Raw genomic sequence first — 57671 nt, forward strand, 5'->3', positions numbered from 1 at the left:
TGTTTTCCTCGGTATCATGTATTTCGCAATACCGAGTATTTTCTCAGGCAGAAGGCTCACCACATGAGCCTAGCTGAAGTTTGTTTATAATCAGGAAAAGTTATTACCAATCAACTCTAACGACAGCACTAATACTCACACTGTAGTCAAAGGTGAAACGCTCACCAAAATTGCAAAAGATAGCGGCGTATCCGTCGCAGAATTGCAGAAAATTAACCACATAGCCAATCCAAACCAACTAAAAGCAGGTCAAAGGCTTGTCCTTTATACGGGTGACTATCTATGGCGCAGACCACCGATGGTAGTGATATCGGAATATATGCAAAAAATATTTAACATGAACCTGGCTGCCACCCCTGCTATTGTAGATCACAAGCGTAGTCATATAGTCTTACCTAAAGGCAATGAAGCACAACAATACAACGGTGACAAAAATATCGTTGTTATACGTGGTGGCGCTACCAGTGCACAAGTTAACGCACGTAAGAAAGATAAAGATATTCCACACAAAACCGTGGTAAAAAATATCAAGAAAAAAGTAGAAAAGGCGCCAGTATCAACTACCACGCCGATAAAGGATGGGTTATTGTTTCCCCTGCCAATCCGCCCTTTAGATGACTACCACACTGGGGAACGCAAATTTAATGCACCCCGTGGTATCCGGCGGCATGCGGGATGTGATTTATATGCCCCTCTAGGAACAGAAGTCCGGGCAATGGCTGATGGAGTCATTATTCAATGCTATGATTTTTACTGGCAAACCGACGCTATTGAGGTTGATCATGGTGATTTTATAGCACGATATGGCGAAATAAAACCACGCACGGATTTAGAACGCAATAAACTACGGGGGCAGGAAGTAAAGCGAGGGGATGTTTTAGGCTCAGTTGGTCATCTTATTAAAGCGAACGGGGAAAAATTCAAGTATACGATGTTACATATTGAATTGTATGGAAGTTCCACATCACCCCTTGGTGTAAATTCACATTTGTCCAATAAAAATCTGCCTCCATTTCAGCGCAGATCAGATTTAGCAGATCCAACAGCCACGCTAGATAAGTGTGTAATGACTTAAATATATATGGACTTAATATGAAAAGATTTTTGACCGTATTAGCAGCTTTTATTATGTTTAACACTCAAGTTTCGTGCAACGATGATCAAACTTCATTTGAAAAGGTATTTGACGTTATTGGTTCCCAACAAGTATTTCTTTCATCATTTGACCAATTGATGCAGCAATTAAATGGGCTATGTACTAAAAGTTCTCGCGCTACCAAAGTTCAATATAAATATGGCAATATTGAGTGCACAAAAGATGTTGGAGCTGACTCATTTTCAATTTCAGGTGGTAATTATATTGGATTTATTCAAACGAGCTTTGTAGGGGCAGATAAATGTTCCTATGCAAAAAAAAACATTAACTAAGAATTTTGGAAAACCTAGTAAAGTTTCGAGTGAATGTGCACTTAAGTGGAAGTTGGCTCCTTTAAAAAAAGGTGGCCCACATAGATACGTTGGCTTCGAGACATCTAAAGAAGAAAACAAAATTTACTTTTCAATTGGTGAGGAACAGGGTCCGTAAATGTATTACTAGCAGCGGATTTGAAGAGGAAATTATAGCTTAAAACCTAACCTAGTTTGCAAATACCGGTTTAAATTCAATTTCCACTTCGAATTTAAACCCGCGAGCATTTAAACCTTGAACAACTATTTATAAATGTCAGCTAGCACCCGTTTTAGAGTCGTTATCAGCCAATTGAGGATTCAGTTCCAGCACAACCTGAGAAGTACGTACCATACCCACAAAATCTCGTTGTTCTTCTACCGGTACTGTTGCACTACTTGTCATTCTAATCAGGGCAAATACGCCTAACCCACCTAATGCCAAGGCGAAGTAAATCATGAGCCCTCCAGCTCCAACCTGATCCATCATGACACCGGCGACAGTTGGGCCGAGGGTGGCGCCAATGCCATAAATTAGTAACAAGCTGCTGGTTGCTTCGAGCATTTGCTCTGGTTGCAGATGGTCGTTTACATGGGCGACGCTCAGGCTGTAGATAGTGAACATAAATCCACCGAACAGAAACGACACCCCGAACAATGTCATGGTGGAAAATCCAATGCTAGCATATGCTGAAATCGCCAGTATCATGCCTGTAAAAGTGACAAATGTGAGTACCACACGACGGTCATGCCGATCTGACAGATGGCCGATTGGCCATTGCAATAGCATGCCGCCAATGATGGTGGCACTCATGTAGAAGGCTATATCTGAACTGGAAAGTTCGATACGTTGGGCGAATACGGCCCCCATTCCCCAGAACCCGCCATTTGCCAAGCCTGCGGTGAGGGTTCCCAGCACACCAAGTGGTGAAACTTTGTATAGGTGACGCAAACTAATACTGGGTGTGTGAACCTGCGCTGGCTCTGCTATGCGAGTTAAGGCAATGGGTATAAGTGACAGCGAGAGCAGCACTGCTGAAAGCGCGAATGGGATAAAACTTCCCACATCTCCGGCGAGGATCAGGTATTGCCCAAGCGCCATAGCCAGAAGAGTCACTGCCATATAGGTAGAAAACACCATGCCGCGTTGGTGATTGCTGGTCATTGCGTTTAGCCAGCTTTCGATGACCATGTAAAGCCCTACCAGACAAAAACCTGTTACAAGTCGCAGCCCTCCCCAAGTCCACGGGTCTATAAATAACACATGGAGCAATGCTGTACTAGAAGCGGTGGTCGCCAATACGGCAAAGGTTCGAATGTATCCAACACGACGGATTAATTGCGGAACCAGGAAGGTGCCCAACACAAAGCCAAGAAAGTATGCCGACATGATAATACCGGTTGCAGTAACAGGAAAGCCTTCCAATCCGGCACGCAGGCCTAGCGTTGTACCCATAAGGCCAACACCTGCGAGCAAAATACCCATGCCAAGTAATAATGAAACGATAGATTTCAAATGAACAGTTCTATTGAGGGTTTATGAAGCTGGCCCAGCATAGACAGGTTTTCGAAAACATGTATATGCTCATGCCAATGTCAGTCGAGAATATTCATTATTTCTGAACTGAATTTGAATTTTGTATGCAATCAATTTTACCCAGACGTAAGCGCTTTTAATAGAAAAAATTCCTACGCAGAATAACTATTGAGTATTGATATTATGTCATATTTTCGATGAGTCTGAAACGCGGCTATCGGTATGCCGCCCAATCATTTGTTAGTCAATATTAAACAACTCGTTTGTTAAGGAGCATTCAAACACTTCAAATATATTTTAGTTTGTTTCATAGTGCATCTACATTGTAATCATTCATAGTAACCAAACAGTTTCTTTTAAATTTCCAATTTTCCTATTTGCAATTCACTACTTAGAAAACCAATAGTATTAAAATACTGGCCATACTTTCTATTTCTCTATACAATAATTTCAGCGCTTGGTAATTCTTCTGCGCCCTATTCATAACTGGTCTTCTTTATTTCTCACCCATTTAAAAGATTTTTAATTATGAATATTGCCATCATTATTTATTCAAATGATTCAGAAACCGTCTGGAACGCATTTCGATTTGCCAATACATCCCTTGTCTATAGTAATCAGGTCACGGTCTTCCTGCTTGGAAAAGGGGTGGAATCGGGTATGGTTAGCACGTTGCAATTTGATATACAGGAACAAATCAGCCTTTTTAAAGAAAGTGGCGGCCTTATGGTTGGATGCGGCGTGTGCTGTGAAAACAGAAAAGATGAAATGCCATCTCTCACCGAAGATCTCGATTGTGAAATGGGCTCTATGCAACAATTGTATGGCATTGTGGCAGAAGCCGATAAAGTCATTACATTCTAAATATTGATTGGTATGGTTGCCCTTCCCTCTCATCCCATCACGCTTAACACCAGCATATCCCCATTTTTAGAGCAATGCAAGGTTTATGACCTGTTACATTCAGCTGTTGCTATTCTTGATGGGCGTTGTTGTATCCTTTACGAAAACCCGGCTTTTTCAACGTTTAATCTTGCTGTGCGTGATGATGCGATACAGTTGAGACAATTACCCTCCCTTCTGGACTGCCCAGATATACAGGACTGGCTGAATCAGTGTCTTCAATCTGGCAAGAATCTCACACTGAAGAAAACTTTTTATTACTCCCCTCGAATAAAGGTTGATGTGACGCTTTGCGCTCGCCTCATTCTCACTTCAAACACAGATGAAACGGGTATTTTTCTTACATTGGGTGAAGAATCGATTGATTTTGACCGAAGCCACATTGCCCGTTCGCAGGAGTCGCATCGCTCGTTAACAGAACGAATCAAAGCATTAGATAATGATAAGCGCCAAAATGAACGTCTCATTCGCGTGCTTCTGAAAGATGCCCCCTTTGCCATGTTATTGATGAACTCAAAACGTGAAATCATCCAGACCAATCGTGCGGCAGAACAGCTTTTTGGAAAAACGGCTGCTCAACTACTCGGCCAACCTTGTCAACAAGTTCTATCCTGTTACCAGAAATGTGGCCACTGTCCTGCAATGGCAACCACGCTGTCAATAGTGGCTGAAGAAATAACGGGACTAAAAAGTGATCTACAGATTATACCGCTCATCAGAAACGCGGTGGTGTTGGACCGTGACACTGAGCCCCTCATCATTGAAGCATTTATTGACCTGACTGAACATAAGCAAACACAGGAAACCCTTAACCGTTTGAGCGAATTTAATCGCTTATTGGTTGATTCATCCGGGGAAGGCATATTTAGCGTTGATGTGGACCTGCATTGCACATTTGCCAACCAGGCAGCTGCAAGCATATTGGGTTACAAATCTGAAGATTTGATTGGCCAGCATATACATACCCTTTTCCACAGCAAGCAGGAAGATGGCAATTTATTACCCATAGAAGACATCCCGATTTACAAAGTGATTTCCTCTGGTTTAGGCATGGAGGCCAATGAGGTTTTCTGGAACCGAAATGGTCACGCTATTCCAGTGCAATACCAATGCAATCCTATCCATGAATCAGGCAGTGTATCTGGAGCAGTTGTTGTTTTTCGGAATGTTTCTGAAGCACGTGCTACCGCTAAAAAGCTGGATTATCTTGCCACACATGATGCACTCACCGGCCAATTGAACAGACACGCTTTTGAACAACGATTAGCTAACGTCATCAAACATGCTTATGAGGACGAATTCAACCACGTACTCTGCTATATAGATCTGGACCAGTTCAAAATTGTCAATGACACATGTGGTCATGCAGCCGGTGATGAACTGTTACGTCAACTCAGTGAAATGATCCAAAACAATCTGCGTAGAACAGACATATTTGCCCGATTGGGCGGTGACGAATTCGGGCTCTTATTCGCTAATTGTCCAATGGAAAAAGCGAAAGTACTGGCGCAAGAACTACTTTCCCGCATTTCTGAATACCGCTTCAGTTGGAATAATAAACTTTTCTCACTTGGAGCCAGCATCGGCATGGCAGAGCTTAACCGGCACATCCCAGATACCAGCACTGCAATGAGTGCAGTGGATGCCGCATGCTACGTTGCAAAGGAACGGGGTAGAAACCGTCTGCATATATATCAGGCCAATGACCTGGATCTCAACCAGCGTCACATGGAAATTGAATGGGTTGCACGTATCAAAACTGCCTTGAACGAAGATCGATTTTTCCTCATGGCGCAATCAATAGTATTAGTAGACCAACCCCATGTTCAACATCAGCATATGGAACTTCTGCTACGAATGTATGATGAGGAAGGAAAGATCATCAATCCTGGCTCTTTCATTCCTGCAGCTGAGCGCTATGGTTTGATGACTGAAGTGGATAAATGGGTGGTCAAGGAAGCGCTTAAACAATTAACACTGCACCCCCAGTACCTGCAACAAATTGTTCATTGCTGTATCAATTTATCCGGACAATCTATTTCGGACGAAAAATTCCTGGCTTTTCTACTGGAACAATTAGCCCAGCACCCAGCTGCTGCAAAACATTTATGTCTGGAAATCACAGAAACTGCGGCAGTAACCAATCTCTCCCATGCTTCACAATTCATGCGAAGCATCAAGGAGAAAGGTTGTTCATTTTCATTGGATGATTTTGGCAGCGGTATGTCTTCTTTCGCCTATCTGAAAAATCTTCCGGTAGATTTCCTTAAAATTGATGGTAATTTTGTACGGGACATTAATCATGACAAAGTCGATTACGCCATGGTGGAAGCCATTCATCGCGTGGGTAACGTTATGGGCATCAAAACCATAGCAGAATTTGTGGAGAATAATTTAATACTGGGGCACCTGAAAGATATTGGTGTGGATTGTGCTCAAGGGTTTGGTATTCATAAGCCAGAACCTCTGGACAAATTTTTATCAAAAACCATCAACCCTGTTTAGGATTACCACTAACCTCTAACGCCTGCTTTAATTTTGCTGGCATAATCTAAGTCTTACTCATATAAAATTGCTTTCATAGCTGCTTCAATTGTCTTGCAAAATGAATCAAACCAAACCGCCCATTCCCGTTACCCTACTTACTGGTTTTCTTGGCAGTGGCAAAACCACTTTGTTAAACCACTTTATCCGGCAACTGCCTCATACAGCCATTATCATGAATGAATTTGGCGAAGTGGGACTTGACCATAAATTATTGGAAAAAACCCAAGGGCCTATTGCTCTGCTCTCTGGTGGATGTGTTTGCTGTACAGTTCAAGGCACACTATCCCCCACGCTTAAAAACCTTTTTATGTCGGCCGCTAACGGCAGCATTCCAAACTTTGACCGCGTCATTATTGAAACCACAGGGATAGCAGATCCTACACCTATTATCGATACACTGATTAATGAACGCTGGATAGCATCCCGGTTTCAACTGCAGGGAGTAGTAACGACGATCGATTCGGTGTTGGGTGAATTGCAACTGGATAGCTATCCCGAGGCAGTAAAACAGGTTGCAGTAGCTGACCGTTTGGTATTTACCAAGACAGACTTGGCGAGTTCAGGCCAGATAGAAGCCCTTAAATTGCGCGTTGCAATGCTTAATCCTGGCGCCCCAATGATTGATGTTATTAAAGGTGAAGTAGATCCAGCTGCCATTCTACACGCTAGCGCTTATAATCCTGCCAGCAATACTGATAACGTACAGAAATGGCTAGATAACGGCCACTTCAAGCCTATTAAACGCGGGGCTTTTGTGGCTACCAAACTCATTCCTGGTGATGCTCATGATGACCGGATCCGCTCCTACAGCCTTTTTATAGAAGAACCCTTAGAGTGGGATAATGTTTATTCCGCATTGAATAAACTGGTGAGCACGCGCTCGAAGAATATTCTACGGGTTAAAGGGATCCTGAACCTGAAAGGAAAAAATACGCCAACCGTCATCCATGGCGTTCAGCACATCCTTTACCCCCCCGTTGAGCTACCCGCGTGGCCAGATGAAGACCATCGCAGTCGTCTGGTAGTCATCACTTACGATCTTGACAAGAATATTGCGGAAGAATTGTTGGAAAGCTTCAATTAGAAGGCTATCTGTACATTTCAATAATGGCAACCTAATTTGCGCTTAAGGGTTTGCTGCACGCTTTCTTCGCATGACTTCGTCACGTGATTCCTGAAATTGCTCCCGGGTTTCATGTTCAATGAATAATTTACCTACTCCGGGTGGAATCCAGACACCAGGTATCGTATCAGCATGATAAATAACGCGAGTCAGGTCTCCTTCGGTAATGAGCTGTGTTACCCCTTCCAGCTTGTGAATATTACCGCTAACCATATGGGTTTGAATTTTATTGAACGAGAACAAATGAATTTCTCTGATTGATTCAAACGGAAATGATACCGGGCCATACTTTGCAATACCTTTCTGGGCAACCCGAAAAATATTTTCTGTTCGATCAATCACCTTACTCGATTGTAAATTACCAATAAAAGTAGACATATGATCAAAATCAGTCAAGACTTCCCACACTAATCTGGCGGGTGCCGGCACTGTAAAATTCACATCCACAAAGACATCTTCACCTTCAATCTGCACCTTCACATCAATATCTTTTTCAGCGCGCACATCAGCAATCGCTTGAGATTGGAATACCCACAACAACGCTAACATGAAAAGTAATTTATTCATTTTATGAAGTAAACCTGTTCTGAATGAATGATAATTCCATTGATAAAATTCACTGTGCATAGCACTATGTTATAGCACACCACTGTTGGTCTATATTGCTAAAATTTCAATGAAAAATCCACTAGAAACTATTCTGGCTTATCACCAGCGAACCAAGCACCACTTTCAACGCTATGCGACAGGACCTGATGGACTGGACTGGGCAAGCCAACCGAATCCTTTTCGCACCTTTGAAGGCTGCAAGCAATTAGAATTGCCCTTACTGATTGAACAGCCCCATCCGTTGTATACCGATCTATACGAACCTAAAGCTATTTCTGCACAACCATTAACTTTAAAGAACATTGCCGAATTACTGGAGCTTTCTTTTAGCATTTCCGCATGGAAGCAATACGAAAATACGCGATGGGCGCTTCGCTGCAACCCGTCAAGCGGAAACCTGCATCCTACTGAAGCTTATGTTATTTCAGAAGGTTGCGAAGGTATTGCTGATGGTGTACATCACTATGTTAGTCGTGACCATATTCTTGAGCAGCGTTGCCAATTTGACAGCAAAAAACATCTCCTGCCTGCAGAATCGTTTCTTATCGGCCTTTCTTCGATACATTGGCGGGAAGCTTGGAAATATGGCGAACGCGCCTTTCGCTATTGTCAGCATGATGTGGGACATGGGATTGCAGCAGTCCGATATGCAGCGGCATTATTAGGGTGGCAGGCTCAGGTTCTGTCTTCTTCGAGTGACGAGGAAATCAGTGCGATTCTGGGTATAGACCGGGAGGCTGATTTTGGCCCCGCTGAACGTGAACATGCAGACGTAATGCTGCTTATTACAGCCCGAAACTCCGTAACTGCCAATGACACACCAGATTTGGAGCAAATTGTGCACATTGCAAAATCCGGCCAATGGTTCGGAAAAGCAAATGTCCTGTCAGTTCTTCATGCAAATGACTGGCCTGTTATTGAGGAAGCAGCTGTGGCATGCACTAAACCTGAGACTGAAACGCAGCCATGGTTTGCCCCCTCACTCCCCACCCCTGTCAGTAGCTCATGTGAGAAATCAGCGATTGCCATTATCAAGCAAAGGCGAAGCGCGCAATCATTTGATGGCAAAACCGGAATGGCTGCTAATGTTTTTTATCGCATGCTGGATTTAACTCTGCCTCGCCAGAACACAGTGCCCTGGGATACGATAGACTGGGCGCCACGTATTCATCTTGTACTTTTTGTTCATCGCGTTGAAGGGCTTGCGCCAGGACTTTACCTGTTCTTGCGCAACGATTCGATTGAAGCGTTTTTGCGAAGTCACTTATCTTCAGAGTTTGAATGGGTAAAACCTGAGGGATGCCCTGAACATCTGGTTCTTTTTCGTCTTGTAGCCGCTGATGCACAAAATGCTGCACAGGCGTTGTCTTGCCGACAGGATATAGCATCTGACGGGGCGTTCAGCCTTGGCATGCTGGCAGAGTATGAAGCCAGTCTGGCTCATGGCTCCTGGATTTACCGCCAGTTATTTTGGGAAGCAGGCATATTGGGCCAAGTACTTTATCTGGAATCCGAGGCAGCCGGCTTACGGGGGACGGGCATAGGATGCTATTTTGATGATGGCGTTCATGACGTGTTAGGGATCAAGGGGCACGCCATACAGAGCATGTACCACTTTACTGTTGGCACAGCACTGGCGGATGAACGCCTGCAAACACTGCCAGCCTATGACCATATTAAGCGCAACTGACAACTGAATTTATTACACGAATCAAATTAAACACCATAATATCCCGGCATTTGAAGCGCGCTACATGCTTCACTGCCTGAACGTTAACGTGTATTATCCTCTGATGTCTGAAGCTATTTGCGCTGGGTTACCTGTATAAAATTGATGCATAAATTCATAAATCAGTTCAACCTGCCACGCTATTGCCCCTATGTATAAAAGTTACTTTGGCTTTACCGAAGCACCCTTTTCCATCGCACCGGATCCTCGTTATCTGTACATGAGCCTACGCCATCAGGAAGCGCTTGCGCATCTTCTTTATGGTGTAAATGGTGGTGGCGGTTTTGTATTACTGACGGGTGAAATTGGAGCAGGTAAGACCACAGTATGCCGTTGTTTTCTGGAACAGATTCCACAGTCGTGTGATGTTGCTTATATTTTCAATCCCAAACTGACAGTAGCAGAACTGCTTTCAACCATTTGTGTTGAGTTTGGCATTGCATATCCGCCTGACAACACAAGCATCAAGGTATTTATAGATTGCATCAATCAATACCTTTTAGAAGCCCATGCCAAAGGCAGGCACACCGTTCTGGTTATTGACGAGGCGCAGAATCTTTCAGCCGAAGTGCTGGAGCAAATGCGACTTCTGACTAATCTCGAAACAAACGAACGCAAATTATTGCAAATCATCCTGCTTGGTCAACCCGAGTTGGCTGATATACTGGAAAAACCAGAACTTCGGCAGCTTGCGCAACGAATTGTTGCGCGATATCACTTGGGACCGTTAACCAAACCAGAAGTCGCAGCCTATGTGCAGCATCGACTGGATGTTTCCGGAGCTCAGCGCCCCTTATTCCCTGCTTCAGTCATGGGACAACTATTCCGCTTGAGTGGTGGTGTTCCCCGAGTGATCAATGTCCTCTGCGACAGGGCGCTGCTTGGCACTTACGTACAAGGCAAAGATAAAATCAATCGCGCAACGCTTAAGCAGGCAGCGCGCGAGGTATTGCATCAACCAAAACATCGAAACCGGAACCTGTTGCGCACACTTTCTATAGGATTGATTTTTTTGGCGATCAGTCTGCTTGGGTTGGTGGCATATCAGCAAATGCAACGAGAACCAAAAACGCCTTCAGTTGAAACAGCAATCGCAAAAACCAATGCAAATGTGAAGAGCAAAATTCAAACTCCGCTTTCCTTCCCTGAACATACGTTGCAGGACACTTTGGAATGGCCCGCAGATACGCCACTCTCTAATAGTAAAACCATGGCTTTTACTACTTTGTTTAAATCTTGGGGAATCGAATATCAGGCTGGAGATGCTTGTCAAAATGCTGAGACTTTCGGACTGCACTGCTACTCAACCCGAGGTGGACTGGATGAGTTACGTCAATTAAACCGGCCTGCAGTGATGCAATTACATGATGCAGCCGGGCAAGAATTCTATGGCATATTAACTGCACTCGACGAAAATCATGCCTCCTTTATCATTGGCAATCAAACCCGTGCAATACCCCTTAAGAAATTAGCAGCACAATGGTCTGGTTTCTATACCATTTTATGGAAAATGCCAGCCAATACTGCTGTAAAGATTCACTCCGGAGATAGCGGGCCTACCGTTGAATGGATTAGCAAACAACTCTCAAAATTTCGGGGAGATATGACTCAAACCATCATTAATCCAGTATTTGATGATGCCATGATCAATCAAATTAAACAGTTTCAACTCTCTCAGGGGTTAATACCCGATGGGATACTCGGCCCACAGACGCTGATGCGATTAAGTGGCGTGGCTGATCACGCTGCACCAACACTGTTACGTGAGCAAGGGAAAAAGTAATTATGTCGTATATTCTCGATGCGATCAAAAAATCTGATCAACAGCGGCAACGGGGTACCACCCCTACTTTGCAGACACAGCAAGCAACATTAGAAACTCCCAGGCAACCTGCATTATTCATTTACGGCCTGCTTGCCGTAGTTTTAATTACCACGGGTATTGTCATTGGCATCCAGCGCCCATGGCAGTCAGACCCGGTCTTACCTGAAAACAAGAACACCGTTGAAAAACCTTTAGAATCTAGCCAACAAGCAAAAACGCCTGCTCCCCAGCCTCACATATCCAGTTCAAATTCAAGATCAGAAAATAGCCGATCTGCACAAAAACCGGTTAAAACCTTAGCACCTGCGTTGCCTTCTACTCAATCAACCATTACGCAAGAACCCACAGCCATTGCTAAAGCTGTCACACTCGAAAAACCACCTCTCAAGACTGTTGCGCAACAAAAAGAAGAAACTGTAGTGCCTGCCATGGGACAATCGGCAAAACCTGTTGTGAATAGTATTCCGCAGGAACAAAAAATCATGACAATAGCCGAGCTCCCTCCCGCTATTCAGCAGGAAATACCCAAAATGGCCATATCTGTCCACGTCTATTCCAGTAAACCTAAAGATCGGCTTGTTGGAATCAATGAACGCTTATTGCGGGAAGGTGATGATCTGTTAACAGGCCTCAGGCTGGAACAAATCACACAGGAAGATATGGTATTTGGCTACAAAGGATTCCATTTCCGGAGAAGTATCAAATAACACCACCACCTTTCAGTTCATTTTCACAAACTGCTTAAATAAACTCTTCACATACATCTTGTCATGTTTAAATTCATATTAATTGAATTGGGAGCTTAAATAACCACCCGAAGTATCCGGATTATTGACATGAGTCAGATCCGTGTCAGCTAGATAAACACCTGAAGGGTATAGTTTAGATATGGGTTGAGGTGCTCCAATCCAGTTTCCTTGTGCGTAATCTACCCCAATGACTTTTAGCATTTTCAATACAGTTTCACTTTCAACAAATTCGGCAATCGTCTGCAATCCCATCACATGCCCTATATTATGAATGGACTGCACCATGGCAAAATCAATCGGGTCATCTGCCATATCTTTTACAAATGCACCATCAATTTTCAAATAGTCCACAGGAAGATTTTTAAGGTAGCCGAACGACGAAAGCCCACTGCCAAAATCATCAAGTGAGAAACGACAACCTAGTTTCTTGAGCTCTCGCATAAACTCTGCGGCAACAGACAGATTAAGAATAGCTGCCGTTTCAGTAATCTCGAAACAAATATTCAGTGGGGATACTTTTTTCTGTTCAAATTGTTGTGTGATGAATTCAAGAAAGCCCTCATCACCCAATGAAGCACCTGACAGATTAATGGAATATGTATTGATCAGCCCACCGGGCTTGTTTTCAAACACATTTGATAGCACGGTAAACGAATTACTGATAACCCATCTATCGATATTTTTCATCATGTTATAGCGTTCAGCTGCTGGAATAAAAGCCATTGGCAGAATTGTTTCTGTCTCATTTTCATCCAGCATACGGAGCAGAATTTCAAAGTGCAGGCTTTTTTCTCCCTGGATGCAAAGTGGTGCAATTATCTGCGCATACAGCATAAACCGATTCTCTTCCAACGCTCGGGTAATACGAGTCACCCACTGCATTTCTTCTCGTCTCCGGAGCAATTCACTATCTGCAGGCTGATAAATATGTATGCAGTTGCGCCCCCTGTCTTTTGCCGCGTAGCACGCTGCATCCGCCGCACTCAAAACAGAAGCAACACTTTCACTTTCATCATTTAACACAACCAGCCCTGAGCTGACACCCACTGCAAAAGATTTGTTATTCCACACAAAGCGATAATCCTGAACCAGCTGGCGCAGCATTTCAGCAATATCTCGCGCTGTTTCAAGAGAGCAATTCTCCAGCAACACACCGAACTCATCACCACCCAATCTGGCCAATGTATCTCTTTCACGCACTTTGGCATGCAGCAATATCGTTAATTGCCGCAATAGCTCATCCCCCCCTGAGTGGCCGCAGGTATCGTTTACAATCTTAAACTGATCAAGATCCAGATAACACAACACATGGGTTCTGCCGTGACTTTTGGCACTTTCCAACGCACGCGCAAGACGACATTCAAACTCCCGACGATTGACCAGACCTGTCAGCATGTCATGACTAGCTTGGTAAGATAGCTTCGCAGTGGCCTCGAGAATCTTTTCCTGCATGTGAACATGAGAAGATTTAAGCCTCGAAGCCATAGTATTTATCCCCTGCTCCAAAACTTTCAGTTCCCCGCCTGAATCCTCTGGAACCTTTACGTCCAGATCCCCCTTACCAATTTTCTTAACGGCATCAACAAGCCTGTAAATCGGTACTGTTACACCTTGGCTCATTCTATAGGCCAGCATTGCACTGCCAACAAGACCTAGCAAAGTAATAAATAAAGTCTCGAGTAAAAGCTCATTTTTACGCTTAATCGTGTTTTTAAGCGAAAGCTCAATTTCCACTTTACCAATAAATTTGCGCGGCTGAATCGAATCTGCGCTTTTGCTATCCGAAGGCATATCAGATATCAGATCATCCACCTTAATTTCGCTCTGATAAACTGGAGCGCTAAAGCCGAGTACATTAGTACTGCCAACACTAGCAATCTTGTGTGTTTTGCCATTTTCAGCAGAAAGTTGCCTTTCCACTCGAGTCCCGCTCTCAGCAAGCAAGGTTCCGGAAATATTATAAATAGAGACTGCGCTGACATCAGCTTCACGCAATGCAGCGTCAGTTAAATTCTGTAATATTTCATGGTTTCCAGATATGACACCATATTCACTCGCTGGCGCAAGTTGGCGGACAATTGCATTTCCTCTATTTTCAAGCGATTGCTCCAAGTCCGATATGCGTGAACTCGTGAAGTGCACACCCAGCAACAAAGCAATTGCAGCAGCAGGCATCAGCGCCAAAAACAAAATTTTGCCTTTAATTCCCCACTTATTCATTATTCTTGCTCCACCCATTTCTTGAGTTTTTCATAGAGTACCGAATCTTCATCTACGGTAATCCCCAAGGAGCGGGCAACCTGACGATTTATACTGATGCTGAAAGTTTGAGGATATTGGGGCGAAGGCAATACAATCGAATTTCCCTTTACCATCTTGATAATTGCATCCACTGCTTCCGTTCCGACCTGATCAGGTGAGCTGTACAATGCTGCCAACGCACCGGCACGCACATAAGAGGGAGAAAAAGCAATAACAGGATCACCAAAACGATATGTAGTTAACAATATCCCTTGAATATTCATATTGTTAAACACCGTAGGTTCTGGTAAGGCAAGCAATACATCCACTTCGGTCAACAGCGACTTGAGTACTGAAATCAGTTCATTCTCAGCGCCAATCTCCCGGGCAACTATTTGAAGCTTCTTTTGCCTGGCTACACTTACGAGTGAGTTGATTGATCCCTTTGATGAAGGGCCGTATAACACGCCAACCCGCCTCTGATCTGTAAACATAACCCTGATTAGATCTAACTGCCGGCTATAAGGCTGATCGATATAGATAGCAGAAAATTTTTGAATTTCCGAAGCGGAATTGGATTTGGCGATACGTTCAAAGCTTTGCTTGGGAACGAGCAAGTTCAGCACTGGTGGATGAGTATCCATATGCGCTGCAGCTTCTGCGGCCTTTACGCCAATTGCAACAATAAGATGTGGCTGAATAGTCATTCCGGAACGCACCAACTCTTCTACGTCACTCATGCCCACAACAAGTTGCGATTTTCTATCCTTTAATCCAGATTGAATCGCTTGAGCCACTTCAAGGTAGGCTCCAGATTTCTCACTTAACAATAAAAGCAAACGTGATTCAGCTTGAGCAATATTGGGAAAAATAGACAAAAGCAGTCCTATCACTATCAATCGGATAGAGATTGACCTGACGAAAACAGATTTAAAATAATATGTGAACAAACGAATCACTGACTTAAGAAACCTTTAAAGTTCGAGACGGAAAGTGACAAATGTTCGTCTGTCAAAACTGTTATCCCAGCGAAACTCGTTGTACGGATCACCCAAATTCTGAATTACTATACCCATTTCAGCCTTTTTTCCTCCAAGCAAAAATTTCTTTGCAATACGGGCATCCAGTCTTCGATTAGTCGGTAAAGCCTGACCATCTCCAAGCGCATGCATATCAGAAACCTGGTAATAGCCCAAACTGACATCCAGCCCATTGCTAAAACCATGCATCATCAACAGACTCAAAATATGATTAGGATTTGAACGCTGCAAATCCTCTGCAACTCCAGTATCAAAGGCATAACTGACGGTTCTTGTATAAGCATTGCCCAGAATGAACTGTGTTTTCGGTTCTGGACTCCAGCGCAATTGTGTTTCAATCCCATCTACAGTCATCAGGCCATCATTCCTGAAACTATGGCAATTAAAGCTGACAGGTTGCAGCAAACCAGGGATCGTCACTGGACAAGAAACCTGGAACTGATTAATGACATTTTTAATTTCATCACGATAAAATCGAAGGTCAATCGACAAACCGTAGTTAGGAATTTGGCCGAGATAACCCACTTCAGAAGTGGTTATTTCTTCCGGCTTTAGCCCGCCGCTATTTATAAAACGTGGAATTGAAACAATACTTACAGGCTGACCGAGAAGAGATAAATCAACAGGTAACTGCAATTTGTAATTGGCATTTTCTTCAAGCAAGGTAGGCGTACGCAGCGCCTTTGAAATACCCACTCGTATCGTATGATCCGGTTTGATATGATAATTAATTGAAGCACGTGGTGACCAAGCACTTCCAGTCAAATCATTATGCTCAAACATGGCACCTGCATTCAATATCAGCTTCGGTGATACGCGCCATTCTCCGTTTCCAAATACCCGCTGCAAGTTATTTTGGCTAACTTCTTGAGTTCCCAGATAAAAAGGTGCGTAATCCCTGTTCGCCTGAATACTGCCCCCCCATGAAAATCGAAACCCTGCTAATAAACTTTGGTTACGCTGGAATTCCAGATCATAACGTTCTGATCTTGTGACATCATTTAAAGTTGCAGAAAGAATTGGAACACTGAAAGGAGTATTAGGGATATTTGCAGAATAGGGAACTGTATCAGCGATTTCATTTGAAGAACGAAATGAATGAGAAAACTGAATGCTTGTTTCATCCTCAGGCCCTGCTACTCTTTGCCATTTGAACTGCACAAAATGACTGACAATTTTCCTGTCTCTGCTTGGGTCAAGTTCATTATCCCCGCCCACTCCTCTGGTCCCACCGTTGTAACCAAACTGCATATGCAACGAATCAGTCTTATCCAGTTGCCGATCTGCTCGTAAAGTCATTAAATGAATACGTTTACTGTCGTTTTTATCATTAAATCCTTCATCTGTGCGATAACTCGCAGTTAAACGATAATCCCAATCAGACAACTGACCGCCATAACGCATTGTCCCATCACTGGTACTTTTATTACCCGCAGAAAATGAAAGCAGCCCCCCTCTATCTTCACGAGAATGACGAGTAATGATATTGATCACACCCAAAAACGAATTAGATCCATAAGACGCAGCATTGGGGCCACGTGTCACTTCTATGCGTTCAATATCCTCTATAGCCAAAGGCAGGTCACTCCAGTGCACCTGTCCCCACAAAGGCATATAAACGGAGCGACCATCCACCAGCACTTGTACCCTGCCAAAATAGCGATTTGGCAAGCCATGACCGACAACCGCTTCGTGCCCGTTGAAATAACCAACATAAAAACCAGGAACCAATCGAAATAAATCAGGGATTTCTCTGAAACCAGAGGCACGAATCATGTCACGATCGATCACCGTCACAGCACCAGGCGTTTCAGAAGTGGGCTGAGCAAGTCGCGATACCGAGAGCACTACCGGCATTTCAGTCAGAAACTCCTGTTCCGAAAGAATGCCCCCGGTTTGCTGTAACTCTGCAGCAAGGGCCGAAAGTGCAAACGACAATAATAGAGACAATATTGAAATACGTTGCCGACAACGAGAACCAGGCAACACTAACATTTTCCAGACCATTCTGTTCATTCCGCCTAGAGGCAAACGATTATAGTTTTTATAGTTACAAGATATTTGAGAACTGATTATACAGACAATTCAACCTTTCCAGACACAAGTTCCCTGACTGGCTTTATCCAATGCTTCCAGATAGCTGTTATGCGCCTCCAACTCCTCTTGTGTTGCCTTAAGAATGACAAGCTCACGTTGACCAACGATTTGTTCCGATGCGCTGGCAGCTGTCACTTCGTCCATCTCTATATTCAACGTTTCCTGACCTCTGGTGAGAGCAAGATAAACTTCTGCAAGAAGTTCTGCATCCAGTAACGCACCGTGAAGTGTACGTGCCGAATTATCCACCTGGTAACGTCGGCATAGTGCATCCAGGTTGTTTTTTTGACCAGGATGCACTTCCTTGGCCATTTTAAGGGTGTCAATCACACTGGGACAAAAATGGTTTATCCGCTCACGCTGCAGCATACCCAGTTCATGGTTCAGAAAACCCACGTCAAACGGTGCATTATGAATAACCAGTTCTGCGCCATTCACATATTCTATGAATTCATTCACAACGTCTTTAAAACGGGGTTTATCCTGTAAAAACTCAGCACTGATACCGTGTACCTGCTGCGCACCGGCATCAATATCCCGATCCGGGTTGAGATAACAATGGTAGTGTTTACCGGTAAGACGCCGGTTTATCATTTCCACACCAGCAATTTCGATAATACGGTGCCCCAGTTTGGGATCGAGACCAGTTGTCTCGGTATCCAGCATCACTTGCCTCATTGACTTACCCTTCCCTCAACACTTTTTCAACACCGCGGTTCGCCAACTCATCCGCCCGCTCATTTTCAACATGTCCGGCATGCCCTCGCACCCACAACCATTCAATTTCATGGCCGACTGTCAGCGCATCAAGCTGCTGCCACAAATCAGCGTTTTTAACCGGTTTTTTATCGCTGGTACGCCAACCCCTTTTTTTCCAGTTGACAATCCACTCACTGATTCCTTTCTGTACATATTGGGAATCAGTATGTATTCTCAACTTGCAAGTGCGCTTGAGCGCTTCGATTGCGCGGATTACCGCCATCAATTCCATACGGTTATTGGTTGTCATCGGTTCTCCACCGAACAACTCTTTTTCAGTGCCATTCAAACGTAACAATGCTCCCCACCCCCCCACGCCAGGGTTACCTTTACAGGCACCATCTGTAAATATATCTACCACATCATTTTTTTCAGTTGTCATTTTCAGTTAATTCACGGGATTGCGTTTTAAAATTCACTACCTGTTGCGTTGCGGGTGCCAAAGATTTCTCTCTCGCCATTTTATCTTGCCATCTCGGCATGATCACACGCATGCTATGCACACGTTTCTTTGCCTGAATAAAATAAACCCCTCCACCCATTACCCACCAACGATCACCCGCTGGTTCCATAAACTGTGTTCGACTTAACCACCCTTCACTATTCACTGGCGGGGCATAACAACACAGACTACTATCAATGACTTCCAAACCGAGCAATGCCAGCCAGTCTTTTAATCGCGTTAAAGAAATAAACTTTCCACACCAGGGATATTCATTGCTCGATTTTCGGACCAGATGCCAAGCTCCCCACATACTCCAGGGGTTAAATCCACTGATCACTACATGTCCTTCAGGCATCAGAACTCGTTCAACTTCTCGTAATACCTGATGTGGATTTGTATTAAACTCCAGTACATGTGGCAATACCATTAAATCAACACTCTGGCTTGCTATTGCCAAATGACTAAAATCGGTTTGCAATTGTACCAATGCTTCACTACCCGCAGTAAAATGGAAAGGAATACGATTTTTTCGCAAAAAATCAACTTGAGGCAAACCCAGCTGTAAGGCATTAAACCCAAAAATATCAGCCACCATACGATCAAAACATGCCTGCTCACGTTCCAGCAAATAATGTCCTAGGGGTGATTGGAACCAGTCATAGGCATTTTTCATAGGGTTCACACTCTAAATTACTATTGTGGAGACAAGTATGCTAAAAATATTTCCAATTCCAGCCTTTGACGATAATTATATCTGGGCAATTCATAATAACCATGAATTAGTTGTAGTAGATCCAGGTGATGCGGAGCCAGTATTAGACTACATGAAAAAAGAAAAGCTAAAGCTGACAGCCATATTAATTACCCATCACCATAGTGACCATATTGGTGGAAACAGTGGGCTTCTTAAGCATTTTGACATCCCGGTTTACGGACCTGCCCACGAAAAAATCAGTACAGTCACTCATCCGTTAGAAGAAGGAGATGAAGTTTTTTTACTACAACTTCCCCTCAAACTTCAGGTTTACAATATTCCCGGTCATACAGCTGGCCATATAGCCTATTATGGCGCAAATCACCTTTTCTGTGGTGATACGCTTTTTGGCTGCGGCTGTGGCAGACTGTTTGAAGGAACACCGGAACAGATGCACACATCCTTGCAAAAACTGGCACAATTACCCGATAAGACAGAAGTTTACTGCGCTCACGAATACACATTGGCCAACATTCGCTTTGCCAAAGCAGTGGAACCGCTCAATTCAGATATTATTCAACGATTTGAACATGACCAACATCTCAGAAATCAAGGCAAACCTACCCTGCCCTCTACAATCTCAATAGAAAAACTAACCAACCCATTCTTGCGCTGCACTGAACCAGCAGTGATCGCCGCCGCTTCCTCGTATAAAAAAGCTGCTACACCTGACACTGTCTCAGTATTTGCAGCCATCCGCGAATGGAAAAACAACTTTCACCAATAAAACCAATCGTTATCTAACTGTTAATTAATCCAAAAACCTTGACTAGACTAGGGACTCTTGGTTACCATTCTTCGTCCCCCACACAATCTTCACGGCCAAAATAGATTTCATTATGCAGTCAAAACAACCGCTTATAATCGCGGCGATGCTATTTTTCATATCGCTACCACTTAACGGGCATGCAGATGACTCACCCTGGGTTGCAACTTTTGCTCCCACAACCGACACCCCATCAGAAAATAAAATCACAGTAGCACCCCAGCCGTCGCCAGCCATCAAGATTGCTTCTACATTACAATCAGCAACCGAAATAACCTCTTCTCGAAACAACTCAGCGCCTTTAAAAACCATCACTTCAATATCAAAACCAACATCCTCTATCAAACTTGCTCCTGCGATAGAATCGGCTTCAGATGATTCGTCTATGCAAGATGACGAACTGAATATGGCGGTTCAAGAGTCCGGCGACTTATGGGACCGTATACGTAGCGGATTTGCGCTTTCCGAAATGAATGATCCACTCATTCAGGAAAATGAAAACTGGTATGCCAACCGCCCAGATTACGTGAAACGCATGATATCGCGCAGCAAGCTGTATCTTTACTATATTGTTGAAGAAGTCGAAAAGCGTGGTATGCCAACAGAAATTGCGCTGCTACCTATGATAGAGAGCGCTTTTAACCCTAAAGCCTACTCAACCAGCCATGCTTCAGGTATCTGGCAATTTATTCCGTCAACAGGAAAAAACTTTGGGCTGGAACAGAGCATTCGATACGATGGACGGCGTGATGTCACCGCAGCAACCAGAGCTGCTTTGGATTATCTTGAAAAACTACACAATATGTTTGGTACGTGGGAACTTGCGCTGGCTGCCTACAACTGGGGAGAAGGATCTGTATCACGCGCAATTGCGCGAAACGAAGCCAAAGGTGAGCCAACCGATTATCAAAGTCTTTCAATGCCAGCAGAAACCCGTAGTTATGTCCCTAAATTGATTGCGGCAAAAAATATTGTCATGAATCCAGCTAAATTTGGATTAAAACTTGATTCAATCCCGAATGAGCCCTATTTTACAAAAGTTATTGCCAAACGGCACATGGATGTAAAGTTGGCTGCCCGTCTCGCAGAAATGCCTTTAGCTGACTTTATTTCTCTAAACCCTGCTCACAACGGCCCCGTGCTTGCGACAAATGGCCCTAGAACGCTGTTATTACCTGTTGAAAAGGCTGACACCTTTACGACTAATCTGTCCAGCTATTCCAAACCCCTTGTTTCCTGGCAAACCTATTCTGCCCACAAAGGGGAGCGACTGGATAAAATTGCGAAAAAATTTGGTACCACGATTAATGCATTAACCGAATACAACCAGATTGCCTTGCATAAACACAAATTGGCATCGAACCAAAATCTTCTGGTGCCTTTACGCAATAATGACACTTCAGACTTGATTGCGGTAAACCTGAAATCAGCCGAGCCTGAGCCTGTTGTGGTCACAACCGAGAAAGCATCGCACAAGGTTAAGAGTGGTGAAACCATTTACAGCATCGCCCGACGCTACAATGTAACAACTGCACAGCTTAAGGCATGGAATCATCTGAAAACAAATCATATTTCCCATGGCCAGACACTAGCTGTGCAACGTGATATTTCAGTCCAAAATACTGAAATAAAGACTGCCTCAAAATCAGGAAAATTGCAGACAGCCAAAACCAAAAGTAGCAATGGCAAACGTACTATGTACACTGTACGTCGTGGCGACACCCTTCACAGCATTGCAAACCGCTTCAATGTTGCGATCAACGATATACAACGTTGGAACAATCTCACGCAAAAAAATACGCTACGGCCTGGCCAGAAAGTAACCGTTTACCTGTAAAGTCTAGTAGCGGTGACTATTTTACATATAAGTGACAACGCACGGTTTGCGTTGTACTGATTTGTGTTTCATCCGGGTAAACTTCCTGACAAACCGGCATCACATGCTGACAGCGTGGATGAAAATGACAACCTGATGGCGGATTTGACGGCGAAGGCAAATCTCCCTGAAGCCTGATAATTTTCCTGCCCTCATCCTTATCTATTACCGGCACAGCAGAAAGCAATGCCTGGCTATAGGGGTGCAAGGGCTGTTTCATCACTTCACCAACACTTCCCTGTTCCACTATCCTCCCCAAATACATGACGGCTACATCATAGGACAGGTATTCAACTACGGACAGATTATGGGTAATAAAGAGATAGGTTAAACCTAACTCAGCCTGCAGTTTTTTCAACAGATTAAGAATTTGCGCCTGTACCGATACATCCAATGCACTTGTTGGTTCATCACACACAATCAATTTTGGGTTCACTGCCAATGCACGGGCAATGGCAATTCGCTGACGTTGCCCACCGGAAAATTCGTGAGGATAACGATATTTGATTTGAGCGGACAATCCCACTTGCTGCAATATTGAATCAATACGTTCCTGTCGCTGTCTGGGAGAATCGCCTATCGCTAACGCAACCATGCCTTCTTCAATAATATCGGCGATCATCATGCGTGGATCCAGAGATGCATAGGGATCCTGGAAGATAATCTGAAAATCCGCACGGCGCGCACGAAGCGCAGCTTGATCTAAGGTAGTCAGTTCTGAACCGGCGAAGCGTACACTTCCTGCTGTAGGAGGGATCAACTGAAGAATACCTTTCCCCACAGTGGTTTTGCCACAGCCTGATTCCCCCACCAATGCCAGAGTACGACCCTTGTTAATTATCAGGGATACATCATCTACCGCTTTCACAGCCCCAGCCATGCGTCTGAATATCCCTTTATGAATAGGAAAGTGAACTTTTAAACCAGAAACCTCAAGCAATCGATCATTTGAAGTGCCTTCGCTTTCTGGTATTGATTTTTCTGTTGGCTGGATAATCGGAGGCCTTTCTTCTCCAGCGTTTGCCTTTTCAGCCAGATGGCATCTTACAGAATGGCCATTCCCCAACACCGTCCATTCCGGGCTAGTGCTATGGCATAGTTCCCAGGCATAATCACAACGAGAAGCAAAACGACATCCGACAAACTCCTGAGTAAGCGGCGGTACTGAACCTTTAATAATCGCTAAACTCTGCTCGCGCTTTTCTCTGCCTGGCAAAGATGCAAACAGTTTTCGGGAATAGGGATGAAAAGGAGAAGAAAAGAATTGCGACTTGGGTGCCAGTTCTACAATTTCACCGGCATACATAACAGCAACTTGATGTGCCATTTCTGAAACCACACCCAGATCGTGTGTAATCAGCAGAATAGACATATTGCGCTGCTGTTGAAGCTCTCTCAACAAATCCAGAACCTGTGCCTGTATGGTCACATCAAGGGCAGTTGTCGGTTCATCCGCAATAAGCAAATCAGGCTCACCAGCCAATGCCATGGCAATCATGACCCGCTGTTTCATCCCTCCCGACATTTGAAAGGGATATTCACCATAGCGCTGCGTTTCATCAGGGATACCTACAGCACGCAGTAATTCCAAAACTCGGTTTCGCGCAGCTTTACCCCTCAGCGAGGTATGGCAAAAAAGTGATTCTTCTATTTGCTTACCAATTGACATCACAGGATTGAGACTGGTCATCGGCTCCTGAAAAATCATGGAGATTCGCTTACCGCGCACAGTCCGCATGGCCACTTCAGGCAACGCCAGCAAATCCTGCCCTTCCAGATTTATAGAGCCGGATTGAATCCGTCCCGCATCAGGCAACAGACGCATGATAGAAAGCGCCGTCATGGATTTTCCGCAGCCGGATTCCCCTAGTAAGGCAAAGGTCTCGTTTCGACCAATAGCAAAACTCACACCGTCTACAGCCCGAACATTCGCCTTACCTGAAGCAAGCCAGGTTTTTAAATTCTCAATTTGTAATATAGGTTGGCTCATGAACTTAACATTATTTTCTTCGCGGATCGAATGCTTCTTGCACCGAGTCCGAAAATAAGTTGGCCGAAAGCACCAGCACAAACATCAGCACAAATGCAGATGACAGTTGCCACCACACCATGGGCTCTCGCGCCATTTCGAGCCGCGCACCATTTATCATATTGCCCCAGCTTTGCATGGTAGGGTCTACACCCACCCCCACATAAGACAAAACAGCCTCAGCCAGAACAAGCCCGCTAAAATCCATGACCACTGTAATCATAATGATATGCATGACGTTAGGCAGTATGTGCCTTGTAATAATACGCCAGTGCCCCACACCAAAAGCTGTTGCCGCCTGAATATATTCCATCTCACACAGCTTTAGTGTTTCACCTCGTAAAAGACGACAGAGACCTGTCCAACTGGTGATACCGAGAATAATACATAGAAACAACAAGCGTAAATCTGCTCGTGCAGCAACCGTATCAAACAAATCAGGGTTACGGTCTATGTAACCTTGCAGAATCAATACGGATGCGGCAATCAACAAAACTCCGGGAATTGAACTCAGTGTTGTGTAGATATACTGAATGACATCATCAACCCATCCACGAAAATACCCTGCCATAATCCCTAAAAACAAAGCAAAAGGCAGCATCACCAGCGTTGTCAACATGCCTATCATCAAGCCAGTGCGAATACTCTTCAAAGATTGGTAAAAAACATCCAGGCCAACCTTATCTGTTCCAAAAATATGATATTTAAGGCTAAGATCAGATGCGGCAAAACCCAGCAGAATGATCATGCTGAATGTCACCAAAACTGTCATCCAGGGAACATCTTCCTCACCTGACCGGATCAGTCTCCAAACCGTTCCCAGTGAGCAGTTTTTACGCCTGGCAAGCCATCCGATCAAAACATAAAAGGTAACGGCCAGCACTGCTACTCCTTTAATCATGGAGACGAGAACAGTGCGCATAACGTCATCTGTAAGATTTTTTTCGTTCTCTCCAAGATGGGCACCCCCATATTTCAATCGAGGATAATCCCGCACTTGCTGCCCATCTGCCTGCACAAAGGTTTCTTTCGCATACAACCTTGTAGCAAATGGGGCTGAGTAGGTTTTCTCTACTCTTTCCTTAAGGGGCTTGGCTATCACATCCAACAAACTTAAAACTTCAGTCGAATAATACTGACCCGTCTCACCGTTTTGATTCTGCATTTGCGGTCTGAAATGAACCGAATCCAGCAGACCGATGACAAGGTAAGCACTCAAAATCACCAATGCAGCCATACCACTTTTACTGTTAGCCACCCGGCGCCATGGAGCGAGCAGATGTTCCCGCCCCCGAATTTTGAATGCGAATAATACTGCCACTGCCATTAGCAGATAGATCAGCGCATCAGTCCAAAGAATCACCAGTTTGAACGTCATTCCAGCCTCACCCTTGGATCTACTAACGTATATGAAATATCCGTTAACGCCAGACCAACGATATACAAAACAGAACCAAGAAACACCATGGCATGCACAATGGCAAAATCCTGTGAATTGATGGCATCAATGGTATAGCTGCCTAAACCCGGAATGCCGAAAAAAGACTCAAGTATCAGTGCACCCATAAATAACAAAGGAATGACTACCACGGCACCCGTCAGTATTGGAATCATGCCATTTTTCAAAACATGGCTGAAAAGCACACGAATCTCGGAAAGCCCCTTGGCGCGTGCAGTGCGCACATAATCCCTGCCAATTTCTTCAAGAAAAAAAGTTCGATACAATCGCGAGCCACTGCCAATCCCGCTAAGGATGCTTACCACTACAGGGAGCATGATAAATTTGATGGCATCCAGGCCCGGACCATAACCGGAAATTGGCAGCAGATGCCACAGCTTGCTAATCAGAAATTGGCCTGTAATGTAATAAAACAGGCTGGAAATAGACATTAATGCCACACACAACACCACACCCCAAAAATCCAGATAAGTCGCTCTGAAAAACACCATTAACAAGGCAAAAGTGATATTGGCTAAAATACCAATGACAAATACTGGCAGGGCGATAGCCAGACTAGGCCACATCCGGTTTTGGATTTCATTGCCGATGTTACGTCCATCATCGGATACACCAAACTGAAAAGCAAACATCCTTACCGATTTTTCAAAGAAAATGGTATCCGTAAATTGACTGGATCCGGATTTTTTACTATTCAAAAACAGAGGCTTGTCATAGCCATGTTCATGCTTCCATTTCACCATTGCTTCTGGCGTAACGTGCTTGATACCCAAATGAATGCGCGCCATGTCATCCGGCGTATTCACAACGAAAAACAGGCTGAAAGTCAGCAGATTAACGCCAATTAAAATAGGAATTGCGTAAAGAAAGCGACGAATAATATAACCGATCATCGCGCCACCATTTTTTCTCGACGCCGGTAGGCAATCACAGCAGGAACAATTACAACAAACAGCAGCAAAAACATTCCAGCCAAGGGCCACAATACTGGCTGATTCCATTCACGTTGTTTCTGACTGCGCAACTTTGCATCAATCCGTTCATACTTCAGGCCATTATTCGCCATGTGATTTGGCTTTACGTTATGCATCCATGCATGATAGAGCCCGTACTCCTTCGGATGATAACCCCACAACCAGGGAGCATCATAACGAGCAATTTTCAACATTTCATCAATAATGGACTGCCTTTTATCCCCATTTTCCATCGTTTTCATTTGCTCGAAAAGCCGATTGTATTCAGGATTATTATAATTGGCAGAGTTCTCCCCTTCCTTTCCCACACGGCTATTTGGTCCATGTAACAAAAACATGAAATTCTCCGGGTCAGGGTAATCTGCATTCCAGCCCCAGTAAAAAATCTGCGCATTGCCACTGCGAATTTTGTCCTGAAACCGGTTATAGTCCGTACTGCGAATTTGCAATTGCAAATTCAGTTTCATGAACTGCTTACGCAACCAGTCCAGCCGCGCCTTGAAGTCCGGCCCGCTACCTGTGGTATCCAGATTCAATAATAGGGGTTTGCCAGTTTTCGCATCTCTGCCATCAGCATATCCAGCTTCAGCCAACAAACGCTTAGCTTCTTCGATAGACTTTCGCTTTGGGGCACCATTTACCCAATCATAAACATAAGGATTAATACCCTCTTTACCCCCCTTGTAGCCAAAGATGCCCGGTGGAATCAAACTTTGCGCCGGAATACCACGACCATTAGCAAAAATAGAAACAAATTCTTCATAATCTACCGCGATAGAAATAGCTTGCCGCAGTTTTCTTGCTTGATCACTGGCGCCCCCAACCACAGAATCCAACATATTAAAGCCCATATAATTGGTTGAAGTAGATACTGATGTGAGCAATCGGATATTTTTCTTTTTCATACTGTCGGTGACGGTTGGCTCACCCTGTGCATTCACCACAACAGCCTGATCAAAACTATCAGAACTAATCCCGGACAAATCATAATAACCTTGCAAAAACTTGTTCCAGTAAGGAATACTTTCCTTTTCCAGACTGAATATCACTTTATCGATAAACGGCATCGGCTTACCCGCGTCCTGAAGCAGTCCTGCCGTTTCATCCCCGGGCTCGCCTTCAACAGGATAACGCTCGCCATGAAAATTGGGATTACGTTCCAGCACCATCTGCCGGTTTGGATTATTAACGGTTAACATATAGGGCCCTGTGCCAACCGGGTACCAGTCCAGACTAAAATTTTTCTCTACCATTCCAGGTTGAGAATAGAAACGATCCGCCTCCTCAGGAACAGGCGCAAAAAATGGCATGGCCAGCCAATAAGCCATTTGAGGATACTTACCCTTTATTTTAAGGCGATAAGTATAACGATCGACTACTTCAACGCCTTCAAGCGGATATTGGGAAAGATCCAGATAGGCATTGCGCCCTTCTTTAGCCACCAAGGCATCCTGTGCCTTTTGTAAAGTATTAGCGTATGCCTTAAGGCCAACAATATAGTCACTCATCACGCCAAAAATGGGCGAATGCAACTTTGGATGAGCTAACCGTTTTATTTCATGGACAAAATCTTCTGCAACCAGCTCACGACTACCTGTCTGTTTAAAATCTGATAAAACCTGAAAATGCGCCAGATCATCTGCTGTCATGCCTTGATAAATCAATTTTCCATTTTGGTCACGCGCAAACGCCGGATGAGGTTGATATAAAACCCCTGGGGGAATATGAATCTCATAAACGCTGCTATCAATAATAGAATCATCAGCTGTGTCGGGCAGACGCTTACCCTGCTTATCAAAATAAGCCAATCGGGGCATTTCAGCCGCACCAAATGGAATCAACGTATAGGGACGTTTCAGATAATGATATTGCAGAGGAGGCTCATAAATCTGGGCAATAATCGCCAATTCATTGGCACTATAGGATTGTGCCGGGTCAAGATGCTTGGGTCGTTCCGTAAAAGAAGAATACAGAATGTTTTTTCCGTCATCAGACTCTGGATAGGGATTATTCCAGGGAGTCATATTGCAAGCTGCCAAAAACAGGGGCAACAGGCAAACAAACAGATCTTTTAAAGAGGGCAGTGTCATTGGATTCACAGTTTACCGTAAACCGGTTGTAGCCGTCATCTCAATCTCCTGTCATCAACACAGAAAGCCGAATTGCAACAATTTGCTATAATAATTATATTGAATAAAAACACATCTAAGGAACAGTAATGGGATTTATGTCGAACAAACGTGTGCTGATCACCGGACTAATCAGCAACCGATCGATCGCTTACGGTATTGCAACAGCAATGAAAAGAGAAGGAGCAGAGCTTGCCTTCACCTATCAGGGCGAGCGAGTAAAAGATCGTGTCATTGAATTGGCAAATGAGTTTGACACCAAATTGATTTTTCCTTGCGATGTCAGCAGCGATGCAGAAATTGACCAGCTTTTTATTGAATTAGGTAAATACTGGGATTGTCTGGATTCTATCGTTCATTCTGTGGCATTTGTTCCAAAAGATGCCTTGTCAGGTGAATATATAGACAACGTTACCCGAGAAAACTTTCGTATTGCCCACGATATCAGCTCCTACAGCTTTACTGCTCTAGCTAAAGCAGCGCTCCCCATGATGCAAGGCCGAAATGCATCACTACTGACATTAACTTATTTAGGTTCCGTTCGCGCCATACCTCACTACAACGTAATGGGATTGGCCAAAGCCAGCTTGGAGTCCAGCGTACTTTACCTGGCACAAAGTCTCGGTTCAAGAAACATACGCGTCAATGCCATATCTGCCGGACCCATAAAAACACTTGCAGCGAGTGGCATTACGGATTTTGGCAAGATTTTCGATTTTGTTGAAAAAAATGCACCATTACACCGTAACGTGACTATTGAAGAAGTAGGTAACACCGCTGCATTTCTTTGCAGCGATCTTGCCAGTGGTATAACAGGGGAAATTACTTATGTTGATGCCGGCTTCAATTCTTCCGTTGGCGGCATACAATAAACAGAGCAGGTATATCAAGATAATACATGCTGCCAATACTGAGTATCAGCAGACATAACCCTATCAAAACAATCACGCAACATTAATGCTTAACAGGAGCAAGCTCAATTACCTTGCCCCTGTAATCTGATTAGCGTTCAGCTTTAACCAGTTTTTCCTTCATTACCTTGATTTCAGCCTGCTTTTTCAGTGAAGCCAGATAAACAGCTGTTTGCTCAGATGCGACTAGCTCAGACAACCCTTGTGCGTAAGCTTTTCTTTTTGCTTCATCAATACCAGTCGCATCCGTTACTTTCGATATTTTCAGCAAAGTGAATCCACCATGTGGATTCTCAACGCCTGCATAAGCCGGTAACTTATGGGCATTAGCTTTAAATACCTGAATTAAAGCCGCTTCATCCAAACCTTGCGCATTTTGACGCGTAATAGTTTTGGAAGCATCCCATGCTAAGGCAACCGATTTACCCTGCCTTAACTGCGCAAGCATTGTTTCACCTTGCTCTTTAGCCATAACAACTGCTTGTTCATTCTGTAAACGTTCTGCAATTGCTGAACTCACTTGATCAAACGGTTTGGTACTAGCCGCTTTATGATCAATCACTCGGGCAGAAACCAAGGTATTGGAAGCCACCTCGATCGCTTCGGTATTACGCTTATTATTCAAGATTTCATCTGAAAACAGCGCTTGCAATACCTTCTCGTTATTTAAACCAGCACCATCACCGCTTGTCCTGCTCACCCATCCGCTGGTTTGAACAGTCAGTTTCAATGCATCCGCAGCAGGCTTTAAGCTATCACCCTGTTCATATACAATATTGCTAAAATTATCAGCTACTTCAGCAAATTTTTTGCTGGCCTTCTGTTTTTTCAATTCAGAAACTATTTCACCTTTCACTTCATCAAGTGCGCGGGATTTAGCAGGCTTAATTGCTGTGAGCTTAATGATATGCAATCCGAAGTCAGATTTTACTGGGCCTGTGATCTCGCCAACAGTCATCTTGAACGCAGCTTCTTCAAATGGTTTAACCATTGCGCCTCGACCAAACATACCCAGATCCCCACCCTGTGCAGCAGAGCCCGAATCTTGAGAATACTTTTTAGCTAACTCTGCAAAATCAGCAGGGTGACTATTAACTTCTTTCAACACCTGATTTGCTTTCTTATTCGCAGCAGTTTTTTCAGCCGCAGTGGCATCGGGAGCAACACTAATCAAAATATGTGCAGCCTGGCGCTCTTCAACCGTCTGATACTGCTTTGAATGCGATAAAAAATAATTCTTCACTTCCTCATCGCTCACTTGCACTTGAGAAAGCAACGCGTCAGCTGAAAGCACAACATATTCAGCCCTCACCTGTTCAGGCACTTTAAAATCTGCAAGGTGGCTATCGTAATAAGATTTAACAGCAGCAGGTTCAATCTTTATTTTGGATAAAAATTGTTCAGGCTTCACTACATGTACGCTGGCTTCTCGCTGTTGCTCACTGGCCTTCATCACAGCTTCCACCACTGTATGCGACATAAACTGACTTGCGGTCAATCCACCTATAAGTTGCTGACTCATCAGCTCCTGCCTGACACGTGATTCGAACATGGAAGGAGTCATATTCTGATTTCGCAGCAACGCATCATAGCGTTCTTTTTGGAACTGGCCATCTTGCTGAAAAGCAGGAATTTGCGCAATCACACTGGCGAGCTGAGCATCAGTGATTGCCACGCCTATCTTGCTAGCCTCTTGAACGAGCAAATGTTGATTTATGAGATTATCAAGGACAGATTGTCTCACCTCAGGGCTATCTAGCAGCGCAGGATCAAAACTCCCACCCAACTTGGTACGTAACCGTTCCTGCTGGTCTTTCAATGCCTGGGAAAACTCCTGGGATAATATTTTCTGACCATTTACAGAAGCAATGACATCCGCTTCGCCCTTATTATGAATATAGGAATCTACACCCCACAACGCAAAAGGCACAATGATCAGTGCAAGAATGATTTTAGCGAAAATTCCCTGAGCACGGTCACGTATAGCTTCCAGCATATTTATTTACCTGAATTAGATCAAATAACGAAGATTAAAGGGTTATTCACGATGAGTAAAGAGGACAGTACTCAAAAACCCACTCAAAGAGGATATCCAACGCCAATAACGAAGCTGAAATGAAAAAAGGATGAACCTGAGTTCATCCTTTTAAATTGGCGGAGTGGACGGGACTCGAACCCGCGACCTCAGCCGTGACAGGGCTGCATTCTAACCAACTGAACTACCACTCCAAAAACTAAAATCTTATGGTGGGTGCTGAGGGGCTCGAACCCCCGACATTCGCCTTGTAAGGGCGACGCTCTACCAGCTGAGCTAAGCACCCGTCTTGTTAAGATGTCTTGCTATTTACAATTCATCTTCAACCAAAGAGGCGCTAGTTTACACTATCTTTTAGCGCTTTACCAGCGCGAAATTTAGGTATTTTTGCTGCCTTGATTTTAATGGTTGCTCCGGTACGCGGATTGCGACCATTACGGGCAGCCCGCTTCCCAACGTAAAACGTACCAAAACCAACCAGTGTAACCATCTCACCTTTTTTCATCGCACCTTTAACGGCTGTAATAGTAGCGTCAAGAGCACGGCCTGCAGCAGCTTTAGAAACATCAGCTTGTTTTGCAATTTGATCGATTAATTCAGATTTGTTCACGTTGAGTCCCCTTTCTACAAAAATTGTAAATACAGGAAATGCCTGCAACCCGCTTTATATCAAGCCACAAAACACTGTGTCAAGTGATTTACGGAAAATATATACTTAAATAAAACTTACAAAATAGATTAAGCGTTTAAACACAATTAGATACATAGCATCTATCACAATGATATCGAACAGTTTCCAAAACTAAATTTCTGACTCACATATCAGCGAAATCTCAATGCTATAGTGCAATTTTCAATTGCTATTGATATTTACATTACTGAAACTAATAAGGGTGAATGCTTTCACATTCACCCTTATTATATTGCCAGTTTTAAACCAACCTAGTGTTTAATCACCGCTGGTTTCTTTTCTTCCGCAACTGGTGGTACCGCAGTTGCGGCATCAACCGGAGGTGCCTCTTCGAGCGGTTTTGGCTTACGCTCCAGTGCCAGATCAAGCACCTGATCTATCCATTTTACCGGATGAATATCAAGTTTATTCTTGATGTTATCTGGAATATCCACCAGATCCTTCACGTTTTCTTCTGGAATCAACACCGTCTTAATTCCACCGCGATGTGCTGCGAGTAGCTTTTCCTTCAGTCCACCAATAGGCAGAATCTCACCACGCAAGGTAATCTCGCCTGTCATGGCAACATCGGCACGCACAGGAATGCCTGTCAGTACGGATACCATCGCTGTAGTGATTGCTCCACCTGCACTCGGGCCATCTTTCGGTGTTGCACCTTCAGGCAGGTGAATGTGGATATCATTCTTCTGATAGAAGTCTTCAGGTATACCCAGTATACGTGAACGACTTCTTACCACACTCAAGGCAGCCTGAATTGATTCTTGCATTACTTCACCCAGCTTACCTGTTGTAATCATCTTGCCCCGACCAGGAAGCAGTGCACTTTCAATGGTCAACAACTCACCACCTACTTCAGTCCAAGCAAGCCCGGTAACCTGACCAATTTGATTATTTTTCTCGGCTATACCATAACTAAAACGACGAACGCCTAAAAATTTATCCAGATTACGCGCGTTAACTGTGACCTTGTTGCCACGCGCCTGTTTTAACAGCAGGGTTTTTACCACCTTGCGGCAAATTTTGGCAACTTCACGATCCAGCGAACGCACACCAGCTTCGCGTGTGTAATAACGCACAATATCGCGTATGGCACTTTCAGAAACAATGAGTTCTGTAGGTTTCAGGCCATGATTCTGCATCTGCTTATCAAGCAAGTAGCGCATAGCGATATTCACTTTTTCATCTTCCGTATACCCTGAAAGACGAATAATTTCCATACGATCCAGTAATGGACCTGGAATATTCATGGTATTCGCAGTAGCTACAAACATCACGTCAGACAAATCGTATTCTACTTCGACATAATGGTCGACAAACGTATGATTTTGTTCAGGATCCAGCACCTCTAGTAATGCAGAGGATGGGTCGCCACGGAAATCCTGCCCCATTTTATCCACTTCATCCAGCAGGAATAATGGATTGCGCACTCCCGACTTTGTCATGCTTTGCAAAATCTTGCCCGGCATAGAACCAATATAAGTACGACGATGGCCGCGAATTTCAGCTTCGTCTCTCACGCCGCCAAGCGCCATACGGATAAACTTACGGTTTGTGGCTTTAGCAATGGACTGCCCCAGCGATGTCTTACCAACTCCGGGCGGCCCAACCAGACAAAGAATGGGAGCTTTTAATTTATCAACACGCTGTTGCACTGCAAGATATTCGATAATCCGCTCTTTAACCTTTTCCAAACCGTAATGATCTTTATCCAGCACTTCTTCTGCAACACGCAGATCTTTACTGATTTTGGTTTTCTTTTTCCAGGGCAGCCCTACCAGCGTATCAATATAAGTACGCACGACGGTAGCTTCTGCAGACATAGGTGACATTAGACGAAGCTTTTTCAGTTCTGCCTCAGCCTTTATTTTAGCTTCTTTAGGCATCTGAGCACCCTTGATTTTCTTATCAAGTTCATCAAGATCTGCACCTTCTTCAATTTCGCCGAGTTCTTTTTGAATGGCCTTAACCTGCTCATTCAAATAGTATTCACGCTGACTTTTTTCCATCTGGCGCTTAACACGACCACGGATACGTTTTTCAACTTGAAGTATGTCAATTTCTGTTTCCATCAAGCTCATAAGATGCTCAAGACGTTTGCCAACATCCAGCATTTCCAGCACTTCCTGTTTTTGCTCCAATTTAAGCGGCAAATGTGCTGCAATTGTATCAGCAAGGCGACCGGCTTCATCAATTCCTGCCAATGAGGTCAATATTTCAGGTGGAATTTTTTTATTCAGTTTCACATACTGATCAAACTGAGCGACCAAAGCACGCTTCATCGCTTCAACTTCATGATCTTCCATTTCATCTGTCGCAATAGGTTTTGCACGCGCAGAATAATGCGTTTTATCATCAATGAATTCTAGGATATTTGAGCGTTTTTCGCCTTCCACCAGCACTTTCACTGTTCCATCAGGCAATTTCAGCATTTGCAAAATACTTGCAACGCTACCAATCTCATACAGGTCTTCTGGAGTTGGCTCATCTTTTGCTGCGGATTTCTGCGCCACCAGCAAAATGTTCTTGCCGGATTCCATTGCAGTTTCAAGCGCCTTTATTGATTTTGGACGCCCCACGAACAAGGGAATGACCATATGCGGAAACACTACTACATCTCGCAATGGCAGTAACGGTAAAGTCACTTCATCAGTGATCGGATTTTCAATATTTGCCATGTCATCCCACCTAAAAAATTACGGATAGAAACTCTAGTTGAGGGCCGACTTCGTGAATTTCAAGTCATTCAAGGAGCAGTTGGCAATAAATTTGCACAATGTGATGAAAAAAACAATCAATCAAGTACTACAACTTCAAGGAATACAGGGCATAAACCCTATACTCCTCAATATAATCAAGCAGATTCAGCAGCCTTCGGCTTGTCTGCATAAATAAGCAGCGGTTTGCCTTCCGCATCTATCACGCTATCATCCAGCACCACTTTGCTCACATTAGACAAGGATGGCAAATCAAACATCGTATCCAATAAAGCATGCTCAATAATTGAACGTAAACCACGTGCACCCGTTTTGCGTGCCAAAGCTTTGCGAGAGATCGCATCTAGGGCTTCCGTACGGAATTCCAGCTCTACACCTTCCATCTGGAATAATTTCTGAAATTGCTTGGTCAACGCATTTTTTGGTTCAGTCAGAATCTGCATCAAAGCCGCTTCATCCAGCTCTTCAAGCGTCGCAACTACTGGCAAACGCCCCACAAATTCAGGAATCAATCCAAATTTAATAAGATCTTCCGGTTCTACGTCACGCAAAATCTCACCGATATCCTTCCGGTTATCTTTGCTCTTAACTTCTGCGCCGAATCCAATACCGCCCTTCTCAGCACGATTACGAATGACTTTATCCAACCCGCTAAACGCACCACCACATATGAAAAGGATGTTTGTGGTATCAACCTGAACAAATTCCTGATTGGGGTGTTTACGACCACCTTGTGGAGGAACGGAAGCTACTGTACCTTCAATTAGTTTCAGCAAGGCTTGCTGTACACCTTCACCGGAAACATCACGCGTAATCGAAGGGTTATCGGATTTGCGAGAAATTTTGTCAATCTCATCGATATACACAATCCCCTGCTGCGCTTTCTCAACATCGTAATCGCATTTTTGCAATAGCTTTTGAATGATGTTTTCTACGTCTTCACCTACATATCCCGCTTCAGTAAGGGTAGTTGCATCAGCCATCACAAAGGGTACATTAAGCAAACGCGCCAAAGTTTGGGCCAACAATGTTTTACCAGAACCAGTAGGCCCTACCAGTAAAATATTACTCTTGGCTAATTCAACTTCGTCTGTTTTACTTGAGTTTCTCAAGCGTTTGTAATGGTTATAAACCGCTACAGACAGAATTTTCTTAGCCTGATTCTGGCCAATCACATATTCATCCAGTATTGCACGGATTTCATGAGGAACCGGGAGTTCCAGTTTCCCAGTTTTTTCTGACTTGTCACCCTGAATTTCTTCACGAATGATGTCATTGCATAGCTCCACGCATTCATCACAAATGAACACTGAAGGGCCGGCGATCAGCTTTCTCACTTCGTGCTGGCTTTTGCCACAGAAAGAGCAATAAAGTAGTTTTTCGCCGCCAATTTTGTCAGACATAACCCGTTTCCCTAAATTTACAATGTATTTTCAAAGCGTTACTAAGCAGTTTCAGCTCTGGTTTCTAGCACTTTGTCAATTAATCCATACTTTACAGATTCCGCACCACTCATGAAATAATCGCGGTCACTGTCTCTCTCAATAGTTTTGACTGTTTGACCAGAATGTTGAGATAACATTTCGTTCAAACGTCCACGCAGGTAGAGAATTTCTTTAGCGTGAATCTCAATATCTGACGCTTGCCCCTGAAAACCACCACTAGGTTGATGAATCATGACGCGTGAATTAGGCAGGCAAAAACGCTTGCCTTTAGCTCCTGCTGTTAACAGGAAAGCCCCCATACTGGCAGCCTGACCAATACACAAAGTACTTACGTCTGGTTTAATGAACTGCATGGTGTCATAAATTGCCAAACCAGCAGAAACTGAACCACCTGGTGAGTTGATATACAAATGTATATCTTTATCCGGGTTTTCTGATTCCAGAAACAGTAATTGCGCCACAATCAGATTAGCTGAAACTTCATTCACAGGTCCAACTAAAAAGACTACTCGCTCTTTCAATAAACGCGAGTAAATATCGTAGGCTCTTTCACCACGTCCAGTTTGTTCAACGACCATGGGTACCAGACCCAAGCCTTGTGGTTCCCAGTTACGATTTTCAATCATTTAGCATTTCCCATCAATTCATCAAAAGTGAGTGACTTATCTTCTACTTTAGCACGCTCAAGCACCCATGCAACTACGTTATCTTCTAATGCCAATGATTCAACTTCAGCCAAACGCTCAGGATTTTGGTAGTACCACTTGACCATTTCTTCTGGCTGTTCATAGCTTTGCGCATAATCTGTCAGTATAGCGCGAACCTGATCTGGTTTAGCTTGAAGACTATTGGCTTTTACCAGTTCGGCAAGAATCAAACCTAATCCTACACGTCTTTTCGCTTGTTCTTCAAAAATTTCCGGTGGTAATGGAATATCTGATACTTTCATACCACGTGCAACCATGTCGTTCTGTGCCTGTTGCATGAGACGCTCAACTTCCATCCCAACCAATGCTTTTGGCAAATCCAGCTTGCTGGTATCCAGCAACGCTTCCATAACCTTTTCTTTAGCCAGGTTTTTTACGCGACTTTTTACTTCGCGTTCGAGATTGGCCTTAATCTCACCGCGCATTTTTTCAAGGTCACCATCTTCAACACCCAGTGTCTTTGCGAATTCGGCATCAACTGCCGGCATCGTTGGCTCAGCTACTGCATTCAGCTTCACCTCAAAAGTCACAGTTTTTCCAGCCACATCTTTCCCATGATAATCTTCTGGGAAAGTTAATTCAAATACCTTCTCTTGTCCTTTAACCATGCCAATAAGCTGGTTTTCGAAATCTTTGAGCAGACGACTTTCACCTAATACAATGACCTGTCCATGCGCTTGACCGCCAGGAAACACCGTTCCATCCATTTTTCCCTGGTAATCGATATTCACCTGATCACCTGTCACCACAGCGCGGTCTACATTTTCATATTGAACGCGTTGCTTGCGAAGTATTTCAATCGTCTTATCGATATCTGCTTCGCCTACCTGAACAGTTGGCCGTTCAATAGTTTTGCCGCTGATGTCACCCAGTACCACTTCTGGGTAAACTTCAAATGTCGCAGTAAACTCCCAGTTGTTTTCGCCTTCAGGCGTTGGCTTGGCTTCAAACCGCGGGTAGCCTGCAACTCTGAACTGTTGGGCGCGCACGGCTTCCGAAAAGCCCTTTTGCAATGCTTCACCCAGCACTTCCTGGCGAACTTGACCGCCATGCTGTTGTTCGACAATTTTCATTGGCACTTTGCCGGGGCGGAATCCATGTACTTTTACATTGCGGGCAAGTTGCTTGAGGCGATTTGCAACTTCTGTGGTGATCTGCTCATTTGGCAAAGTAACGTCAAGACGTTTTTCTAGTGGGCTCAGGTTTTCTGACTGCATTGCTATTCCTCAAAACAAAATATATGGTGCGAAAGGGGGGACTCGAACCCCCACACCTTACGGCGCTGGAACCTAAATCCAGTGCGTCTACCAATTCCGCCACTTTCGCAAACCCGTAAGTGTAATATAATATTTACCTAACTGACAGTAGGCAATACACCACCAATTATGATAATAATTGATTATTTATTCCATCACCAGCCTTAATTTCCCATATCCGATGCCACAACCCTATACAATTGAGCACTACGAGAACTTCCCTGTCGCTTCGATACTGCTGCCACATCGACTTCGGCATCCAATCAGCGTGATTTACACCTTCGCGCGTCAGGCCGATGATTTTGCTGATGAAGGGGATATCAGCGATGAAAAACGTCTGTTATTGCTGGATGAATTCCGCCAGGAACTGGATCTGATTAAATCCAAAGCCACTCCACGCACGCAACTTTTTCTGGATATGGCTGACATTATTGATAAATTCAAACTACCCTTACAGCCTTTTTACGATTTACTCAGTGCTTTTTCTCAGGATGTCATCAAATCCCGTTACGCTGATTTTGGTGAACTTATCCAATATTGCCGACGCTCGGCAAACCCCATCGGTCAACTTTTGTTGCATTTATACGGTGAAGCTACGCCAAAAAATCTGGCCTATTCAGATGCCATCTGCACCAGCCTTCAACTCATCAACTTTTGGCAGGACATTGCAATAGATTTTAAAAAGGATCGAATTTATCTTCCACTGGATGAAATGGCCAAATTTCAAATCAGCGAGAATCAGATTGCACAAGGCAATACTAATGAATTATGGGGATCATTAATGTTATTTCAACTGGATAGAACAAGAAAATTACTCCAGGCGGGTGCACCGCTCGGAAAAGTGCTGCGAGGAAGAATAGGACTTGAAATGCGCATGATTATAATGGGTGGTGAAACTATCCTGCGCAAATTACACAAATCCAAAGGGGATGTATTTCGCAACAGGCCTGTACTCAAGCCAATTGATTGGTTATATATGAGTTATCGTGCAATTCGGGCAAAATAAGAAACAACCACAGGAATATATCGTGACACCAGATCAATATTGTCAGGACAAAACGGCTAAGAGCGGATCCAGCTTTTACTACAGTTTTTTGTTTCTCCCATCTGAAAGACGCAAAGCCATTACTGCGCTTTATGCCTTCTGTCGCGAAGTGGATGATGTCGTAGATGATTGTAAAGAACCTGCTATTGCGAGAATTAAACTGGCATGGTGGCGCAACGAAATTAACCAGACTTTCAAAGGATTGGCTCAACACCCTGTCACTCAGGCCCTTCTCCCAGCCATTCAACAATTCAACCTACCTGAAGAGCACTTTCAGGAAATCATCGATGGCATGGAAATGGACCTTAACCAGAACCGATATCCTGATTTCAAGACACTCCAGCTTTACTGTTACCGCGTCGCCAGTGTAGTAGGCCTACTTTCAGCTGAAATTTTCGGCTATCAGGATCGCAAAACGTTAAAATACGCCCATGATTTGGGCATGGCCTTCCAGCTAACCAATATTATTCGTGATGTCGGTGAAGATGCACGACGCAACCGCATCTATTTACCTCTGGATGAAATGGCACAATATGGTGTTACTGAAGCAGACATCTTCAATTTCAAAGAAAATGAGCATTTCTCTCGTCTCATGGCCTTTCAAATTGAACGTGCACACAGTTATTATGATGCTGCTTTTTCAAACTTGCCAGAATCAGACCGTAAGCCTCAACTCCCAGGTATTATGATGGCGGCCATATACCGCTCACTGCTAAACGAAATACAGAACGATGGCTGCAAGGTATTATCCAGCCGCACAGCACTCACACCGCTACGGAAACTTTGGCTTGCCTGGAAAACCTGGGTTAAAGGGTAAACATTGAAAAAAAGCGTTGCCGTAATTGGTGCCGGATATGCTGGACTTGCTGCTGCTGTAGAACTTGCTCAACGCAATATTCCGGTAACTGTTTTTGAATCTGCCAAGGAACTGGGTGGCCGGGCGCGCAGAGTGTCACTAAAAGGCCTGAATCTCGACAATGGCCAGCATATTCTGATTGGGGCCTATCGCGAAACGCTTCGACTTATTAAATTAGTTAGCCCGCATGCAACAGTAAATACAATAAAACCCTTCTTACGTATTCCCCTTGAATTGACCATTCTTGGGCACTTCAACCTTAAGGCGGCCTCTTTGCCAAAACCGTTCCATCTCGCGGTTGGGCTTATGACTGCACAGGGACTGAGTTTTCCTGAACGCTTGCGTGCGGTACGCTTTATGCTCAGCATGCGCTCCAGAAAATTCAAACTAAAACAAGACATCAGCGTTTTTACCTTATTGCAACAATTTAATCAGACAGGTTCGCTTGAAAAGCTTTTGTGGACCCCACTGTGCATATCCGCCTTGAATACGCCTCCTGAAATGGCCTCTGCCCAAGTATTTCTGAACGTACTCAGAGACAGTTTGAACGGTGGCCGTAATGACGCTGATCTTATCATTCCCAGTGTTGATCTTAGCGATCTGTTCCCTGATAATGCGGCAAAATATATTGAGAATCATGGCGGTCACATTTTTCGATCAACAAGCGTTATTTCCATCGAAGTTGGCTCTAAAGGGTTTGCTGTGCTAACACAGGAATCCAACCAAGTATTCAGTCACGTTATCTGTGCAGTCCCGCCTCAACGCATCAAGCAACTGATAAGTAACATACCGGAGCTGGCAGCATCAGCTGACTTGGCAAGCAATCTGACATACCAGCCTATTTATACGCTCTACCTGCAATACTCGCATAAAATTGCCATGCCCAAACCCATGCAAGGTTTAGCATCAGGCTTCTCGGAATGGGTGTTTGACCGGGGACAAATAAGCAACAATCCCGGGCTTTTGGCTGTAGTGATTAGCGCAGAAGGCAAGCATCAACTGCTTAGCCATGATGAATTAGCCAATTCAGTTCATAAAAAGCTGAAATCCTATATTCCCGATTTAACGGAGCCACTTTGGTATAAGGTCATTGCAGAAAAACGCGCTACATTCTCATGCATAGCCAATCTGCAACGCCCTGAACAAATCACACCACTTAAGCAATTTTACCTAGCGGGAGATTATACTGCCGGCGATTATCCTGCAACACTCGAAGCAGCGACACAAAGTGGGGTAAAATGCGCCCAATCAATTTTGGAAATATCATGAAAAACTATCAAGCCACAAAAGAATTACTGAAAGACAAAGTTATTCTCATTACTGGAGCAGGTCAGGGAATTGGCCGCGTTGCCGCAATCACCTATGCGGCACATGGCGCCACGGTAATTCTGCTTGGAAGGAATGTTCAGAATCTGGAAGCGGTTTACGATGAAATTGAAAGTGCTGGCTATGCTCAACCTGCTATTTTTCCACTTGATCTCGAAAAAGCCACCGATGCGGAATATGAGGCACTGGCTCAAGCTATCAAGCTTCAATTAGGCCGACTGGACGGTATTCTGCATAATGCGGTGCGGTTTTTCAGCTTATGCCCAATCGAATTACAGACGCTTGATCAGTGGAACAGTTTGCTTCGCGTCAATCTGATAGCGCCTTTTGCTCTGACACGCGCATGCCTGCCAATAATGAAAGAATCGCCAGACGCTTCCATCATCATGACTTCGGAAACCCATGGTCACACACCTGCTGCCTATTGGGGGGGATTTGCTGTCTCTAAAGGCGGCGTGGAAACCATGGTTAAAATCTGGGCGCAAGAGTTTGAAATGTTTCAGAATCTGCGAATAAATGCTTTGATTCCTGGCCCTGTCCAATCTACCCAGCGGGCCAAAACGCATCCAGGCGAATTTAAGGACACTATGCCCAAACCTGAGGATTTAATGCCGATTTACTTGTATCTGATGGGGAAAGATAGCAAGAAAATCAATGGTGAAATCGTCGCTTGCTGAAAGAATCAGGCTTTCAGAAAAAAAATCAGTTTTTCGTCGGCTACCTCGATCAAATCATTTTCCTGAAGTTGATGAGGCTGGGTACCAATGGATTTTCCATTTACTTTGGTCGTTTTTTTGCCTTCTACATGAGTAACATAATAACCATGTGGACGGCGAGTGATAACTGCAAGCCTGTTACCTGCCTGCCCAAACGTTTGCAAAGGCCGGCTGATAACAATTTCCTGACCAAGATGTTGCCCTTTTACACCTTTGACACCTCCCAGCGGAAAGTTGGCTTTATTGGTACGAGCAGCTGATAAGGCTGTCGCCAACTGAGAGTGCGTGTGCATTGGCATCATTGCTTCAGGGGGTTCGTCTTTTTTCCAGGGCGCAGCCATCATGAGCGTTTTGTCAAAATCCATGTCGGACGAGGCGCGCTGGTTGACATATTTCAACTGAAAGTCACTGATTCCAATCACATCATTATTTTGCAGAATATGCTTAACAAACTTTTTTCCATTCACTGTCGTACCGTTAGTACTACCCGCATCTTCAAGTATATGGTCATTTCCAACTGTAACAATGATAGCTTGTGATTTACTGATACTGGGATCATCCAGAAAAATATCATTATCTGGTTTACGACCGATTACAAACTGGTCCTTATCCAGAAAATAATGTCCTTGAACTAAACCTTCACAGCTGACCACTAGTTTTGCCATTTTGCTTCCTGCCCCTAAAACTTTTTCAGCCAACCGAACAACCGGTCAGACAAACTACGCTCTTCTTCAATATCATTCACCACTTTAGCCATCAGCACAGAAACATTATCGTGCCCGCCATTGTCGTTTGCCATCTGAATCAATTGGGTTGCAGCAAGTGCAAGGTTTGACTGAAGCTCACTTACAGCAAGTTCAATGTCCGTATCATCGACCATGTCATTCAAGCCATCCGAACAGAGAAGATATACATCCCCGGGCAATACATTTTTTTCAATCAGATCGACTTTTATTTCCGGTTCAACACCCAATGCACGGGTTACCAGATTACGATTATGGGAAACCTTTGCTTCTTCTGAGGAAATCAACCCCAGTTCAACTTGTTCTTGTAGTAAAGAATGATCATGGGTCAACAAATCAAAACGACCATGACGTAATCGGTACAATCGAGAATCACCTGCATGCGCAATTGTTACCCGATTATTATGAAACAAGGCCAAAACGACCGTTGTCCCCATACCGTGATATTTATTATTTGCCTCAGCCGTTTTATAAATAGCCCGATTCGCTTTTTCAATCGCAGCCTTGATTACCTCTGATTCTACCGATGATTGTTCTGATTTAGGAATAGCTTGGCTTTTGACAACACCTAACTTTCTCTTGATATCGTCCACAATCAAGCCCGTGGCCATGGCACTCGCCACATCACCCGCCTTATAACCTCCCATACCATCTGCTAGAACCAGCAACTGAAGATCGCTATCTATAGAGATACTGTCTTCGTTGAACGAGCGTACCACACCAGGATCCGTTGCACTGGCAACCTCTAATCGACTGCTCGTTGTCATGCCTTTAAATCCTCTATATCTATGAAAAACACCACAGCAATTCTTTGTATTGTAAAATATAAATGCGTAAACAATATTTTTCCTAAAGCATTCTCTCACCTGACTTGGAAAAAAAGCAATACCAGTCTGGTTGAACTAACATTAATTAATTCTCATAAATCACAATGATTATAAATCCTGTACGAATCAGTATTGACATTATCCGATGAAAAAACTACTGTTATGCCTGTCTGCAGGACCGATACCACTCTACGTTTATTCACACTCAACCGCAGCGTTTAATGGCAACTGAAAAATTAGGCCGATATGAAATACTCTCAGAGCTTGGCCAAGGCGCCATGGGAGTTGTATACAAAGCTATTGATCCGCTTATTGAGCGTACTGTTGCTATTAAAACTATCAAGTTGGACCTTTCCCAGGAAGAGCTTGCTAACTTTGAAGAACGTTTCTATCGGGAAGCAAAATCAGCCGGCCGACTTAATCACCCAAATATCGTCACCATCTATGATGTAGGTAAATCAGACCATGTTGCTTATATGGCGATGGAGTATCTGGAAGGACAAGTATTAAGAGACATATTAGATACCCATTCAGCACTATCCGTCGATAAAATCGCGGAAGTGATTGCCCAGGTTGCAGACGGCTTAGCTTATGCTCATGAAAATGGTATTGTTCACCGTGATATTAAACCGGCAAATATTATGCTGGTCAGGGACGGTGTAGCCAAAATTACTGATTTTGGTATAGCACAGATGCCAACCGGTTCCAGAACCTTGGCAGGGACGGTGTTGGGTTCGCCCAAGTATATGTCACCAGAGCAAGTGATCGGTCAGAATGTTGATGGACGTTCAGATATTTTTTCGCTGGGTGTTGTATTGTATGAAATGCTCACCGGCGAATCCCCATTTAGTGGGGATAATATCAGCACCATTATGTATCGCATCCTGAATGAAACGCCACCAACCCCGGGTGCACTGAATCCAAAGCTGCCAGAAGCATTCAATTATATTGTAGACAAAGCTTTAGCCAAACACCCTGCGGATCGTTATCAATCAGCCAAAGAAATGGAAGAAGACCTGATGAATTATCAGCGTCTGTCAATTCCAGATTCCGCTGAAGAAATAAATAACCGCCACAGAACACTGGATAGAAGATCTAAACCCAGAATTGATATGGGTGAAGAAACCATATTTCTCAATCAGATTTCTGGGGGGCTAATTGGTAGCAAAACGAATTACAGCCCACCCGGCGCAGGAGCGTCAGAAGCAAAAACCATAGTTGAGCCCACTTTCTGGGAGAGTAACAAAATTCTGCTTTCTGCTATTTTGATATTGCTTCTGGCTTTTGCTGTTACAGTGATAATAGGCAGGTCTTCTCATCAGGAGGAAACGCCGGCTCCCCCTCAGTTAGTTGAGGCTCCGCAATCCACGCTTAAAACACCCATGCAAGAAAGTACCGATCCCCAAATTGACCAGGGGCAGAGCAAGCTTGCTATCGATGAAATTGCCTCTGCACGCCCACTCCAAAGCGAACTGCCATCAACAACTTCGCAAAATAGAGAGCCGTCCCAGGCGATCAAAAACAATGAAAAAGTCAAACCTACGGTTGAAACGGAGACTCCAGAACAAACTGAGGTCATTAAAAACCCGGCTCTCCTGACATTTGCGGTCACACCCTGGGGCGAAATATATATTGATGGTAAAAAGGAAGGAGTCACTCCCCCTCTCAAAGAGCTGACTATTTCAGCGGGTAAACATAGAATCGAGATTAGAAACTTGAATTTTGCGCCTTATTCGGAAACAATAGACATTAAATCCGGATCCACGAAAAAAATAAAATACATATTCCAATAAAGGACTTTTGTGCGCACTCGATCACTGCTTATTTTTATGCTTGCTGCATTTACAGCTACTGCCTGTTCAACAGGCCCGGTGAGAGATTTGGGTTTAGATAAACTCTCCCCTAGAAAGGCTGAACAGGAACTATCAATTGGTCTGAAAAGCTATGAGGATGGTAATTACCAGACAGCTGCAAAATACCTGCAGAATGCATTAAACTTGGGACTTACCTTTAAAAAAGACCAGATAAATGCACACAAATATTTGGCTTTTGTTTATTGTGCATCCGAACGTGAAAAACAATGCCGCGATGAGTTCAAAAAAGCCTTGGATATTGATCCCAGTTTTGAATTAAGTACTGCAGAAGCAGGCCACCCTATCTGGGGCCCCGTTTTCAGAGGTATGAAAGCAGAGCAGCCACCACCCAAAAAAAATAAATAACGGCAAGCTATTTATTTTAAGTAAAACTCCATTTTCGTTCCTGCCAGTTCAATAATGTCATGATTTTTAAGGGCACGGGATTGCAGGCCTATGGATACACCATTCAATAAAGGGAATTCGCCTCCCTCAATATGAGTCAGAAAATAACCACCAGTACGGCGAGTAACCACCGCCATCTGTAAACCTGGCTTGCCAATTGTTGTAAGCGTTTTCTCTAACTGCAACTCATGTCCGGCACCTGGGCCGCTTAATATTTGCAACCCGGCAGAATAAGCGCTTACCTGTTCAATATAACTTTTCTTTCCCGGCACCGAGGCTTTTTTGGATCGCGATAACGGACCTGCTCTTTTCAGGGTATCGCCCAAAACATAACCAGTTTGCTCTTTTTCCTCTGTTTCGGCCGTATCAGCTTCGATAGTTTCATCAAAATTCATTAACCACCCAAGGTCATCATCATCCTGTACCGGATTCTCTATTGGCTCGTATATATATTTCAACAAAAAACCGCCAATTCTGATTTCATCCTTCTCTTGCAGAACACATTTCTTCACTGGCTGATTATTTACCTGGGTACCGTTGGTGCTATCAAGATCTTCCAGAAAGGAGTCGTTCCGAATGGTAATAACTAATGCATGTTCGCCGCTAACGGCTTCATGCTTTAACTGAATATCATTATAAGGTTTGCGACCGATAGTAATTCGCTCTTTGTCCAGTGCGTATTCACCTTCTATCTGCCCATCCTGATTGTATACAATAAATTTTGACATCGTTGAATATGAGTAAAAAAGCTAAGCGGGTATCAAGAACTGATTACCCTGGCCAAAATCAGTGTAACATTATCGACGCCTCCCTGATCAAGTGTACGTCGCAACAACTCCTCCACCCCCCATCCAAGTCGACCATCCATTTTGGTCAATATGGAATGTATTTCTCCATCATCCAACATATCATACAACCCATCTGAACATAACAGGAACAGGTCATCCGGGTTAACCTGTTGCTCGAACACATCCACCGTCACTCTGGGCTCCGATCCCAATGCTCTTGTCAGCATGCTGCGAGCTGCCACGCGCTGCCTTTCATCTTCAGGAAAAAAGCCTAGTTCGATTTGCTCCTGCAGTACGGTGTGATCTACTGTCAGTTGCTGCAAAACATCACCTCTCAAAAGATAAAGCCGCGAATCGCCAACATTGGCTACCGTAACTATATCCTCAGCAAACTGCGCCATAACGATCGTTGTCCCCATTCCGGCACATTCAGGCGAATGCAATCCAGCCTCATAAATAGCCAGATTAGATTTTTCAATTGCATTACACGCGCGCGCCATTGATGGCGTTAAATCATCGCCGTAAAATAAACCAATATCAGAAACTGGTTGTTCAATATTTTTAATTTCGCTTATGACAGTGCTCACAGCGATTGCACTTGCTACCTCTCCAGCCTGACAGCCTCCCATGCCATCTGCAAGCACCATCAATTTAGCAGCAGCATCACAGCCAAAATTATCTTCATTAATTAGGCGCACGCGGCCTTGGTCACTCCCGCAAGAAATCTCAAGAGCATAAGACTGTGTGTAAAACTTCGGCATTTCCAAAGCAGTGACCATCTAGCGTACTCTATATCGTCAAATTGCATCACAGCAATAAAACAATGAATAAAAGGTAAAGTTGTAAAGCAATAAAACTTAACCGCTATTGTATAAAAATATCAATAAACTGATGCGTAGTTATCTTCTACAAGCTGAAACTGCTTCGTCAAGCCGGTCAACACTGACAATTTCAATGCCTGGAATTGATTGTTTAGGCTTATTTCCCTTCGGAATAATCGCATAGGTAAAACCCAGTTTTACAGCCTCCTTAAGTCTTTCCTGTCCCCTTTGGACGGGTCTGATCTCTCCTGCCAATCCCACCTCCCCGAACACCACCATTTTTTCTGGTAAAGGTTTATTACGCAATGAGGACACAATGGACAAAAGCACTGCCAGATCAGCTGCTGGTTCGCTGATTTTTACCCCACCTACTGCATTCACAAATACATCCTGATCAAAACAGGCTATGCCGGCATGCCTGTGCAATACAGCCAGCAGCATCGCCAGCCTGTTTTGCTCAAGTCCTACAGAAAGTCGTCGCGGGTTAGGCGAATGTGCTTCATCCACCAACGCCTGCACTTCTACCAGAAGTGGTCGCGTGCCTTCTTGTGTCACCATTACACAAGTACCGGGAACTTGCTGTTCATGTTGCGATAAAAATAGCGCAGATGGATTGCTCACGCCACGCAATCCCTTTTCCGTCATAGCAAACACCCCTAACTCATTAGCGGGACCAAAACGATTTTTAAATGCCCGGATCAACCGAAAACTGGAACTGGGGTCGCCTTCAAAATAAAGCACAGTATCAACAATATGTTCCAATACACGCGGGCCTGCGAGGGAACCTTCTTTGGTGACATGCCCTACAAATATAATGGTTGTTCCGCTTTGTTTGGCAAACCGGGTTAGCTGCGCGGCACACTCTCGCACCTGCGCAACGCTGCCTGGTGCTGATTGCAGGGCTTCGGAGTAAGTTGTTTGTATAGAATCAATCACTGCCACATCAGGCTTATGAGCTTGTAGTGTCGCCTGAATTTTTTCCAGTTGAATTTCTGCTAATAACTGCACCCCTTTTGCATCAAGAGACAAACGCCTCGCGCGCAGTGCAATCTGCTGAGCGGATTCTTCACCACTCACATACAGCACTTTGCGTTCAGTGCTCATATGGCACAGAGACTGAAGCAGGAGCGTTGATTTACCAATACCCGGATCACCTCCGATCAGGATAACTGTGCCATTCACCAATCCGCCACCCAACACGCGATCAAACTCGGACACACCGCTCGTATAGCGAGGTTCTTCCTTAGCTTCTACATCACTCAGGCTTTGCACTTCACTGGTCACTGAAAGTGCGTTATATCGCGCCTTACTTGTCTCAGCTATGGTTTCAACCAATGTATTCCAAGCGAAGCAATGGGGACACTGTCCTTGCCATTTTGTGGATTGCCCGCCGCATTCTGTACAGGTATAGATATTTTTTTGTTTAGCCATTCTATTGTTTTTACCTGAATTGGCGATTAACTACAATTGAACTATAGAAATTGATTATGACATTTAGTTTTATTGTGTTCAATGCTTTCCGCGAGCACCCAATTTTTTCTTACCACATTTGAAGTCAAACCGGAGCTCAAATCTCTACTACCGGCACCCTCGGAGCAAGTGCACAAAGCAATTCATAACTGATTGTTCCGGCAGCTCGTGCCACTTCATCAATTGACATGCCATCACCCCAGAGCGTCACTTCACTTCCAACCTGCGCCTGAGCAATATCTGTCAAATCTACGTGTAGCATATCCATCGATACGCGGCCTAACGTTCTTGTCCGCTTACCCAGAACAAGTACAGGTGTACCGGTAGGCGCATGGCGCGGATAGCCATCGGCATAACCACAGGCAACAATACCTACACGCATATCACGATCGGCCACAAAAGTTGCTCCATACCCGACACTCTCACCTTTTTGGATTGATTGCACTGCAATGATCTGACTTATAAGGGTCATTACTGGCTGCAACCCTAATTCCTCAGCACTTTTATCAATAAAAGGGGAAGAACCATAAAGCATAATGCCAGGCCGCACCCAATCACCATGCGAATCGGGATATCGCAAAATCGCAGCCGAATTTGCAAGACAGCGCATGTGATGCAAGCCTTGGACAACGCTGTTAAATGACAAAAACTGTACTGAAATCCCTTTTTCATCATCAGCTGTAGCGAAATGCGTCATCAAGGTGATATTGTGAATCACTGCACAACTTTTAAGTATAGACAAAGCCTCATGAAACGCGTCAGCCTTAAATCCCAGCCGATTCATTCCTGAGTTCATTTTCAGAAAAACGTCAATCTTTTTTGGCAACCATGCCTGCGACAGGATTTCCAATTGAATTTGGTTATGAACCACAATCGACAAATGATGATCCGCAATAATCGGCAGCTCATCCGCAGAAAAAAAACCTTCAAGCAACAGGATAGATTTCCTGAAACCCATTTCACGCAGGCAAATGGCATCTTCAAGCGCTAGCACAGCAATACCATCCACGTTGCCAATTAATACCTGCGCCACCCGCTTCAGACCATGGCCATAACCGTTTGCCTTAATCACCGCCATAATTTTGGATTCAGGTGCGCACCTTCGTACAACATGAAGATTACGGTCAAATGCAGAAAGATTTATACGGGCTTGAAGAGGGCGAGACATGGATTGAATTGTAAAGTTAGGAGATACTAAAGCAAATTACTAAAACCTGAATATAACCAATCATAATGAAGAAAAACGCCTTAATCTAATTAATTGTAGCTTTTCAGATTCTGCGTTTATCTTGCAATGAAAAACAATGGACCCAAATCAATATTGACCTGCATGAGCAAAGTTTTCAAACTTGGTATATTCCCCTAGGAAGGTCAGACGCACTGTGCCAATAGGTCCATTACGCTGCTTACCGATAATAATTTCAGCGGTACCTTTTTCCTGCGTGTCAGGGTTATAGACCTCATCCCGATAAATAAACAGAATAACGTCAGCATCCTGCTCAATAGCACCTGACTCACGCAAATCCGACATAACAGGTCGCTTGTTAGGGCGTTGCTCCAGACTTCGATTAAGCTGAGAAAGCGCTATAACTGGTACATTCAACTCTTTAGCCAACCCTTTCAATGACCTTGATATTTCAGAAATCTCAGTCGCCCTGTTTTCGCCATTCCCACTCCCGCTCATCAGTTGCAGGTAATCGATCACGATCAGGCCAAGCTTCCCATATTGCCGGTGAAGGCGGCGTGACCTGGCACGCACTTCCATCGATGTCAATGCAGGTGACTCATCAATATGGATCGGGGCATCATTTAATTTTCCTACGGCGTAAGTGAGATTATGCCAATCATCATCCTGCAGCTTGCCCGTACGCACTTTATGCTGGTCCAAACGCCCAACAGAACCAATCATCCGCATGACTAACTGCGACCCACCCATTTCCATACTGAAAATGGCGACGGGCAAACCTGATTCAAGTGCAACCGTTTCCGCAATATTGATGGAAAATGCCGTTTTACCCATAGATGGCCGGCCAGCAACAATCACCAAATCTCCAGGCTGCAAGCCAGAAGTCATCTTATCCAGATCAGTAAAACCAGTGGGTATTCCGGTTACATCACTATTATTATCGCTGCGAAATAACTCATCTATCCGCTCTACAACCTGTGTCAGCAGCGGTTGAATATCCAAAAACCCTTGCTTTCCCCTTGAACCTTCTTCAGCAATTTCAAATACTTTTGCCTCCGCTTTGTCCAATAATTCAGAAGCATTGCGCCCCATAGGGTTAAATGCACTTTCAGCAATATCAGTACCGACCTGCACCAGTTTCCGCATTACTGAACGCTCACGAACAATCTCTGCGTAGCGTCGAATATTTGCCGCAGAAGGCGTATTTTGGGCCAACCCTCCCAGATATGCCAAACCGCCTATGTTTTGCAATTCAGCACTACTTTCTAGAGATTCTGACACTGTAATAACGTCAGCGGGTCTATTCTGTTCAATCAGCTTGGAAATATGCCGATAAATCAGTTTATGATCATGCCGATAAAAATCGGATTCCGTCACCAGATCTGCAATTTTTTCCCAGGCACTATTTTCCAATAACAATCCACCGAGGACGGATTGCTCAGCCTCTACAGAATGGGGAGGAAGCTTAAGGGACTCAACCTGCTGGTCAAGCATCATTGACGACACATTTTGAACCATCTGAACTCTTCGAGGAGAAATAAAATAAGCTATGCATGAAGCGTTAATATTATCATTTTTGAAGGTAGCACAAGCTAACTTACAGAAATAAAAAAAGGGCTGTAACTACCAGCCCTTTTTTAAATCAGGTAAAACCAGTGATTAATTAGTTTTCGCCGATTACAGTTACCGTGATATTTGCAACTACGTCAGTATGCAATGCAACAGTAATTGCATATTCACCAATCAGTTTCAACGGGCCTTCAGGCAGTCTGATTTCAGACTTTGGCACATCAAAACCTTTTGCTTTCAACGCTTCAGCGATATCTGCATTGGTCACTGAGCCAAACAATCTGCCATCCACACCCGCTTTTTGACTGATTTGTATGGCAAAGCCTTCCATCTTGGCGGCACGTGCCTGAGAATCAGCCAAAACTGCAGCTTGCGCTTTTTCAAGTTCAGCACGCTTCGCTTCAAACTCAGCCAGATTCGCTGCCGTAGCACGCTTAGCCTTACCCTGAGGAATCAAATAGTTACGCGCATAGCCGTCTTTCACCTTAACGACATCACCCAACTGACCCAGGTTTACCACTTTTTCCATCATAATAATTTGCATAGCTGACTCCTTAATGCAGATCGGTATAGTGGAGCAATGCCAAGAAGCGAGCGCGCTTGATAGCAGTACCTAACTGGCGCTGAAAACGGGCTTTGGTGCCTGTAATACGCGCTGGAATAATCTTACCGTTTTCGTTGATGAAATCTTTCAACAACTCAACATCTTTATAATCAACTTCTTTGATACCTTCGGCGGTAAACCGGCAGTATTTTCTACGTCTGAACATTTGACGGGACATGACTCACCTCTTCAATTCGAATTTATTAACGTGTAACACCAAGTGTGTACTCATACGGCTTTTGCGGGAGAGGAAACCATCCAGTTTCACATAGTCACCAATTTTTAATCGGTTAACATCCTGCGCCACTTTATCCAGTGCAACCGAACTTATCTCGCATTGCACCAGCCGTTTTCCACCTGCTTCTATTTGTTCTGACTCATGCCCAATTTTAAAATTCACGATCGGGATGCCAGCAGGCGTATAACGTATTTCTTCCTTCTCAACAATCAGTCCGCACAGTACAACGCGGTTACAATTCACTTAAGCTACTGATTCCTGCGCTGCATCTGCATCGGATGAATCTCTACCGCCTTCATCACCACCTCTGGAAGGTCTGGCTCTTTCTTCCTTCATCATTGCTGAAGGCTCAGTCACAGCTTCTTTCATCTTCGCGGTCAGATGACGTAGTACGGCATCATTGAATTTGAACGCATGTTCGAGTTCATCCAGAGTTTCCTGGTCACACTCAATGTTCATCATCACATAGTGTGCTTTATGAACTTTCTGAATTGGGTAAGCCATCTGACGACGACCCCAATCTTCCAGGCGATGAATTTTGCCTTCTTTTGCAGTGATCGTAGCGCGATAACGCTCGATCATTGCGCCCACCTGTTCACTTTGATCAGGATGAACGATAAATACAATCTCGTAATGTCGCATGTATGCTCCTTTTGGAAATAGCCTTCCGTTATGCGCGTCGGTAAGGCAAGGTTATAAACGGCTTATCTTTGATCCCGGCCAAGCAATTGACCAACAAAAACCAAAGAAGCGGAATTATACAGGCAGTTCAATGGATTAATCAAGATTAACAGAACATTTTGGGGCGCAGAGTGAATCCCTGCCCTCCCCTGAAGTGCGGGCTACTTTATTAAAAGGCCTACCCTTTCAAGGCTCTTTGCCGCTGTGTTTCATATAAGCAAACCCCTGTCGACACAGAAACGTTTAAACTTTCTACTGTACCAAACATGGGAATACTCACGGTAAAGTCACACAGTTCTCGCGTTAATCGTCGCATGCCGGTCCCTTCAGTTCCCAATACCCAGGCTAACGGACCATCCAGCTTGGCCGTAAATAAATCCTGGTCTGCATCCGCCGCTGTACCTGCTATCCATACACCCATATCCTTCAGATCACGCATCGTTCTCGCCAGATTAGTCACCGCTATATACGGCACCGTTTCAGCTGCACCGCAGGCTACTTTGCTAACTGTCTGGTTCAAACCGACTGCACGATCTTTTGGCGCGACCACCGCATGCACGCCAAAAGCATCTGCGGTCCTTAAACAGGCCCCGAGATTGTGAGGATCCTGAATCCCATCCAGAATCAACAGCAGTGGCGGTTCATTCAGGTCTTCCAGCAATTCCCCCAGATCATGATGCTGCTTGACAGGCAACACCTTTGCCAGCACACCCTGATGTTTGTCATGACCAGCCATGCTATTTAAACGATCATTGGGCGTGATAACGATACGAATAGCATTTGTTTCTGCCAACTGTACAAGATCTCGCGCGCGCGCATCATGACGCCCACTATCCAAATACAGATCCACAATACTTTTAGGGTTCTGCCTAATACGGCTGGAAACGGCGTGAAAACCGCTAATAATCAAACGTGACATGAATAGATTTCTTTCTAAAAAAGCGCTGGGTGCGCATTAAGCACACCCATTACGATTGTTATTTCTTGGTTCTTGTGCGGGGCTTTCGGGGGGACTTCGCTTCTTTTTCAGACTTCGATTTCTTGGAAGAAACGCTAGATTTTTCTTTCACAACTTTTTCATCTTGCGAAGCCCCTTTGGATCGCTTAGATTTACTCAGAGGCTCTTCACTCACTAAAGTTTCATCACCATCCCATTCCAGTACAAAATCCATTTTGCTGGTTTCCAGATCCACGCGCACTACTTTGGCACGAACGCGATCACCTAATCGATAACGCTTTCCGGTTCGCTCACCCAGCATCTGGTGCTTGGCCTTATCAAAGTGAAAGTAGTCACTACCCAGTTCGGATACGTGCACCATGCCTTCCACATAGATACCATCCAGCGCGACAAAAATACCAAACCCAGTTACGCCACTAATTGTGCCATCGAAGGTTTCATTAATCTTGTCCTGCATATAAAAACACTTCAGCCAGGACTCTACATCACGGGTAGCTTCGTCTGCGCGACGCTCAGTCGTCGAGCAATGCTCACCCAGTTTCACCCAGCTACCCGGGTTGTATTTTTCACTGTTCAACACGGCTTTAATTGAACGATGCACTAACAAATCGGGATAGCGGCGAATCGGGGATGTAAAATGTGTGTAGGACTCATAGGCCAGACCAAAATGCCCGACATTATCAGGACTATACACTGCCTGTTGCAAGGAACGCAGCATCACGGTCTGCAATAACTGCGCATCAGGACGATCCTTGATTTTATCCAGCAAATTGGCGTAATCCATAGCATGAGGCTCTTCTCCTCCACCCAGACTCAGACCAAATTCACGCAAAAATTCATGCAATGCCTGAAGTTTTTCAGGAGTAGGCCCTTGATGGACGCGATACAAAGTGGGGTGCTCGTATCCTTGCAAGAAATCGGAAGCACAGACATTCGCAGCCAGCATACATTCTTCGATCAAACGATGCGCATCGTTACGTTTAACCGGAACAATGCGATCAATTTTACCTTGATCGTTAAAAATCATTTGTGTTTCAGTGGTTTCAAAATCAATCGCACCGCGTGCCCAACGTGCCTTCAACAAAGTCTTGAACAATGCATACAAGTTTTTTACATGGGGCAACACTGACTTGTATTCAGTTGCTTCTTCGCCCTTCGGATTTTCCAGCATAGCCCACACTTTATTGTAAGTGAGGCGAGCATGAGAAAACATCACTGCTGGATAAAAACGGTAACTTTTTATATCACCCTTGTTGTTGGTATCCATTTCGCAAACCATGCATAACCGTTCAACTTCAGGATTCAGTGAGCACAGCCCATTGGACAATTCTTCGGGCAACATGGGGATAACACGCCGGGGAAAATATACGGAATTGCCTCGCTCCAAACCCTCCACATCCAAAGGCTCGCCTGGCTTGACATAATGGCTCACATCGGCAATGGCAACATACAGCTTGTAACCTTTTCCAACCGGCTCACAATATACTGCATCATCGAAATCCCTGGCTGTTTCGCCATCAATAGTAACCAGTGGCAAATGGCGGATATCTTCGCGACCTACCATATCCTTCTTCAATACCTTTTTAGGTAATTTTTTGGCCTGAGCTTCAACGGCTGCGGAAAAAATATGGGGCAATTCATGCTTGCGTAAGGCAATTTCAATTTCCATACCGGGATCAGCGTAATTCCCCAGAATCTCAACCACTCGCGCAACGGGTTTAGCATGTTTACTGGGCTGTTCAATGATCTCAACCATGACAACTTGCCCCGCAGCAGCCCCCAAATCTGCCCCTTGCGCAATCAGAATATCCTGGGTGATGCGACGGTTTTCCGATACAACGAACTGGACGCCATGCTCCACAACCAACCGCCCAACCAAGCGACTATTGACATGTTGCAGCACTTCAACGATTGAACCTTCACGGCGACCACGTCGATCCAGTCCGATTTCTCTGGCCATGACAATGTCGCCATGAAACACCCTGTGCATTTCTTTCGGCCCCAGAAAAAGATCCGGGCTACCATCTTCAGGAATCAAGAATCCAAAACCATCCGGATGACCTTGAACTTTCCCCTTGATCAAATCCAGTTTATCCATCACACACACCGCATTTTTGCGGTTACGCATGATCTGTCCTTCACGCTCCATAGCGCGTAAGCGACGACTGAAGAAATCCATTTCTTCATCATCGATTTCAAGCAGTTCAGCTAAATTCTCTGATGAAACAGGCATACCTTGTTCAGAAAGAATTTGCAGAATGAACTCACGGCTAGGCAATGGGTGCTCATATTGCGCGCGTTCTCTCTCGAGGTGTGGGTCCTGCAGACGAATTTTCTTCTTTTTCATTGACAAATGTCTCGTTTCATATTAAATTTGCGCTCTTGTTTTTGCCCAGATGGCGGAATTGGTAGACGCGCACGGTTCAGGTCCGTGTGCCGCAAGGTGTGGAGGTTCGAGTCCTCTTCTGGGCACCAGATTCAAACACATAAAACCGCGTTTATTCTTGTTTTCAGGATAGCGCGGTTTTTTGTTACCACAAAGTTTACCGTAAAAAGCATTGGCAGTGCTTGCTCAAAATTAATGTCAAGTATTATACCCTATCGCACCAACTTAGCATGGTGCAATTCCAAAACGCGTAACAATCCAACAACAATCAGTATTAATTATTTTCAACTGAAGCGGGAAACATTGATGATATTCCCATTATTCCATTTATCCTGCAGTCAGTCGTTATGTAAGTGTTCAACCCAGCGACGACCTGCTCGTGCATTTCCACGTTGCACCCTAT

General features: G+C 44.3%; 49 protein-coding genes and 4 tRNA genes. 18 read left to right on the top strand and 35 right to left on the bottom strand.

Annotated elements, in window-relative coordinates; translation table 11 throughout:
* The first annotated feature begins 337 nt into the window (after positions 1 to 337).
* The gene (locus EDC63_RS07135) at positions 338 to 1075 is read left to right on the top strand and encodes a M23 family metallopeptidase (protein WP_165922935.1); all 738 of its coding nucleotides are present in this window, start codon (positions 338 to 340) and stop codon (positions 1073 to 1075) included.
* 17 nt (positions 1076 to 1092) lie between these two features.
* Positions 1093 to 1428, top strand: a complete 336-nt coding sequence (locus tag EDC63_RS07140; protein ID WP_124945667.1) for a hypothetical protein — start codon at positions 1093 to 1095, stop codon at positions 1426 to 1428.
* Positions 1429 to 1723: 295 nt separating this feature from the next.
* Here EDC63_RS07140 and EDC63_RS07145 read toward each other — a convergent pair whose 3' ends face one another.
* Complete coding sequence (locus EDC63_RS07145) at positions 1724 to 2902, bottom strand: MFS transporter (RefSeq protein ID WP_165922936.1); 1179 nt, start codon at positions 2900 to 2902, stop codon at positions 1724 to 1726.
* Positions 2903 to 3511: 609 nt separating this feature from the next.
* On the opposite strand from EDC63_RS07145, the gene EDC63_RS07150 reads away from it, so the two are divergent.
* The 3 genes from EDC63_RS07150 to EDC63_RS07160 all read left to right on the top strand — a co-directional run bounded on the left by EDC63_RS07150 (position 3512) and on the right by EDC63_RS07160 (position 7517).
* Positions 3512 to 3847 carry a DsrE family protein gene (locus tag EDC63_RS07150; protein WP_124945665.1) on the top strand — a complete coding sequence of 112 codons (336 nt, stop codon included), beginning with the start codon at positions 3512 to 3514 and terminating at the stop codon, positions 3845 to 3847.
* A 12-nt stretch (positions 3848 to 3859) separates the two neighbouring features.
* A complete protein-coding gene (locus tag EDC63_RS07155; RefSeq protein WP_124945664.1) occupies positions 3860 to 6391 on the top strand; it encodes an EAL domain-containing protein in 2532 nt (843 codons plus the stop codon).
* 100 nt (positions 6392 to 6491) lie between these two features.
* Positions 6492 to 7517 carry a CobW family GTP-binding protein gene (locus tag EDC63_RS07160; RefSeq protein ID WP_124945663.1) on the top strand — a complete coding sequence of 342 codons (1026 nt, stop codon included), beginning with the start codon at positions 6492 to 6494 and terminating at the stop codon, positions 7515 to 7517.
* 42 nt (positions 7518 to 7559) lie between these two features.
* Here EDC63_RS07160 and EDC63_RS07165 read toward each other — a convergent pair whose 3' ends face one another.
* Positions 7560 to 8123 carry an SRPBCC family protein gene (locus EDC63_RS07165; protein ID WP_223248199.1) on the bottom strand — a complete coding sequence of 188 codons (564 nt, stop codon included), beginning with the start codon at positions 8121 to 8123 and terminating at the stop codon, positions 7560 to 7562.
* A 109-nt stretch (positions 8124 to 8232) separates the two neighbouring features.
* On the opposite strand from EDC63_RS07165, the gene EDC63_RS07170 reads away from it, so the two are divergent.
* The 3 genes from EDC63_RS07170 (at position 8233) to EDC63_RS07180 (ending at position 12426) form a co-directional block, all read left to right on the top strand.
* Positions 8233 to 9855, top strand: a complete 1623-nt coding sequence (locus tag EDC63_RS07170) for a SagB/ThcOx family dehydrogenase (RefSeq protein WP_124945662.1) — start codon at positions 8233 to 8235, stop codon at positions 9853 to 9855.
* 190 nt (positions 9856 to 10045) lie between these two features.
* Positions 10046 to 11677: an ExeA family protein gene (locus EDC63_RS07175; RefSeq protein ID WP_124945661.1), complete on the top strand. Its 1632-nt coding sequence runs from the start codon at positions 10046 to 10048 to the stop codon at positions 11675 to 11677.
* A gap of 2 nt (positions 11678 to 11679) precedes the next feature.
* Complete coding sequence (locus EDC63_RS07180; RefSeq protein WP_124945660.1) at positions 11680 to 12426, top strand: general secretion pathway protein GspB; 747 nt, start codon at positions 11680 to 11682, stop codon at positions 12424 to 12426.
* 78 nt (positions 12427 to 12504) lie between these two features.
* Here the strand turns inward: EDC63_RS07180 and EDC63_RS07185 are convergent, their stop codons facing one another.
* The 6 genes from EDC63_RS07185 to EDC63_RS07210 form a co-directional block, all read right to left on the bottom strand.
* A complete protein-coding gene (locus EDC63_RS07185; protein WP_124945659.1) occupies positions 12505 to 14688 on the bottom strand; it encodes an EAL domain-containing protein in 2184 nt (727 codons plus the stop codon).
* Positions 14688 to 15587, bottom strand: a complete 900-nt coding sequence (locus EDC63_RS07190; RefSeq protein ID WP_124945658.1) for an ABC transporter substrate-binding protein — start codon at positions 15585 to 15587, stop codon at positions 14688 to 14690. Before EDC63_RS07190 ends, EDC63_RS07185 begins: the two co-directional genes overlap by 1 nt.
* Before the next feature lie 96 nt (positions 15588 to 15683).
* Positions 15684 to 17756, bottom strand: a complete 2073-nt coding sequence (locus EDC63_RS07195; protein WP_165922937.1) for a TonB-dependent receptor plug domain-containing protein — start codon at positions 17754 to 17756, stop codon at positions 15684 to 15686.
* A 78-nt stretch (positions 17757 to 17834) separates the two neighbouring features.
* Positions 17835 to 18524, bottom strand: a complete 690-nt coding sequence (gene dnaQ / locus EDC63_RS07200; protein ID WP_124945656.1) for a DNA polymerase III subunit epsilon — start codon at positions 18522 to 18524, stop codon at positions 17835 to 17837.
* 4 nt (positions 18525 to 18528) lie between these two features.
* Positions 18529 to 18987, bottom strand: coding sequence for a ribonuclease HI (rnhA, locus tag EDC63_RS07205; RefSeq protein WP_124945655.1), 459 nt, complete (start codon positions 18985 to 18987; stop codon positions 18529 to 18531).
* A complete protein-coding gene (locus EDC63_RS07210; protein ID WP_124945654.1) occupies positions 18977 to 19723 on the bottom strand; it encodes a class I SAM-dependent methyltransferase in 747 nt (248 codons plus the stop codon). Before EDC63_RS07210 ends, rnhA begins: the two co-directional genes overlap by 11 nt.
* A 37-nt stretch (positions 19724 to 19760) precedes the next feature.
* On the opposite strand from EDC63_RS07210, the gene gloB reads away from it, so the two are divergent.
* A complete protein-coding gene (gene gloB, locus EDC63_RS07215; protein ID WP_124945653.1) occupies positions 19761 to 20531 on the top strand; it encodes a hydroxyacylglutathione hydrolase in 771 nt (256 codons plus the stop codon).
* Between the two features lie 42 nt (positions 20532 to 20573).
* Here gloB and EDC63_RS18535 read toward each other — a convergent pair whose 3' ends face one another.
* Positions 20574 to 20915 carry a hypothetical protein gene (locus tag EDC63_RS18535; protein ID WP_165922938.1) on the bottom strand — a complete coding sequence of 114 codons (342 nt, stop codon included), beginning with the start codon at positions 20913 to 20915 and terminating at the stop codon, positions 20574 to 20576.
* 40 nt (positions 20916 to 20955) lie between these two features.
* Here EDC63_RS18535 and EDC63_RS07220 point away from each other — a divergent pair, with 40 nt between their 5' ends.
* Complete coding sequence (locus tag EDC63_RS07220) at positions 20956 to 22407, top strand: LysM peptidoglycan-binding domain-containing protein (protein WP_165922939.1); 1452 nt, start codon at positions 20956 to 20958, stop codon at positions 22405 to 22407.
* Between the two features lie 16 nt (positions 22408 to 22423).
* Here the strand turns inward: EDC63_RS07220 and EDC63_RS07225 are convergent, their stop codons facing one another.
* Genes EDC63_RS07225 through EDC63_RS07240 form a run of 4 tightly spaced genes read right to left on the bottom strand, consistent with a single transcriptional unit; the run spans position 22424 to position 28998 of the window.
* Positions 22424 to 24436 carry an ABC transporter ATP-binding protein gene (locus EDC63_RS07225; RefSeq protein WP_124945651.1) on the bottom strand — a complete coding sequence of 671 codons (2013 nt, stop codon included), beginning with the start codon at positions 24434 to 24436 and terminating at the stop codon, positions 22424 to 22426.
* A 10-nt stretch (positions 24437 to 24446) separates the two neighbouring features.
* The gene (locus EDC63_RS07230; RefSeq protein WP_124945650.1) at positions 24447 to 25853 is read right to left on the bottom strand and encodes an ABC transporter permease; all 1407 of its coding nucleotides are present in this window, start codon (positions 25851 to 25853) and stop codon (positions 24447 to 24449) included.
* Positions 25850 to 26827, bottom strand: coding sequence for an ABC transporter permease (locus tag EDC63_RS07235; protein ID WP_124945649.1), 978 nt, complete (start codon positions 26825 to 26827; stop codon positions 25850 to 25852). Before EDC63_RS07235 ends, EDC63_RS07230 begins: the two co-directional genes overlap by 4 nt.
* A complete protein-coding gene (locus EDC63_RS07240; RefSeq protein WP_124945648.1) occupies positions 26824 to 28998 on the bottom strand; it encodes an ABC transporter substrate-binding protein in 2175 nt (724 codons plus the stop codon). The genes EDC63_RS07235 and EDC63_RS07240 overlap by 4 nt, the downstream gene beginning before the upstream one ends.
* A gap of 128 nt (positions 28999 to 29126) precedes the next feature.
* Between EDC63_RS07240 and fabI the strand changes: the two genes are divergently transcribed.
* The gene (gene fabI, locus EDC63_RS07245; protein WP_124945647.1) at positions 29127 to 29909 is read left to right on the top strand and encodes an enoyl-ACP reductase FabI; all 783 of its coding nucleotides are present in this window, start codon (positions 29127 to 29129) and stop codon (positions 29907 to 29909) included.
* Positions 29910 to 30039: 130 nt separating this feature from the next.
* On the opposite strand, the gene EDC63_RS07250 is transcribed toward fabI, so the two are convergent.
* From EDC63_RS07250 to EDC63_RS07290, 9 genes are all read right to left on the bottom strand, one after another.
* Positions 30040 to 31944: a SurA N-terminal domain-containing protein gene (locus tag EDC63_RS07250; RefSeq protein WP_124945646.1), complete on the bottom strand. Its 1905-nt coding sequence runs from the start codon at positions 31942 to 31944 to the stop codon at positions 30040 to 30042.
* A 156-nt stretch (positions 31945 to 32100) separates the two neighbouring features.
* Positions 32101 to 32177: transfer RNA gene (locus EDC63_RS07255), tRNA-Asp, on the bottom strand.
* A gap of 16 nt (positions 32178 to 32193) precedes the next feature.
* A tRNA-Val gene (locus EDC63_RS07260) sits at positions 32194 to 32269 on the bottom strand.
* A gap of 51 nt (positions 32270 to 32320) precedes the next feature.
* Positions 32321 to 32593, bottom strand: coding sequence for an HU family DNA-binding protein (locus tag EDC63_RS07265; protein ID WP_124945645.1), 273 nt, complete (start codon positions 32591 to 32593; stop codon positions 32321 to 32323).
* A 332-nt stretch (positions 32594 to 32925) separates the two neighbouring features.
* Positions 32926 to 35349, bottom strand: coding sequence for an endopeptidase La (gene lon / locus EDC63_RS07270; protein ID WP_124945644.1), 2424 nt, complete (start codon positions 35347 to 35349; stop codon positions 32926 to 32928).
* A gap of 176 nt (positions 35350 to 35525) precedes the next feature.
* Positions 35526 to 36791, bottom strand: a complete 1266-nt coding sequence (gene clpX, locus EDC63_RS07275) for an ATP-dependent Clp protease ATP-binding subunit ClpX (RefSeq protein WP_124945643.1) — start codon at positions 36789 to 36791, stop codon at positions 35526 to 35528.
* A gap of 41 nt (positions 36792 to 36832) precedes the next feature.
* Positions 36833 to 37459: an ATP-dependent Clp endopeptidase proteolytic subunit ClpP gene (clpP, locus tag EDC63_RS07280; protein WP_124945642.1), complete on the bottom strand. Its 627-nt coding sequence runs from the start codon at positions 37457 to 37459 to the stop codon at positions 36833 to 36835.
* Positions 37456 to 38757 carry a trigger factor gene (gene tig / locus EDC63_RS07285; protein ID WP_124945641.1) on the bottom strand — a complete coding sequence of 434 codons (1302 nt, stop codon included), beginning with the start codon at positions 38755 to 38757 and terminating at the stop codon, positions 37456 to 37458. Before tig ends, clpP begins: the two co-directional genes overlap by 4 nt.
* Positions 38758 to 38781: 24 nt before the next feature.
* Positions 38782 to 38866, bottom strand: a tRNA-Leu gene (locus tag EDC63_RS07290).
* 111 nt (positions 38867 to 38977) lie between these two features.
* Between EDC63_RS07290 and hpnC the strand changes: the two genes are divergently transcribed.
* Genes hpnC through EDC63_RS07310 form a run of 4 tightly spaced genes read left to right on the top strand, consistent with a single transcriptional unit; the run spans position 38978 to position 42700 of the window.
* Positions 38978 to 39802 (top strand): squalene synthase HpnC, encoded by an 825-nt coding sequence (gene hpnC, locus EDC63_RS07295; protein ID WP_124945640.1) that lies wholly within the window; start codon positions 38978 to 38980, stop codon positions 39800 to 39802.
* Between the two features lie 22 nt (positions 39803 to 39824).
* A complete protein-coding gene (gene hpnD, locus EDC63_RS07300; protein WP_124945639.1) occupies positions 39825 to 40658 on the top strand; it encodes a presqualene diphosphate synthase HpnD in 834 nt (277 codons plus the stop codon).
* Positions 40659 to 40661: 3 nt separating this feature from the next.
* Entirely contained in the window at positions 40662 to 41966 is a 1305-nt protein-coding gene (hpnE, locus tag EDC63_RS07305; protein WP_124945638.1) for a hydroxysqualene dehydroxylase HpnE, read from the top strand.
* Positions 41963 to 42700, top strand: a complete 738-nt coding sequence (locus tag EDC63_RS07310; RefSeq protein WP_124945637.1) for a YciK family oxidoreductase — start codon at positions 41963 to 41965, stop codon at positions 42698 to 42700. Before hpnE ends, EDC63_RS07310 begins: the two co-directional genes overlap by 4 nt.
* Before the next feature lie 5 nt (positions 42701 to 42705).
* On the opposite strand, the gene EDC63_RS07315 is transcribed toward EDC63_RS07310, so the two are convergent.
* Both EDC63_RS07315 and EDC63_RS07320 read right to left on the bottom strand, forming a co-directional pair.
* Positions 42706 to 43404 (bottom strand): FHA domain-containing protein, encoded by a 699-nt coding sequence (locus EDC63_RS07315; protein WP_124945636.1) that lies wholly within the window; start codon positions 43402 to 43404, stop codon positions 42706 to 42708.
* A gap of 14 nt (positions 43405 to 43418) precedes the next feature.
* Positions 43419 to 44249: a Stp1/IreP family PP2C-type Ser/Thr phosphatase gene (locus EDC63_RS07320; RefSeq protein WP_124945635.1), complete on the bottom strand. Its 831-nt coding sequence runs from the start codon at positions 44247 to 44249 to the stop codon at positions 43419 to 43421.
* Between the two features lie 281 nt (positions 44250 to 44530).
* Here EDC63_RS07320 and EDC63_RS07325 point away from each other — a divergent pair, with 281 nt between their 5' ends.
* Together EDC63_RS07325 and EDC63_RS07330 are read left to right on the top strand one after the other, a co-directional pair.
* Positions 44531 to 46102 carry a serine/threonine protein kinase gene (locus EDC63_RS07325; protein ID WP_124945634.1) on the top strand — a complete coding sequence of 524 codons (1572 nt, stop codon included), beginning with the start codon at positions 44531 to 44533 and terminating at the stop codon, positions 46100 to 46102.
* A 9-nt stretch (positions 46103 to 46111) separates the two neighbouring features.
* Positions 46112 to 46528 (top strand): TssQ family T6SS-associated lipoprotein, encoded by a 417-nt coding sequence (locus tag EDC63_RS07330; protein WP_223272277.1) that lies wholly within the window; start codon positions 46112 to 46114, stop codon positions 46526 to 46528.
* A gap of 11 nt (positions 46529 to 46539) precedes the next feature.
* On the opposite strand, the gene EDC63_RS07335 is transcribed toward EDC63_RS07330, so the two are convergent.
* The 11 genes from EDC63_RS07335 to rnr all read right to left on the bottom strand — a co-directional run bounded on the left by EDC63_RS07335 (position 46540) and on the right by rnr (position 57229).
* Positions 46540 to 47295 carry an FHA domain-containing protein gene (locus EDC63_RS07335; protein WP_124945633.1) on the bottom strand — a complete coding sequence of 252 codons (756 nt, stop codon included), beginning with the start codon at positions 47293 to 47295 and terminating at the stop codon, positions 46540 to 46542.
* Between the two features lie 32 nt (positions 47296 to 47327).
* Positions 47328 to 48053 carry a PP2C family protein-serine/threonine phosphatase gene (locus EDC63_RS07340; protein ID WP_165922940.1) on the bottom strand — a complete coding sequence of 242 codons (726 nt, stop codon included), beginning with the start codon at positions 48051 to 48053 and terminating at the stop codon, positions 47328 to 47330.
* Between the two features lie 201 nt (positions 48054 to 48254).
* Positions 48255 to 49607 (bottom strand): DNA repair protein RadA, encoded by a 1353-nt coding sequence (gene radA / locus EDC63_RS07345; protein WP_124945631.1) that lies wholly within the window; start codon positions 49605 to 49607, stop codon positions 48255 to 48257.
* A gap of 136 nt (positions 49608 to 49743) precedes the next feature.
* Positions 49744 to 50814, bottom strand: coding sequence for an alanine racemase (alr, locus tag EDC63_RS07350; protein ID WP_124945630.1), 1071 nt, complete (start codon positions 50812 to 50814; stop codon positions 49744 to 49746).
* A 147-nt stretch (positions 50815 to 50961) separates the two neighbouring features.
* Positions 50962 to 52329 carry a replicative DNA helicase gene (locus EDC63_RS07355; protein WP_370685864.1) on the bottom strand — a complete coding sequence of 456 codons (1368 nt, stop codon included), beginning with the start codon at positions 52327 to 52329 and terminating at the stop codon, positions 50962 to 50964.
* Positions 52330 to 52495: 166 nt separating this feature from the next.
* Positions 52496 to 52945 carry a 50S ribosomal protein L9 gene (rplI, locus tag EDC63_RS07360; protein WP_124945628.1) on the bottom strand — a complete coding sequence of 150 codons (450 nt, stop codon included), beginning with the start codon at positions 52943 to 52945 and terminating at the stop codon, positions 52496 to 52498.
* A gap of 10 nt (positions 52946 to 52955) precedes the next feature.
* Positions 52956 to 53183 carry a 30S ribosomal protein S18 gene (gene rpsR / locus EDC63_RS07365; RefSeq protein WP_124945627.1) on the bottom strand — a complete coding sequence of 76 codons (228 nt, stop codon included), beginning with the start codon at positions 53181 to 53183 and terminating at the stop codon, positions 52956 to 52958.
* Positions 53184 to 53186: 3 nt separating this feature from the next.
* Positions 53187 to 53486, bottom strand: a complete 300-nt coding sequence (priB, locus tag EDC63_RS07370) for a primosomal replication protein N (protein WP_124945626.1) — start codon at positions 53484 to 53486, stop codon at positions 53187 to 53189.
* Complete coding sequence (gene rpsF, locus EDC63_RS07375; RefSeq protein WP_124945625.1) at positions 53487 to 53885, bottom strand: 30S ribosomal protein S6; 399 nt, start codon at positions 53883 to 53885, stop codon at positions 53487 to 53489.
* 217 nt (positions 53886 to 54102) lie between these two features.
* Positions 54103 to 54843 (bottom strand): 23S rRNA (guanosine(2251)-2'-O)-methyltransferase RlmB, encoded by a 741-nt coding sequence (gene rlmB, locus EDC63_RS07380; RefSeq protein WP_124945624.1) that lies wholly within the window; start codon positions 54841 to 54843, stop codon positions 54103 to 54105.
* A gap of 58 nt (positions 54844 to 54901) precedes the next feature.
* Positions 54902 to 57229: a ribonuclease R gene (rnr, locus tag EDC63_RS07385; RefSeq protein WP_124945623.1), complete on the bottom strand. Its 2328-nt coding sequence runs from the start codon at positions 57227 to 57229 to the stop codon at positions 54902 to 54904.
* A gap of 43 nt (positions 57230 to 57272) precedes the next feature.
* Here rnr and EDC63_RS07390 point away from each other — a divergent pair.
* Positions 57273 to 57357, top strand: a tRNA-Leu gene (locus EDC63_RS07390).
* Positions 57358 to 57671: the final 314 nt, after the last annotated feature.

The organism is Sulfurirhabdus autotrophica, assembly GCF_004346685.1.
In the GTDB taxonomy this organism is placed as follows: Bacteria; Pseudomonadota; Gammaproteobacteria; order Burkholderiales; family SMCO01; genus Sulfurirhabdus; species Sulfurirhabdus autotrophica.

What these genes read in the sequence shown, in the direction of transcription:
- EDC63_RS07160 (WP_124945663.1), top strand. Translation starts at nt 6,492, where the DNA reads ATGAATCAAACCAAACCGCCCATTCCCGTTACCCTACTTACTGGTTTT.
- clpP (WP_124945642.1), bottom strand. Translation starts at nt 37,459, where the DNA reads ATGATTGAAAATCGTAACTGGGAACCACAAGGCTTGGGTCTGGTACCC.
- EDC63_RS07175 (WP_124945661.1), top strand. Translation starts at nt 10,046, where the DNA reads ATGTATAAAAGTTACTTTGGCTTTACCGAAGCACCCTTTTCCATCGCA.
- alr (WP_124945630.1), bottom strand. Translation starts at nt 50,814, where the DNA reads ATGTCTCGCCCTCTTCAAGCCCGTATAAATCTTTCTGCATTTGACCGT.
- EDC63_RS07235 (WP_124945649.1), bottom strand. Translation starts at nt 26,827, where the DNA reads ATGATCGGTTATATTATTCGTCGCTTTCTTTACGCAATTCCTATTTTA.
- EDC63_RS07180 (WP_124945660.1), top strand. Translation starts at nt 11,680, where the DNA reads ATGTCGTATATTCTCGATGCGATCAAAAAATCTGATCAACAGCGGCAA.
- rpsF (WP_124945625.1), bottom strand. Translation starts at nt 53,885, where the DNA reads ATGCGACATTACGAGATTGTATTTATCGTTCATCCTGATCAAAGTGAA.
- EDC63_RS07325 (WP_124945634.1), top strand. Translation starts at nt 44,531, where the DNA reads ATGGCAACTGAAAAATTAGGCCGATATGAAATACTCTCAGAGCTTGGC.
- EDC63_RS07210 (WP_124945654.1), bottom strand. Translation starts at nt 19,723, where the DNA reads ATGAAAAATGCCTATGACTGGTTCCAATCACCCCTAGGACATTATTTG.
- EDC63_RS07225 (WP_124945651.1), bottom strand. Translation starts at nt 24,436, where the DNA reads ATGAGCCAACCTATATTACAAATTGAGAATTTAAAAACCTGGCTTGCT.
- rnhA (WP_124945655.1), bottom strand. Translation starts at nt 18,987, where the DNA reads ATGACAACTGAAAAAAATGATGTGGTAGATATATTTACAGATGGTGCC.
- EDC63_RS07155 (WP_124945664.1), top strand. Translation starts at nt 3,860, where the DNA reads ATGGTTGCCCTTCCCTCTCATCCCATCACGCTTAACACCAGCATATCC.
- tig (WP_124945641.1), bottom strand. Translation starts at nt 38,757, where the DNA reads ATGCAGTCAGAAAACCTGAGCCCACTAGAAAAACGTCTTGACGTTACT.
- gloB (WP_124945653.1), top strand. Translation starts at nt 19,761, where the DNA reads ATGCTAAAAATATTTCCAATTCCAGCCTTTGACGATAATTATATCTGG.
- radA (WP_124945631.1), bottom strand. Translation starts at nt 49,607, where the DNA reads ATGGCTAAACAAAAAAATATCTATACCTGTACAGAATGCGGCGGGCAA.
- rpsR (WP_124945627.1), bottom strand. Translation starts at nt 53,183, where the DNA reads ATGTCCCGTCAAATGTTCAGACGTAGAAAATACTGCCGGTTTACCGCC.
- EDC63_RS07145 (WP_165922936.1), bottom strand. Translation starts at nt 2,902, where the DNA reads ATGGGTACAACGCTAGGCCTGCGTGCCGGATTGGAAGGCTTTCCTGTT.
- rnr (WP_124945623.1), bottom strand. Translation starts at nt 57,229, where the DNA reads ATGAAAAAGAAGAAAATTCGTCTGCAGGACCCACACCTCGAGAGAGAA.
- EDC63_RS07355 (WP_370685864.1), bottom strand. Translation starts at nt 52,329, where the DNA reads ATGATGCTTGACCAGCAGGTTGAGTCCCTTAAGCTTCCTCCCCATTCT.
- EDC63_RS07185 (WP_124945659.1), bottom strand. Translation starts at nt 14,688, where the DNA reads ATGAATAAGTGGGGAATTAAAGGCAAAATTTTGTTTTTGGCGCTGATG.
- EDC63_RS07320 (WP_124945635.1), bottom strand. Translation starts at nt 44,249, where the DNA reads ATGACAACGAGCAGTCGATTAGAGGTTGCCAGTGCAACGGATCCTGGT.
- EDC63_RS07230 (WP_124945650.1), bottom strand. Translation starts at nt 25,853, where the DNA reads ATGACGTTCAAACTGGTGATTCTTTGGACTGATGCGCTGATCTATCTG.
- lon (WP_124945644.1), bottom strand. Translation starts at nt 35,349, where the DNA reads ATGGCAAATATTGAAAATCCGATCACTGATGAAGTGACTTTACCGTTA.
- EDC63_RS07250 (WP_124945646.1), bottom strand. Translation starts at nt 31,944, where the DNA reads ATGCTGGAAGCTATACGTGACCGTGCTCAGGGAATTTTCGCTAAAATC.
- EDC63_RS07195 (WP_165922937.1), bottom strand. Translation starts at nt 17,756, where the DNA reads ATGGTCTGGAAAATGTTAGTGTTGCCTGGTTCTCGTTGTCGGCAACGT.
- hpnC (WP_124945640.1), top strand. Translation starts at nt 38,978, where the DNA reads ATGCCACAACCCTATACAATTGAGCACTACGAGAACTTCCCTGTCGCT.
- EDC63_RS07220 (WP_165922939.1), top strand. Translation starts at nt 20,956, where the DNA reads ATGCAAGATGACGAACTGAATATGGCGGTTCAAGAGTCCGGCGACTTA.
- EDC63_RS07315 (WP_124945636.1), bottom strand. Translation starts at nt 43,404, where the DNA reads ATGGCAAAACTAGTGGTCAGCTGTGAAGGTTTAGTTCAAGGACATTAT.
- clpX (WP_124945643.1), bottom strand. Translation starts at nt 36,791, where the DNA reads ATGTCTGACAAAATTGGCGGCGAAAAACTACTTTATTGCTCTTTCTGT.
- rplI (WP_124945628.1), bottom strand. Translation starts at nt 52,945, where the DNA reads ATGCAAATTATTATGATGGAAAAAGTGGTAAACCTGGGTCAGTTGGGT.
- rlmB (WP_124945624.1), bottom strand. Translation starts at nt 54,843, where the DNA reads ATGTCACGTTTGATTATTAGCGGTTTTCACGCCGTTTCCAGCCGTATT.
- EDC63_RS07310 (WP_124945637.1), top strand. Translation starts at nt 41,963, where the DNA reads ATGAAAAACTATCAAGCCACAAAAGAATTACTGAAAGACAAAGTTATT.
- EDC63_RS07135 (WP_165922935.1), top strand. Translation starts at nt 338, where the DNA reads ATGAACCTGGCTGCCACCCCTGCTATTGTAGATCACAAGCGTAGTCAT.
- EDC63_RS07335 (WP_124945633.1), bottom strand. Translation starts at nt 47,295, where the DNA reads ATGTCAAAATTTATTGTATACAATCAGGATGGGCAGATAGAAGGTGAA.
- dnaQ (WP_124945656.1), bottom strand. Translation starts at nt 18,524, where the DNA reads ATGAGGCAAGTGATGCTGGATACCGAGACAACTGGTCTCGATCCCAAA.
- EDC63_RS07170 (WP_124945662.1), top strand. Translation starts at nt 8,233, where the DNA reads ATGAAAAATCCACTAGAAACTATTCTGGCTTATCACCAGCGAACCAAG.
- fabI (WP_124945647.1), top strand. Translation starts at nt 29,127, where the DNA reads ATGGGATTTATGTCGAACAAACGTGTGCTGATCACCGGACTAATCAGC.
- EDC63_RS07150 (WP_124945665.1), top strand. Translation starts at nt 3,512, where the DNA reads ATGAATATTGCCATCATTATTTATTCAAATGATTCAGAAACCGTCTGG.
- EDC63_RS07140 (WP_124945667.1), top strand. Translation starts at nt 1,093, where the DNA reads ATGAAAAGATTTTTGACCGTATTAGCAGCTTTTATTATGTTTAACACT.
- EDC63_RS07240 (WP_124945648.1), bottom strand. Translation starts at nt 28,998, where the DNA reads ATGACACTGCCCTCTTTAAAAGATCTGTTTGTTTGCCTGTTGCCCCTG.
- EDC63_RS07165 (WP_223248199.1), bottom strand. Translation starts at nt 8,123, where the DNA reads ATGAATAAATTACTTTTCATGTTAGCGTTGTTGTGGGTATTCCAATCT.